Origin of the sequence: Streptococcus mitis (assembly GCF_946190275.1) — a bacterium.
GTDB lineage: Bacteria > Bacillota > Bacilli > Lactobacillales > Streptococcaceae > Streptococcus > Streptococcus mitis_DC.
In genome coordinates, this window is the sequence record NZ_CAMHZQ010000005.1 from 57672 (window position 1) to 115342 (window position 57671).

Below are 57671 nucleotides of genomic sequence, written 5' to 3' on the forward strand. Positions count from 1 at the left end.
TATTCAAAATCTTAAGAAGAAAGTGGATGCAGGTTGTTCGAGCCTCGTAACTCAGCTTTTCTTTGACAATGAGCGCTTCTATGATTTCCAAGACAAGTGCATCTTGGCTGGGATTGATGTTCCTATTCATGCAGGGATTATGCCAATTCTGAATCGAAATCAGGCTCTCCGCCTCTTGAAAACTTGTGAGAATATCCATCTTCCACGTAAATTTAAAGCCATCTTAGACAAGTATGAGCATGACCCTGAGTCGCTCAGAGCAGCAGGACTTGCCTATGCGGTGGACCAAATTGTGGACTTGGTAACTCAGGATGTGGCTGGTGTGCATCTCTACACTATGAACAATGCTGAAACAGCAAAATACATCCACCAAGCAACACATGCTTTGTTTAATCATTAGTCTCTAGGATAATAAAAAGCAAACCATTCTTCTCAGCTGAGGGGAATGGTTCCTTTTTAATGGTAAAGACCGCACTTTTTAAGAAAAATATGATAAAATAGACTCTGTACGTACTTGATACAAAGATGAGGGTATTAAAAAATAATGCATTTAAACTGAGAGTCTTAGATGTTTTAGCATCAAACCTTTCTAATGATTTGTATCTTGAGTAATTGAACACGGGCTAAATCCCTAGTGAAAAAGATAGATTTCCTGGTGTACATGGTACACTGCGTCAATCTCCTATTTTCATACGGGATTCTTCACGCCCTTAGTATCTTGATTTTTGTAGGCAAGGCGTATAATTTCATCAATCCAAAGGGGATTAAAATGACAAAACAAGTGTTTCAAACGACTTTTGCGGGTCGTGAGTTAATTGTAGAGACTGGTCAGGTTGCTAAGCAAGCAAATGGCGCAGTTGTCGTGCGTTACGGTGAGTCAACTGTCTTGACTGCGGCCGTGATGTCTAAGAAAATGGCAACTGGGGATTTCTTCCCACTCCAAGTCAACTACGAAGAAAAAATGTATGCAGCTGGGAAGTTTCCTGGTGGCTTTATGAAACGTGAAGGACGTCCTTCAACGGATGCGACTTTGACAGCGCGTTTGATTGACCGTCCAATCCGTCCAATGTTTGCGGAAGGTTTCCGTAATGAAGTGCAAGTTATCAACACAGTGCTTTCTTATGATGAAAATGCCTCTGCTCCAATGGCAGCTATGTTTGGTTCATCCTTGGCACTCTCTATTTCAGATATCCCATTTGACGGCCCAATTGCTGGGGTACAGGTGGGTTATGTAGATGGTCAAATCATCATCAACCCAAGTCAAGAACAAGCAGAGCAATCGCTCCTTGAATTGACAGTAGCTGGTACCAAACACGCCATCAACATGGTAGAGTCTGGTGCTAAAGAATTGTCAGAAGAAATCATGTTGGAAGCCCTTCTCAAAGGGCATGAAGCAGTCAAAGAATTGATTGCCTTCCAAGAAGAAATCGTTGCAGCTGTTGGTAAAGAAAAAGCAGAAGTGGAATTGCTTCATGTGGACGCTGAATTGCAGGCTGAAATTATCGCAGCCTACAACAGTGACCTACAAAAAGCGGTCCAAGTAGAAGAAAAATTGGCTCGTGAAGCTGCAACTCAAGCAGTTAAGGACCAAGTAACTGCTGTTTACGAAGAAAAATATGCGGACCACGAAGAATTTGACCGTATCATGCGTGATGTGGCTGAAATCTTGGAACAAATGGAACACGCAGAAGTGCGCCGTTTGATCACAGAAGACAAGGTGCGTCCTGACGGCCGTAAGATTGATGAAATCCGTCCTTTGGATGCGGTTGTTGACTTTCTTCCTCGTGTGCATGGTTCAGGTCTCTTTACTCGTGGGCAAACTCAAGCTCTTTCAGTCTTAACCTTGGCTCCGATGGGAGAAACTCAAATCATTGATGGTTTGGACCCAGAGTACAAGAAACGCTTTATGCACCACTATAACTTCCCACAATACTCTGTAGGGGAAACTGGACGCTACGGTGCGCCAGGTCGTCGTGAAATTGGTCACGGTGCTCTTGGTGAGCGTGCTCTTGCTCAAGTCTTGCCAAGTTTGGAAGAATTCCCATATGCTATCCGCTTGGTAGCAGAAGTCTTGGAATCAAATGGTTCTTCATCTCAAGCTTCTATCTGTGCGGGAACTCTTGCCCTTATGGCTGGTGGTGTGCCAATCAAGGCGCCAGTAGCTGGTATTGCTATGGGTCTGATTTCAGATGGAAACAACTACACAGTCTTGACAGATATCCAAGGTTTGGAAGATCACTTTGGAGACATGGACTTCAAGGTTGCAGGTACTCGTGACGGGATTACAGCCCTTCAAATGGATATCAAGATCCAAGGGATTACTGCAGAAATCTTGACTGAGGCTCTTGCCCAAGCTAAGAAAGCACGTTTTGAAATCCTTGATGTGATTGAAGCAACCATTCCAGAAGTTCGTCCAGAATTGGCTCCAACTGCTCCGAAAATTGATACCATCAAGATTGATGTGGACAAGATTAAGATTGTCATCGGTAAGGGTGGAGAAACCATTGACAAGATTATCGCTGAAACAGGTGTTAAGATTGACATCGACGAAGAAGGTAACGTCTCTATCTACTCTAGCGATCAAGATGCAATTAACCGTGCTAAAGAAATCATTGCAGGTTTGGTTCGTGAAGCAAAAGTCGATGAAGTTTATCGTGCTAAAGTCGTTCGTATCGAGAAATTTGGTGCCTTTGTTAACCTCTTTGATAAGACAGATGCTCTTGTTCATATCTCTGAGATGGCTTGGACGCGTACCAATAATGTCGAAGACTTGGTAGCAATCGGGGATGAAGTTGATGTTAAGGTTATCAAGATTGATGAAAAAGGACGTGTGGATGCTTCTATGAAAGCCCTTCTTCCTCGTCCTCCAAAACCTGAACGTGATGAAAAAGGCGAAAAATCAGAGCGTCCTCACCGCCCACGTCATCACAAGGATCATAAACCTAAGAAAGAATTTACAGAAACACCAAAAGATTCAGAATAAGAAAAGGAGAAATGTATGGGATGGTGGCGCGAAACCATTGATATCGTAAAAGAAAATGATCCAGCGGCCCGCACCACTTTGGAGGTTTTGCTGACTTATCCAGGTGTCAAGGCCTTGGCGGCCCACCGTCTTTCACATTTTCTCTGGAAGCATGGCTTCAAACTCTTGGCTCGTATGCACAGTCAGTTTTGGCGCTTTTGGACTCAGATTGAGATTCATCCAGGTGCCCAGATTGATTCAGGTGTCTTTATCGACCATGGTTCAGGTCTTGTAATTGGAGAGACGGCTATCGTTGAGACGGGAGTTCTCCTCTATCATGGGGTGACTCTTGGGGGAACAGGGAAAGACTGTGGCAAACGCCATCCAACCGTGCGAAAAGGAGCTTTAATATCCGCTCATGCCCAAGTCATTGGACCAGTGGAAATTGGTGAAAATGCCAAGGTCGGTGCAGCAGCAGTTGTCGTGGCAGACGTACCTAGTGATGTGACGGTTGTCGGTATTCCTGCTAAGATTGTCCGTGTACATGGTAAAAAGGATGAGCCGGTCATTCACGAAGTCGAAGAAAAACGAGAGTACTACGTCAATAAACTCGAGCAGGCTAAAGAAGCCAGTCACAGATCGTCTGGGTTGTAGAGGATACCTATATGATTCAAGCAAGAAACAAGTTAAGCCAAGAGGAGCTATCTGAGGCGAAAAAACTAATTAACTGTTGCCAAAACTATGACGGTACCTATCGTGATCCCTATCTCTCTAACATGCTTAATTTTGACCCAAACATGCCCGCCTTTTTCCTTTATTATGAAAAAGGCGAACTTGTTGGTTTATTAACTGTCTATGCAGATGACCAAGATGTGGAAGTGACGATACTGGTTCATCCAGATCATCGCCGTCAGGGAATTGCGCGTGCGTTGTTTACTAGTTTTGAGAGAGAAACAGCTTCTTTCTCTATTTGTTCAGTCACTTTTCAGACAGAGCGTGTTTTTCTAGACCGTCATCCTGATTTTATCAGCAACTGGGGCTTGGTCGAGGATGAAGAGACAGAAACTTGGTTAGGTAAGGATAGAAAACCTTATCCGTTAGCAAATGTTTCCAATCTTGAAGTTTTGTTAGCAGATAGTTCGTATCAGGATCAAATTAGTCAGTTGAAATTTCAGGCATTCTCAGAAGAGCATGAATCTAGAGAGATTGTGGATAGATATGTCGCTGAAGCTCTGAAGGATCCAGAAAGTCGCTTATATATTTTGTTAAAAGACGGTCAGGTTATTGGAACTTGCACGGTAGATTTATCGACTAATACGAATTACTTCTACGGGTTAGCAATATCGGAACCTGAACGTGGGAAAGGCTATGGAAGCTACTTAGCAAAATCCCTCGTCAACCAACTAATTGAGCAAAATGATAAGGAATTTCAGATTGCAGTGGAAGATAGCAATGTAGGTGCTAAACGTTTGTATGAAAAAATTGGCTTTGTCAAACAGACTCAGGTGGTTTATCTGAATGAGAAAGGAGCAAGGGATTCCGAAGTGTAGAGAGATTCGGACTGAAATTCAATTGAACTCTTAGTGATGAAACTAACTGTTCTCGGATTTTAGTTTTCCTGACTATGATTTATGATTAAAATCTATGACACTATGTATCGTGATTTGCGAGAATTTGTCCCGATTGAGGACGGCAAGGTCAAGATGTATGTTTGTGGGCCAACAGTGTATAACTATATCCACGTGGGGAATGCCCGCTCAACAGTGGCTTTTGATACGATTCGTCGCTATTTTGAGTACCGTGGGTATGAGGTTGCCTATATTTCCAATTTTACAGATGTGGATGATAAGATTATCAACCGTGCAAAGGAAGAAGGCATTACGCCTCAGGAGGTTGCGGACAAGTACATCGCTGCCTTTCGTGAGGATGTGACGGCCTTGGGTGTCAAACCTGCGACTCGCCATCCACGTGTGGTGGAGTTTATGGCTGACATTATCCGATTTGTGGAAGACTTGATTGAAAAAGGCTTTGCCTACGAGAGTCAAGGAGATGTCTATTTCCGTGTGGAAAAATCTCACAACTATGCCAAATTGGCTAATAAAACCTTGGAAGATTTGGAGCTGGGTGCTTCAGGTCGTACCGATGAAGAAACAGCTCGTAAGGAAAATCCTGTGGACTTTGCCCTCTGGAAATCTGCCAAATCAGGCGAGATTTCTTGGGATAGCCCTTGGGGACCTGGTCGTCCGGGCTGGCATATCGAGTGTTCGGTTATGTCAACAGAGATTTTGGGAGATACTATTGATATTCACGGTGGTGGAGCTGACCTAGAGTTTCCTCATCATACCAATGAAATTGCCCAGTCAGAAGCCAAAACAGGCAAGACCTTTGCTAACTACTGGATGCACAATGGCTTTGTCAATATCGACAATGTCAAGATGTCTAAGTCCTTGGGCAACTTTATAACCGTACACGATGCCCTTAAAACTCTTGATGGCCAAGTGCTTCGATTCTTCTTTGCGACACAACATTACCGTAAGCCTATCAACTTTACGGAAAAGGCAGTGCGTGATGCAGATACTAATCTCAAGTATTTGAAGAACACTTATGAGCAACCATTTTCTGGAACTGTAGATGCTCAAGAGTTACAGGCCTTTAAAGATAAGTTTGTAGCTGCTATGGATGAGGATTTCAACTCTGCCAACGGTATTACAGTAGTCTTTGAAATGGCCAAATGGATTAACTCAGGTAACTATGATGCAAGTGTTAAGAAAGCTCTTGCAGATATGTTGGAAGTCTTTGGAATTGTCTTTGTTGAGGAAGTTTTGGACGTTGAGATCGAATCCTTGATTCAAAAACGCCAAGAAGCGCGTGCCAATCGTGACTTTGCGACAGCGGACCAGATCCGTGACCAATTGGCTGCTCAAGGGATTAAGCTCCTTGACACCAAGGATGGAGTGAGGTGGACTCGTGATTGATGTCAATCTCATTAACGGGATTGCGTTAGCTTTTGAGGGGGACGCGGTGTATTCTATGTATATTCGCCGTCACCTCATCCTCAAAGGTATGACCAAGCCCAATAAACTCCACCAAGAGGCGACAAAGTATGTCTCAGCCAAGGCTCAGGCTCGCCTGATTTCCCTTATGTTGGAGGAGCAAGTCTTGACGGAAAAAGAAGAGGAAATCTACAAACGTGGTCGCAATACCAATAGCCATACCAAGGCCAAAAATGCTGATGTGGTGACTTATCGCATGTCCACAGGTTTTGAAGCAGTCATGGGATATCTCCATATGACTGAAAATCTGGAACGTCTTGAGAGCTTGATTTCGTGGTGCATCCAAAAAGTGGAGGGCTAGGACATGATGGCAAAAGAACTACAAGACTGGTTTCCTGAAGCTCAGATTTCAGACCAACCAGTAGAGAAAGAGGGCTATCTCACTCTCCCTTTAGCTTCTCAGCAGTGGATTTTGCTGGAAGAAGCTGGGCTCAGCGAGCGTGAAAAGCAGTTGGTTGCTCTTTTGACCCAGCAGGAGCAGGCTCGTTCGCTCAATCCTTGGTATTCTTTTCTGATTGAGGGGAAGGGACAGGCACCACAAACTTTTAAAAAGATTCAGTTGGTTTATTGCCATCTTTCCTATTTTCAGCAGGAAAATCTAGCTTCTTGGCTGGATATGATGCGGACTCTTTTTCCTAACTGTCAGATAGTGTTACAGGTCGGAGCTCAGGATTATGTTTTCATACTTCAACAAGATAAATACACCTCTGTACGAGCTATTTTAAGTGATACGATTGAAGCGGTTGAGTACGACTTTGGATTGCGTCTGTCAATCATGTTAGGCCAGGTTTGGTCTCAGACGGGAAATCAAGCCCTATCAGACTTGATTAAAGCAGAGAGCGATTTGTTTAAGACTTGGTGGCGTCAGGGTCACCAAGGTGTTCATACTTTTTCTCAGCTCTATTTGTGGAGTATGGGAGAAAGGCTTGTGGACTTGAAGGTAATCAAGGAATGTCTACACCAGATGATTTTGGATCAAGATCAGATTCAGGAAATCATTCTCTCCTTATGGGAAAATAGTGCAGTCCTAACTAAAACAGCACAACAACTCTATCTGCACCGCAATTCTCTCCAATACAAGATTGATAAGTGGGAAGAATTGACAGGGCTACAGTTGAAGGAGTTGACAGATCTCACCCTGTGTTATCAGTTGATTTTACCAGATATTCTCTAAAGTTTTGTGCAAGTTGCACAGAACTTTTTTATTTTTTTGGTCACCTTGCCATAGAAATGTAAAGCGTTTTCATCTATAATAAAACTATCAAAAGACAAAAGGAGTTCACCTCATGGTAGAATTGAATCTTAAAAATATTTACAAAAAATATCCAAACAGCGAACACTACTCAGTTGAAGACTTCAACTTGGACATCAAAGACAAAGAATTTATCGTTTTCGTAGGTCCTTCAGGATGTGGTAAATCAACAACTCTTCGTATGATTGCTGGTCTTGAAGATATTACAGAAGGTACTGCATCTATCGATGGTGTGGTTGTCAACGACGTGGCTCCAAAAGATCGTGACATCGCCATGGTATTCCAAAACTACGCTCTTTACCCACATATGACTGTTTATGACAACATGGCTTTCGGTTTGAAATTGCGTAAATACAGCAAGGAAGACATCGACAAACGTGTACAAGAAGCAGCTGAAATCCTTGGATTGAAAGAGTTCTTGGAACGCAAACCTGCTGACCTTTCTGGTGGTCAACGTCAACGTGTTGCCATGGGTCGTGCAATTGTCCGCGATGCAAAAGTGTTCTTGATGGACGAACCTTTGTCAAACTTGGATGCAAAACTTCGTGTATCAATGCGTGCTGAAATCGCGAAAATCCACCGTCGTATTGGAGCTACAACTATCTACGTAACTCACGACCAAACAGAAGCGATGACACTTGCAGACCGTATCGTTATCATGTCAGCAACTAAGAACCCTGCTGGTACAGGTACTATCGGACGTGTAGAACAAATCGGTACTCCTCAAGAAGTTTACAAAAACCCAGTTAACAAGTTCGTTGCAGGATTCATCGGAAGCCCAGCTATGAACTTCATCAACGTGCAATTGGTTGGTAGCGAAATTGTTTCTGATGGTTTCCGTTTGAAAGTGCCAGAAGGAGCATTGAAAGTTCTTCGTGAAAAAGGCTACGAAGGTAAAGAATTGATCTTCGGTATCCGTCCAGAAGACGTGAATGCAGAACCTGCTTTCCTTGAAACATTCCCAGAATCAGTTGTCAAAGCTACTATTTCAGTATCAGAATTGCTTGGTTCAGAATCTCACCTTTACTGCCAAGTTGGTAAAGATGAATTTGTTGCCAAAGTGGATGCTCGTGACTATTTGCAAACAGGTGCAACAGTTGAACTTGGATTTGACTTGAACAAAGCACACTTTTTCGATGTAGAAACTGAAAGAACAGTTTACTAAGCAAATGAAATGTCAAAACACTGCTAGAGAAATCTGGCAGTGTTTTTGAGATTGAGTAGAAAAAAACTCCTGGGAAATTCCAGGAGAGTATGAGTGCTTATTTGAACTTGAATCCTTCGTAAATAAGCTCTGTTTTTGGATTTTGTTTCTTAATTTGTTTGGCAAGTGACTTCATCATAGAAAGAGGACCACACATATAGACGCTTGCATGATCGGGCACTTCTTCTTGCTCAAAATTAAGATATCCGTCTTTTGTACGGTCTATTAGATGGAGTTCAAAATTAGGATTTTTCTGAGCATAGTCACGGAGCAAATCTAGATAGACTGCATTTTCTTCTCCACGGAAGCTATAGTAGAAGTGAACCTGTTTATCTAAGATAGGATGTTCACGGATGTAAGAGATGAAGGGGGTGATCCCAATGCCTCCAGCAATCCAAACTTGATTTTCTCGTCCTTCTTCTATGATCATGTGTCCGTAAGCTCTATCTAGGGTTACTTTGCTGCCGACTTGAAGATTGCCATAGATATTTTTGGTATGGTCACCTGAATTTTTAACAGTAAAGTAAAGCGTTTGACCATGACCTCCTGAGATAGAAAAGGGATGCGGAGCACTTTCAAAGCCTTCTTGGAAAATCTTTAGGAAGGCAAATTGTCCTGCTTGATAGTTGAAAGGTCTGCTAAGATGGATTTGAATTTCTCTAGTATCGTGATTTAAGCGTTTGAGATTGGTAATTTTCCCTAGATAGGGGAAACCAATCTTTTGATATAGAAAAATGATATAAAAACCAGCTAGCAAGCCTAAAAGGGCATAGCTACCAACAATAAAACTTAGGAGATTAAATGTAAGGAGACGATTGCCCATCATCATGTAGACATGAAAGATTCCTAAAATATAGGCTAGGTAAACCAGACGGTGAATCCATCGCCAAGCTTCGTATTGGATGTATTTGCCTAAATAGGCGACAAGGATGATACTGACAAAGATATAGATGGCAAGGTTGCCAAACTGAGCAGCTAAGCGAGAGCCCCACAGACCTCCCATACTAAAGTTATGAAAGATTAGTAGGATGATGGAGAGAAAGGCTGTGAATTTGTGGACAGTATAGACCTTCTCCAAACCGTGAAACCAGCTTTCTAGTAGGGGGAGACGAGTGGTTAGGATAAAGGTCAGAGATAGGCTTGTTAAAGCTAGTCCTGGAAGCATGAATTGGGGAGAAGTGTTCATCCAAGTCAAAATAGTCAAGACAAAACTAGCTATGATAAAGAGTAGTCCTTTGATTGATTTCATAAAAAAATTCCATTTCATTAAGATTTTGATTTGTTGTAAATGAATTTGTTACATTTTATCATAGAAAAAGTATGGTGTCAAATTGAGGTCTATGAATATCTACTATCATCAAAAAACTCTCCAATTTAACTGGAGAGTTGCTGTTTATACTCAATGAAAATCAAAGAGCAAACTAGGAAGCTAGACGCAGGCTGTACTTGAGTACGGCAAGGTGAAGCTGACGTGGTTTGAATTTGATTTTCGAAGAGTATTATTCTGCAGCTTGTTGCCAACGTTTTGCCAGCATATGAGATAGGCTAGAAATGGCTAGGTTAAAGCTGAAGTAGATGAGGGCAATCAGGATATAAAGACTAAAGACCTGCTCTGGTTCGAAATAACGGCCCATGAGAATTTGGCTGGCTCCAAAGAGTTCTTGTAGGGCGATAACAGAGTAGAGGAGGCTGGTATCCTTAATCACGGTTACAAACTGAGAAATGATGGCTGGCAGCATTTTACGAATGGCTTGTGGGAGAATGATGTGGTAGAGGATTTGGGCTGAGGTAAATCCTTGAGACATTCCTGCTTCGTACTGTCCCTTGTCTACGGCATTGAGACCGCCTCGGATAATCTCAGCCAAGGCTGCTGAGGTAAAGAGAGTGAAGGCTGTAATACCTGCTGGAGTGGACTTCATCTTAAAGACTAAAAAGATAGTGAAAATCCAGAGGAGGTTGGGAACGTTACGCACAAACTCGATATAAATGCTGGAGATGATACGTAAGACAGGATTTTTCCCATTTCTCATGACGGCTAGCACCGTACCGATAAGGGTAGAGAGGACGATGGCAATCAGAGAAATGTAGAGGGTCAAGCCAAATCCTTTAAAGATAAAGACTAGGTTATCTGGGGTCAAAACTTCTAAAATGGATTCCATAGTAACCTCCTAAAGTGAATAGGCTTTTTTGTTGGCTTGCTCCATCTTGCGGCCAAACTGGGCAACAGGAAAGCAAAGAGAGAAGTAGAGAAGGGCAGCACCTAGAAAGGCTGGGATATAGTTTCCGTTAAGTGCTGACCAAGACTTGGTCACAAACATCAAGTCGACTCCAGAAATGATAGCGACTGTTGAGGTATTCTTAATGAGGTTGACAATTTGATTGGTCAAAGGAGGGAGAATGATACGGAAAGCCTGAGGCAAGATAATCAAGCGCATGGCACTGATATAGGTAAAACCTTGCGATAAGGCAGCTTCCATCTGACCGCTAGGAATAGATTGAATACCTGAGCGAATCACCTCAGCGATATAGGCGCCGTGATAGAGTCCCACGCAGAGAACAGCCGTCCAATAAATCGGAATCATGATGGTGTGGTCACTGATAAGGGGTAGACCATAAAAGACGATAACAAACTGCACCAAGAGGGGAGTGTTTTGGTAAAATTCAACAAAGATGCGAGCCAAAATGCGCAAAATTGGACGTTTGCTGGTTGACATAGCTCCAAAGAAGATGCCCAAAACCATAGCGAGGATAAAGGATCCAATCGCTAGGGCAAGGGTGAAGAGGAAACCATTGAAAAATTGTCCAAAATCCTGAAAATAGGCTGTCCAAGATGATAAATCTGTCATAGGGTGTCCTCCTTATTCTGCGGAATGGCTAGATGGTTTGAGCTTGTAACGGTCATAAAGTTTCTGCAAACTACCATCCTTGCTCCATTTAGTAACCAAGTTATCAAGATAGTTGTTGAGCTCTGTATTTGATTTCTTGGTAACGATACCGTAGTCTGATGGCTTGAAACTATCATCTAGCAGTACTGTGCGTTTACTGATATAGCCAGATAGGATAGAGCGGTCAACGGAAAAGGCATCAATTCGATGAGCGTGAAGGGAAGTAATCAATTCTGGGTAGGAACCAAGTTCGACGAATTTAAACTTCAGACCTTTCTTTTTACCCAGTTCAGTAATCAGGCGTTGGGTGATGGACCCTTGGGCGACTCCGATGGTTTTGCCGTTTAGGTCCTCAATACTTTTGATTTTGGCAGATTTATTGACCAAAAATCCAGAAGCGTCTGTGTAGTAGGGACTGGTAAAGTTGTAGAGTTTTTTACGTTCGTCTGTGATGGTAAAGGTCGCGATATCCATATCGACCTGTTCATTGTCTAGAAGTGGTCCGCGAGTTTGTGCGGTAACAGGCACATAGCGAACCTTGACCTTGAGTTCATCGGCTACCATCTTGGCCAAGTCGGTTTCGATACCAGAATAGGTCCCTGTCTTGGGATCCTTGTAACCGAAATTGGGAACGTCTTGTTTCACACCGACAACCAGCTCGCCTCTCTTTTGAATGTCTGCGACACTAGTATCAGCCTGAACTGGTTTTGTAGCAGCAAGGCCGAAAAGGCTAATCAATAATGCGGATAAAAAGAATTTCTTTTTCATAGGTGCCTCCTTATTTTACTTTGTCACTTTCGTGGTTTATGATTTTACTGAGGAATTGTTGGGCACGAGGTTCGCTTGGATTGTCGAAAAAGTCATCAACATCTGTCGTATCTACTAAAACCTCTCCGTCAGCCATAAAGATGATGCGGTCAGCAACTTCACGGGCGAAGCCCATTTCATGAGTAACGACAATCATATTCATACCATCGTGGGCCAATTTTTGCATAACTGCCAGAACATCGCCGATGGTTTCAGGGTCAAGAGCAGATGTTGGCTCATCAAAGAGGAGGAGTTCAGGATGCATAGCGAGTCCACGTGCGATGGCAATCCGTTGTTTTTGTCCACCAGAAAGCATGGCTGGATAAGAATCTTTCTTGTCCCACATATTTACAAATTCCAGATATTTTTGAGCTGTTTTTTCAGCTTCTTTTTTATCAATTCCTAGAACTTTTACGGGTGCTAGTGTTACGTTTTCTAACACTGTTTTGTGCGGATAGAGGTTAAAATGCTGGAAAACCATGCCGACTTCCTTGCGAAGAGGAACTAAATCTTTCTGGCTGGCACCAGCAACTTGGTGGCCATTGACTAGAAGACTTCCCTTGTCGACAGCCTCCAAACCATTGATGGTACGGATAAGAGTGGATTTCCCAGAACCAGATGGTCCGAGTAGGACAACGACTTGTCCTTTTTCAAAACGGAGATTGATGTCGCGGAGTGCATGGTAGTCTCCGTAATATTTTTCGACGTGTTCAAATTCTACTAAAGCCATAAGGAATCTCCTTTGTGTTAGATTTTATAACACGATTCTACACCAAAAGAATTGCCTTGTCAAATCATATCTTAAAAATTCACTAAAATTTTATAAAAAAGCAATCTGGATAGAGAAAAAGCCTAAATCATGTTATAATGAAGCAATAGAATTCTTAGAAAGAGTGGATGTCTTTTTGATAACACCTACTTATGAATGGCAGTTTGCCCCGCAGGTAGAAGATGCGGATTTTACAAAAATAGCCAAGAAGGCTGGACTGGGTCCTGAGGTGGCTCGGTTATTGTTTGAGAGAGGGATTCAGGACCAAGAAAGTCTGAAGAAGTTTTTAGAACCTTCCTTGGAGGACTTGCACGACCCTTATCTGCTCCATGATATGGACAAGGCAGTGGAACGGATTCGTCAGGCCATTGAAGAAGGGGAAAGTATTCTCGTTTACGGTGATTATGATGCGGATGGTATGACTTCGGCTTCTATTGTGAAGGAAAGTTTGGAACAGCTTGGTGCCGAGTGCCGTGTTTACCTACCCAATCGTTTTACTGATGGCTATGGACCTAATGCAAGTGTCTATAAATACTTTATCGAGCAAGAAGGGATTTCCTTGATTGTGACGGTGGATAATGGGGTTGCGGGTCACGAAGCTATTGAATTGGCCCAGTCTATGGGAGTGGATGTCATTGTGACCGACCACCATTCCATGCCAGAAACCTTGCCAGATGCTTATGCTATCGTTCATCCTGAGCATCCAGATGCGGATTATCCTTTCAAATATTTGGCTGGTTGTGGAGTGGCCTTCAAGCTGGCTTGTGCCCTTTTAGAAGAAGTGCAAGTGGAACTACTGGATTTGGTTGCTATCGGAACTATTGCAGATATGGTGAGCCTGACGGATGAAAATCGTATCTTGGTCCAATATGGTCTGGAAATGTTGGGACATACCCAGCGCATCGGCCTGCAAGAAATGCTGAATATGGCTGGGATTGCTGCTAATGAAGTGACAGAAGAAACGGTTGGCTTCCAGATTGCTCCTCGTTTAAATGCCTTGGGGCGCTTGGATGATCCCAATCCTGCTATTGATTTGTTGACTGGATTTGACGACGAGGAAGCGCATGAGATTGCCCTCATGATTCATCAGAAAAACGAAGAGCGCAAGGAAATCGTTCAGTCAATCTATGAAGAAGCCAAGATCATGGTGGATCCTGAGAAGAAGGTCCAAGTCTTGGCCAAGGAAGGCTGGAATCCTGGGGTTCTAGGTATCGTTGCTGGTCGTTTGTTGGAAGAGCTAGGGCAGACAGTTATTGTTCTTAATATAGAAGACGGTCGTGCCAAGGGTAGTGCTCGTAGTGTGGAAGCGGTCGATATTTTTGAAGCCCTGGATCCCCATCGAGACCTCTTTATCGCCTTTGGTGGTCATGCTGGCGCAGCAGGAATGACGCTGGAAATTGAGAAACTCTCAGATTTATCTCAGGTTTTGGAAGATTATGTTCGTGAAAAAGGTGCAGATGCTGGTGGCAAGAACAAGTTAAATCTAGATGAAGAGTTGGATTTGGAAACTTTGAGTCTTGAAACAGTCAAGAACTTTGAGCGCTTGGCACCTTTTGGCATGGACAATCAGAAACCTGTCTTTTATATCAAGGATTTTCAGGTCGAAAGTGCCCGTACTATGGGGGCAGGCAATGCCCATCTCAAGTTGAAAATTTCCAAAGGTGAGGCGAATTTTGAAGTGGTAGCCTTTGGCCAAGGCAGATGGGCGACAGAGTTTTCTCAAACCAAGAATCTAGAGCTGGCAGTCAAATTGTCTGTCAACCAATGGAATGGCCAAACTGCCCTGCAGTTGATGATGGTGGATGCGCGTGTGGAGGGTGTTCAACTTTTTAACATCCGTGGGAAGAATGCAGTCTTACCAGAGGGAGTTCCAGTCTTGGATTTTGCTGGAGAATTTCCGAATCTAGTAAATAGTGAAGCTATTGTCGTGAAAACCATTCCTGAGGATATTACTCAGCTGAAGACCATTTTTCAGGAACAAAATTTCTCTGCTGTCTATTTCAAAAATGATATTGACAAGGCCTACTATCTGACAGGGTATGGGACTAGAGAGCAGTTTGCCAAATTGTACAAGACCATCTACCAGTTCCCAGAGTTTGATATTCGCTACAAGCTGAAGGATTTGGCTACTTATCTCAATATTCAGCAAATCTTGCTGGTCAAGATGATTCAAGTCTTTGAAGAACTAGGCTTTGTGACGATTAAAGATGGTGTGATGACAGTCAATAAAGAAGCGCCAAAGAGAGAGATAGGAGAAAGTCAGATTTACCAAAATCTCAAACAAACTGTCAAAGACCAAGAAATGATGGCGCTGGGTACGGTGCAAGAAATTTATGATTTTTTAATGGAAAAAGAGTAGATGTAGGAAAGAGTTGGGAAACCAGCTCTTTTTTGAAAACAAATCTTCATTTTGAAAATCATCAAAAAAATGGTATAATGGTAGGAAAAGATTCGGCTAAAAGTAGTGCTTTTAGAATAAGAGGGTAAGCAACCCTATAATCAAGATAAATTAAGCTTTCGGAGGAAAAATGAGTAATATCAGTTTAACAACACTTGGTGGTGTACGTGAAAATGGGAAAAATATGTATATCGCTGAAATCGATGGGTCTATTTTCGTTTTGGATGCAGGTCTGAAATATCCTGAAAATGAACAACTAGGGGTGGATGTGGTCATTCCCAATATGGACTACCTTTTTGAAAATAGCGATCGTATCGCTGGGGTCTTCTTGACCCACGGCCATGCGGATGCAATTGGTGCTCTGCCTTATCTCTTGGCTGAAGCCAAGGTACCTGTATTTGGCTCTGAATTGACCATTGAGTTGGCAAAACTCTTTGTCAAAGGAAATGACACAGTTAAGAAATTCAATGATTTCCATGTCATTGATGAGGATTCGGAGATTGATTTTGGAGGAACTGTGGTGTCCTTCTTCCGTACAACCCACTCTATCCCAGAAAGTCTGGGTGTGGTCTTGAAGACAGCTGAAGGTAGCATCGTTTATACAGGCGACTTCAAATTTGACCAGACAGCTAGTGAATCTTATGCGACAGACTTCGCTCGTTTGGCAGAAATCGGTCGTGACGGAGTTCTAGCTCTGCTCAGTGATTCAGCCAATGCGGATAGTAATATCCAAGTGGCTAGCGAAAGTGAAGTTGGGGACGAGATCACTCAAACCATTTCGGACTGGGAGGGTCGTATTATCGTTGCAGCAGTAGCTAGCAACCTCTCTCGTATTCAGCAGGTGTTTGACGCTGCGGATGCAACAGGCCGTCGTGTGGTCTTGACAGGATTTGATATTGAAAATATCGTCCGCACTGCTATTCGCCTCAAGAAATTATCTCTAGCTAACGAGAGTCTTTTGATTAAGCCAAAAGATATGTCTCGCTTTGAAGACCATGAGTTGATTATCCTTGAGACAGGTCGTATGGGTGAGCCTATCAACGGTCTTCGCAAGATGTCGATTGGTCGTCACCGTTATGTGGAAATCAAGGACGGTGACCTAGTCTATATCGTAACCACTCCATCTATCGCCAAGGAAGCGGTCGTGGCGCGTGTGGAAAACATGATTTACCAAGCTGGTGGAGTTGTCAAATTGATCACCCAAAACTTGCGTGTGTCAGGACATGGGAATGCGCGTGACTTGCAGTTGATGATTAATCTCTTGCAACCCAAGTATCTCTTCCCAATTCAAGGGGAATACCGTGAGTTGGATGCCCATGCTAAGGCTGCTATGGCCGTCGGGATGTTACCAGAACGCATTTTCATTCCTAAAAAGGGAACCAGCATGGCTTATGAGAATGGGGACTTTGTCCCAGCTGGCGCAGTTTCGGCAGGGGATGTCTTGATTGATGGGAATGCCATTGGTGATGTTGGAAATGTGGTTCTTCGTGACCGTAAGGTCTTGTCAGAGGACGGTATTTTCATCGTAGCAATTACCGTTAACCGTCGTGAGAAGAAAATTGTGGCCAAGGCTCGTGTTCATACGCGCGGATTTGTTTATCTCAAGAAGAGCCGTGATATTCTCCGTGAAAGTTCAGAATTGATTAACCAGACGGTAGAAGACTATCTTCAAGGAGATGACTTTGACTGGGCAGATCTCAAAGGGAAGGTTCGTGATAATCTGACAAAGTATCTCTTTGACCAGACTAAGCGTCGTCCAGCTATTTTACCAGTAGTCATGGAAGCAAAATAATCGTTGAAATAAACAGAGAGAAAGTCGAATTTCGGCTTTTTCTTATCGGAAAATAGAAGGAGCAAATCATGGCAGTAATGAAAATTGAGTATTACTCACAAGTCTTGGATATGGAGTGGGGAGTGAATGTCCTCTACCCTGATGCCAATCGAGTGGAAGATCCAGAATGTAAAGACATTCCCGTCTTGTACCTCTTGCACGGGATGTCTGGCAACCATAATAGTTGGCTCAAGCGAACCAATGTAGAACGCTTGCTTCGAGGCACTAATCTCATCGTTGTTATGCCCAATACCAGCAATGGTTGGTATACCGATACCCAATATGGTTTTGACTATTACACAGCTCTAGCAGAGGAATTGCCACAGGTTTTGAAACGCTTCTTCCCTAATATGACCAGCAAGCGTGAAAAGACCTTTATCGCTGGCCTCTCTATGGGAGGCTACGGCTGTTTCAAATTGGCTCTTGCTACAAATCGTTTCTCTCATGCGGCTAGTTTTTCGGGTGCTCTTAGCTTTCAAGAGTTTTCTCCTGAAAGCCAAGATTTGGGAACGCCAGCATACTGGAGAGGTGTTTTTGGGGAGATTAAAGATTGGACAGCTAGCCCCTATTCTCTTGAAAGTCTGGCTAAAAAATCGGACAAAAAGACCAAACTTTGGGCTTGGTGTGGCGAGCAGGATTTCTTGTACGAAGCCAATAATATAGCAGTGAAAAATCTCAAAAAACTGGGCTTTGATGTGACCTATAGCCATAGCGCTGGAACTCACGAGTGGTACTACTGGGAAAAACAATTGGAACGGTTCTTAGCAACCCTACCAATTGATTTTAAATTAGAAGAGAGATTGACTTAGTTTGAACTTCAGCATAGGGGGAGAACTAAAATAAAATATGTTTTCACTAGACTTTTCAAACGAAAGTAGTAGAATAGTAATAAGATACTGGAGGAAAGAGAGTAGGAAATGTACCGTTATCAAATTGGCATTCCCACATTAGAATATGATCAGTTTGTCAAAGACCATGAATTAGGCAATGTATTACAAAGTAGTGCTTGGGAGGAAGTTAAGTCTGATTGGGAACATGAGAAGTTTGGTGTCTACAGGGAAGAAAAATTATTGGCGACAGCTAGTATTTTGATTAGAAGTCTTCCACTAGGCTATAAAATGTTTTACATCCCAAGAGGACCTATATTGGATTATGGTGATACGGAACTCTTGAGTTTTGTCATTCAGTCCATTAAGTCTTATGCTCGTAGCAGGAGAGCTATTTTTGTGACTTTTGATCCAAGTATTTGCCTGTCTCAAAGTTTAATCAATCAGGAAAAGACAGAATATCCTGAAAGTTTGGCTATCATTGATAGTTTGCAACAAATGGGAGTAAGGTGGTCAGGAAAAACGGAGGAAATGGGGGACACCATTCAGCCTCGTATTCAGGCGAAAATATACAAGGAAAATTTTGAAGAAGATAAACTTTCCAAGTCAACAAAACAGGCTATTCGAACAGCACGGAATAAGGGTGTAGAGGTTCAATTTGGTGGAACTGAATTATTGGAGTCCTTTTCCTTTTTGATGAAAAAAACCGAGAAGCGGAAAGAGATTCATTTGAGGAATGAAGCCTATTATAAAAAGTTGTTAGATAATTTTAAGGACAAGGCCTACATCACCTTGGCAACCTTGGATGTCTCTAAACGTTCGCAAGAATTAGAAGAACAGTTAGCGAAAAACAGAGCTTTGGAAGAGACGTTTACTGAGTCGACTCGAACTTCAAAAGTAGAAGCGCAGAAGAAGGAAAAAGAACGTTTGTTTGAGGAATTGACTTTCCTGCAGGAATATATGGATGCAGGTCAAGCAAGAGTTCCCTTAGCGGCTACCTTGACTTTAGAATTCGGACAAACTTCTGTCAATCTATACGCAGGAATGGATGAAGATTTTAGACGTTATAAAGCTCCTATTTTGACTTGGTATGAGACAGCTCGATATTCCTTTGAACGTGGCATTTTATGGCAAAATTTAGGAGGCGTCGAGAATGCTTTAGATGGTGGACTCTATCGTTTTAAAGCTAATTTTAATCCAACGATTGAAGAATACTTGGGTGAATTTACAATGCCCACTCATCCTCTCTATCCTCTGTTAAGACTTGCTCTTGATTTCCGTAAAACATTAAGAAAAAAACATAGAAAGTAAGTATATGGCACTAACTACACTCACGAGAGAAGAGTTTCAGGCTTATTCTGATCAGGTTTCTTCTCGTTCCTTTATGCAATCTGTCCAGATGGGGGACTTGTTAGAAAAAAGAGGGGCTCGAATTGTTTATCTTGCTTTGAAACAAGAAGGAGAAATTCAAGTTGCAGCCCTGGTTTATAGCTTGCCCATGCTGGGTGGCCTGCATATGGAGCTCAATTCGGGTCCGATTTATACCCAACAAGATGCTCTTCCAATTTTTTATGCGGAGTTAAAAGAATATGCCAAGCAAAATGGTGTATTAGAGTTGCTTGTAAAACCTTATGAAACTTATCAAACTTTTGATAGCCAAGGTAATCCAATAGATGCTGAGAAAAAAAGTATTATTCAAGGTTTAACTGATTTAGGTTATCAATTTGATGGATTGACAAGAGGTTATCCAGGTGGAGAAGTCAGCTGGCATTACATCAAAGATTTGCAAGATTATGATGCTGCTTCCTTATTAAAATCCTTTAATAAAAATAGTATTCGCAACATTCAGTCGGCCTTTGATTTTAATATTCTTATTCGCAATGCAGAACGGGAAGAAATTCCAATATTCAAAAAAATTATCGAAGAAACAGGTAAAAGACAAGGTTTTGAGGATAAGAATTTAGATTATTACATGAAATTGTATGATATGTTTGGAGATAAGGCGGATTTCCTAATTGCTGAAGTCAATCCGCAACAGTCTATAGATGCTTTAAATGTGAAGATGGATAGTCTTGACAAGAAGTCGAAACAATTTCACCAGCAATACCAAGCCTTGCAAAAGAAAAAAGATTTTCTAACTAGTTTGGATAGTGAGTCTGGCAATGTTGCTCTAGCTTGTGCTTTAATAATCTACACGAATACAGAGGCAACGTACTTGTTTGGGGGGTCGTACGCAGAGTATCAGAAGTTTTCAGCTCCATTTTTACTTCAATATCATGCGATGAAGCAGACAATGCAACGAAATATCCATCAATACAACTTCCTAGGGATTCAAGGGATTTTTGATGGCAGTGATGGTGTTTTGCGTTTTAAACAAAATTTTAATGGCTATATTGTACGCAAAGCAGGTACTTTCCGTTATCATCCATCGCCTTTAAAATACAAAGCTATTCAGTTATTCAAAAAAATAGTAGGACGTTAAGATGAAAAAGCCAGTATTTAGCTTTCTTTCAGCTTGTTTTAGTAAAATAGTCTTTATTTTCTAGAAAGGTGGAGGGACATGCGCTTGCTTTTTCGTTTGATAGGGACTTTCTTTTCTTTTGTGTGGCGTTTGTTTTGGCGCCTGGTTTGGATAGTTGTGCTCTTATGTGCGCTTGCTTTCGGTCTTCTCTGGTATCTGAACGGGGATTTTCAAGGAGCGCTAAAGCAAGCAGAACGGTCAGTAAAGATTGGTCAACAAAGTATCGACCAGTGGGAAAAAACAGGGCAACTGCCTAAGTTGAACCAGATAGATAGCCATCAACACTCTGAAGGAAGGTGGCCGCAGACTTCAGCTCGTATTTACCTAGATCCCCAGATGGATTCACGCTTTCAAGAAGCTTATGTAGAAGCAATTCAGAATTGGAATCAAACTGGTGCTTTTAACTTTGAAATTGTCACCGAGTCCAGTAAGGCAGATATTATGGCTACGGAGATGAATGACGGAGGCACTCCTGTGGCAGGAGAGGCGGAAAGTCAGACCAATCTCTTAACGGGGCAATTCTTGTCTGTAACGGTGCGGTTGAATCACTATTATCTGTCCAATCCAGACTATGGCTATTCCTATGAGCGCATTGTCCATACGGCAGAACATGAGTTGGGGCATGCGATTGGCTTGGACCATACAGATGAAAAGTCTGTCATGCAACCTGCGGGTTCCTTTTATGGTATTCAGGAAGTGGATGTTGCAAACCTTCGAAAAATATATGAGACTAGTGAGTAGGGAACAATCTTTCCCTACTTTTTTGCTATAATGGAACTATGAACAACTTGATTAAATCAAAATTAGAGCTCTTGCCAACCAGCCCTGGTTGTTACATTCACAAGGATAAAAACGGCACCATTATCTATGTAGGAAAGGCTAAAAATCTGCGTAACCGCGTGAGGTCTTATTTCCGTGGGAGTCACGATACCAAGACAGAGGCCTTGGTGTCTGAAATTGTGGATTTTGAATTTATTGTTACGGAGTCTAATATTGAGGCGCTTCTCCTAGAAATCAACCTGATTAAGGAAAACAAGCCCAAGTACAATATCATGCTCAAGGATGATAAGTCTTACCCTTTCATCAAAATCACCAATGAACGCTATCCTCGTTTGATTATCACTCGTCAGGTCAAAAAAGATGGAGGTCTTTATTTTGGACCTTATCCCGATGTGGGGGCGGCCAATGAAATCAAGCGGTTGCTGGATCGGATTTTCCCTTTTCGCAAGTGTACGAATCCACCGTCTAAGGTCTGTTTTTACTACCATATCGGCCAGTGTATGGCTCACACCATATGTAATAAAGATGAGGCTTATTTCAAGTCTATGGCCCAGGAGGTTTCTGATTTTCTGAAAGGGCAGGATGACAAAATTATCGATGACCTAAAGGGCAAAATGGCAGCGGCAGCTCAGACTATGGAATTTGAACGTGCGGCGGAATATCGCGATTTGATTCAGGCTATTGGAACGCTTCGAACCAAGCAACGGGTCATGGCTAAGGATCTCCAAAATCGCGATGTCTTTGGCTACTATGTGGATAAGGGCTGGATGTGTGTTCAGGTTTTCTTTGTCCGTCAGGGAAAACTCATTGAGCGGGATGTCAATCTTTTCCCTTATTATAATGATCCAGATGAGGACTTTCTAACCTATGTAGGACAATTCTATCAAGAAAAATCTCATCTAGTTCCCAATGAGGTACTGATTCCGCAGGATATTGACGAAGAAGCTGTCAAGGCTTTGGTAGACACCAAGATTCTTAAGCCTCAGCGTGGAGAGAAAAAACAACTGGTCAATCTGGCTATAAAGAATGCTCGAGTCAGTCTGGAGCAGAAGTTTAATCTGCTAGAGAAATCTGTCGAAAAGACCCAAGGGGCTATTGAAAATCTAGGACGCTTGCTCCAAATTCCGACTCCAGTTCGCATCGAGTCCTTCGATAACTCTAACATCATGGGGACCAGTCCCGTTTCAGCCATGGTGGTCTTTGTTAACGGCAAACCAAGTAAGAAGGATTATCGTAAGTATAAAATCAAGACTGTGGTTGGACCAGACGACTATGCCAGTATGAGAGAAGTCATTCGCAGGCGCTATGGTCGAGTACAGCGTGACGGTTTGACTCCTCCAGATTTGATTGTCATCGATGGGGGACAAGGTCAAGTCAATATCGCCAAGCAGGTCATTCAAGAGGAGCTGGGCTTGGATATTCCAATTGCAGGTTTGCAAAAGAATGATAAGCACCAAACCCATGAATTGCTCTTTGGAGATCCGCTTGAGGTGGTAGAGCTGTCTCGCAATTCTCAGGAATTTTTCCTTCTCCAACGCATCCAAGATGAGGTCCATCGCTTTGCTATTACTTTCCACCGCCAACTGCGCTCCAAAAATTCCTTTTCATCACAATTGGATGGAATTGAAGGGCTGGGACCTAAACGCAAGCAAAATCTCATGAAGCATTTCAAGTCTCTGACAAAAATCAAGGAAGCCAGTGTGGATGAGATTGTCGAAGTTGGGGTACCAAGAGCAGTAGCAGAGGCTGTGCAGAGGAAGTTGAACCCGCAGGAAGAAATGGAGTTGTCTCAAGTAGCGGAAGAGAGAGTAGATTATCAAACAGAAGGAGACCACTATGAATCATAAAATCGCAATTTTATCAGATATTCATGGCAATGCGACTGCCTTAGAAGCAGTGATTGCAGATGCTAAAAATCAAGGAGTCAGTGAATACTGGCTTCTGGGAGATATTTTTCTTCCTGGTCCAGGCGCAAATGACTTGGTCGCCCTGCTAAAGGACCTTCCTATTACAGCAAGTGTTCGAGGCAATTGGGATGATCGTGTCCTGGAGGCCTTGGATGGTGAATATGGTTTGGAACATCCAAAAGAAATCCAGTCAATGCGCATGACCCAGTTTTTGATGGAGCGAATGGATCCTGCAACGATTGTCTGGCTACGAAGCTTGCCTTTGCTGGAAAAGAAAGAAGTTGAGGGACTGCGCTTTTCTATCTCTCATAATTTGCCAAATAAGAACTATGGTGGTGACTTGCTAGTTGAGAATGATACAGAGAAATTTGACAAACTGCTAGATGAGGAAACCGACGTGGCAGTCTATGGTCATGTTCATAAGCAGTTGCTTCGTTATGGCAGTCAAGGGCAACAAATCATCAATCCAGGTTCGATTGGTATGCCCTATTTTAATTGGGAAGCGTTAAAAAATCACCGTGCCCAGTATGCCGTGATAGAAGTTGAAGATGGGGAATTGGTAAATATCCTATTTCGTAAAGTCGCTTATGACTATGAAGCTGAGTTAGAATTGGCCAAGTCCAAGGGGCTTCCCTTTATCGAAATGTATGAAGAACTGCGTCGTGACGATAACTATCAGGGACACAATCTGGAATTATTAGCAAGCTTAATAGAAAAGCATGGGTATGTAGAAGATGTGAAGAATTTTTTTGATTTTTTGTAAGAGTTCCCTAAGATAATCAATGCAAACTAAAAACGATTGGCCTGTCCAATCGTTTTTAATATATCTTATTGTAACTGAGATTGATCTGGGAGATAAGAGCCACCTAGATAGATATTGCTGAGTTTTTCAAGTGTTCCATCTTGATAGAGTTCTTTGAGTGCTTTATCGAATTGCTCTTTAAACTCTTTTTGGTCACTTGAGAAAACGATATAGTTGTTGGGGCTATCGGCAGAAGGTAAGTCAACCACAGAAAGATCAAAACCACGATCCTTGATAATCTTTTGCACGGATACCTTGTCAAAAACGAGGAAATCAAATTCACCGTTAGAGAGGTCTAGGATTCGTTTGCCGATATCCTCGCCAGAAAAATCTATAGTGGCAGGATTGTCAGGGTGTTTTTGATTCCAGTTATTGATGAATTGAGCGTTTGAAGTTCCGGTATCTTCTTGCGTTGTTTTACCAGCAATTTGGTCGAGTGAAGTCAGAGGATTTTTCTTGTTGCTGACAAGGACGAGGGGATTGTTCGAAATTGGAAGTGAGTAGAGGTATTTTTCAGCACGCTCTTTTGTGTAACTCAAGTTATTTGCCGCAGCCTGATAGTGACCAGAATCAAGTCCTGGGAAGATACTTTCCCAGGCAGTTCTTTGGAATTGAATCTCGTAGTCGCTGAGTTTTTCATCCACTGCCTTTAGAACTTCAATATCGAAGCCTGTCAGATTGCCCTTGTCTTCATAGTCAAATGGTGGCACGTCGCCTGCTGTAGCAACGACGATTGTCTTTTGAGAACTAGTCTCTTTAGGTGTAGCTTGATTCCCACAGGCAACTAAAAATGGGAAGATGAGTAGTAATAGGCTAAATTTTTTCATAATGTCTCCATTCAAATGTAAAGTACTTGCTAGTTTATCAGAAACTTTCTTGATGAACCAATATATATTTTTTATGGTTGTGATAAAAAAACTTAATCATGGAAAATCCCTGCAAGCTCTTTCAAATTATGGTAGAATGGAAGCAGTAGAATTAGAAAAGGAAATCGATTATGAAATTTCTTGAATTAAATAAAAAACGTCATGCGACTAAGCAGTTTACTGATAAGCCAGTTGATCCTAAAGATGTGCGTACGGCTATCGAAATTGCAACCTTGGCACCAAGTGCCCACAACAGCCAGCCTTGGAAATTTGTAGTGGTGCGTGAGAAAAATGCCGAACTAGCAAAATTGGCTTACGGTTCAAACTTTGAACAGGTATCATCAGCGCCTGTAACTATTGCCTTGTTTACAGACACAGATTTGGCTAAACGTGCTCGTAAGATTGCCCGTGTTGGTGGTGCTAATAACTTTTCTGAAGAGTAACTTCAATATTTTATGAAGAATTTGCCTGCCGAGTTTGCGCGATACAGTGAACAACAAGTCAGCGACTACCTAGCCCTCAATGCAGGTTTGGTTGCTATGAACTTGGTTCTCGCTCTTACAGACCAAGGAATCGGATCAAATCTGATTCTTGGTTTTGACAAATCAAAAGTCAACGAAGTTTTGGATATCGAAGACCGCTTCCGCCCAGAACTCTTGATTACAGTGGGATACACAGACGAAAAATTGGAACCAAGCTACCGCTTGCCAGTAGATGAAATCATTGAGAAAAGATAGAAAGAAGAAAGAAATGACAACAATTGATTTTACAGCAGAAGTAGAAAAACGCAAAGAAGATCTCTTGGCTGACTTGTTTAGCCTTTTAGAAATCAACTCAGAACGTGATGACAGCAAGGTTGATGCTGAACATCCATTTGGACCTGGACCGGTAAAAGCCTTGGAAAAATTCCTTGAAATAGCAGATCGTGATGGCTACCCAACTAAAAATGTTGACAACTACGCAGGACATTTTGAGTTTGGTGATGGAGAAGAAGTTCTCGGAATCTTTGCCCACATGGACGTGGTGCCAGCTGGTAGCGGTTGGGACACAGACCCTTACACACCAACTATCAAAGATGGTCGCCTTTATGCGCGTGGGGCTTCGGACGACAAGGGTCCTACAACGGCTTGTTACTATGGTTTGAAAATCATCAAAGAGTTGGGCCTTCCAACTTCTAAGAAAGTTCGCTTCATCGTCGGGACAGACGAAGAATCAGGCTGGGCAGACATGGACTACTACTTCGAGCACGTAGGACTTGCAAAACCAGACTTTGGTTTCTCTCCTGATGCTGAGTTCCCTATCATCAACGGTGAAAAAGGAAACATCACAGAATACCTTCACTTTACAGGAGAAAATGCAGGTGCTGCCCGTCTTCACAGCTTTACAGGTGGTTTGCGTGAAAACATGGTACCAGAATCAGCAACAGCAGTCGTTTCAGGTGATTTGGCTGACTTGCAAGCTAAACTAGATGCCTTTGTTGCAGAACATAAACTTAGAGGAGAACTCCAAGAAGAAGCTGGCCAATACAAGGTGACCGTCATTGGTAAATCAGCCCACGGTGCTATGCCTGCTTCAGGTGTCAATGGTGCGACTTACCTAGCCCTCTTCCTTAGCCAGTTTGACTTTGCTGGTCCAGCCAAAGACTACCTTGACATCGCTGGTAAGATTCTCTTGAACGATCATGAGGGTGAAAATCTCAAGATTGCTCATGTGGATGAAAAGATGGGTGCCCTTTCTATGAATGCAGGCGTCTTCCGCTTTGATGAAACAAGTGCTGATAATACCATTGCCCTTAACATCCGCTATCCAAAAGGAACAAGTCCAGAACAAATCAAGTCAATCCTTGAAAACTTGCCAGTTGCTTCTGTTAGCCTTTCTGAGCACGGTCATACCCCTCACTATGTGCCAATGGAAGATCCACTTGTGCAAACCTTGTTGAATGTTTATGAAAAACAAACTGGTCTTAAAGGTCACGAGCAAGTCATCGGTGGTGGAACCTTTGGTCGCTTGCTAGAACGAGGTGTTGCCTATGGTGCTATGTTCCCAGACTCAATTGACACCATGCACCAAGCCAATGAATTTATCGCCTTGGACGATCTCTTCCGAGCTGCAGCAATCTATGCCGAAGCTATCTATGAATTGATCAAATAAAACGATAGAAGTCTGAGATTTTATGCTTGGACTTCTTTTTGGAGGGAAAACAGATGTCTCAAATCGAAAGAATCAAGCAGGCTATTATGGCGGATCCGCAGAATGCCAGCTATACAGAGCGTGGCATTGAACCTCTCTTTGCGGCGCCAAAGACTGCTCGCATCAATATTATCGGTCAGGCACCGGGACTTAAAACCCAAGAGGCAGGCCTTTATTGGAAGGACAAAAGTGGTGATCGCTTGCGAGAGTGGCTAGGTGTGGATGAGGACACCTTTTACAACTCAGGTTATTTTGCTGTTTTGCCTATGGATTTCTACTTTCCAGGGCATGGCAAGTCGGGTGATCTTCCGCCGCGGACTGGTTTTGCAGAAAAATGGCATCTGCAGCTCTTGCAAGAATTACCAGATATTCAGTTAACCCTCTTGATTGGCCAGTATGCCCAAGCCTACTATTTACATGAGAAAGTTAGTGGCAAGGTGACAGAACGGGTAAAACATTACCAGAACTATCTGCCAGACTATTTTCCTCTAGTTCACCCCTCGCCACGAAATCAAATCTGGATGGCCAAAAATCCTTGGTTTGAGGCAGAAGTGGTGCCAGATTTGAAAAAAAGAATTAAAGCTATTTTAGGAGAAAAAGAATGAAAGAAATTACCTTTGACGCATTTTACCAGCTATACCAAAACGACCAACTTTCTCTAGTGGACGTGAGAGAAGTAGATGAGTTTGAAGCTCTTCATTTAGAAGGTGCTCTCAACCTACCGCTTAGTCAATTGGCTGATAGTTATAATCAGTTGGACAAGGGCCGGTTGCATTATGTCATTTGCAAATCTGGAATGAGATCGGCGCGTGCTTGTCAATTTCTAGCTGAACAAGGTTATGAGGTTATCAATGTTCAGGGTGGCATGTTAGCTTTTGAAGAACTGTAAACAGTAGACTTTCTCCTACTCGGTGTGGCCTGGGTAGGAGAATTTTATTTTTAGACAATTCTCATTTTTGAGAATCTTGAAAACATTCAATATTTACTTCGTGATACTTTTTTCATACTCTTATTCATGATATACTAAGTCAGTATTTTATAAATATGAAGGAGATTTTCATGGCTAAAAAAGGTGCCCTAACAGGTTTGCTCCTGTTTGGAATATTTTTTGGTGCGGGGAACTTGATTTTTCCGCCTTCTCTAGGTGCTCTATCTGGAGAACATTTTCTTCCTGCTATCGCAGGTTTTGTCTTTTCAGGCGTTGGTATCGCCGTCTTGACCCTTATTATTGGAACGCTCAATCCTAAAGGATATATTCACGAGATTTCAACAAAGGTAGCGCCTTGGTTTGCGACGCTCTACCTCTCAGTTCTTTACTTGTCAATCGGTCCATTCTTTGCTATCCCACGTACAGCTACAACAGCTTACGAAGTAGGAATTAGCCCCCTTTTGTCGGATGCAAATAAAGGTCTTGGTTTGATTGTCTTTACGGTTCTGTATTTTGCGGCAGCCTATTTGATTTCGCTTAATCCATCAAAAATCTTAGACCGCATTGGACGAATTTTAACGCCAGTCTTTGCAATCTTGATTGTCATTTTGGTTGTTCTAGGAGCTTTCAAATACGGTGGAACAAGTCCTCAAGCTGCTTCAGCTGCTTATCAAGCTTCTGCTTTTGGTACAGGTTTCCTAGAAGGTTACAATACTTTGGATGCCCTTGCCTCAGTTGCCTTTAGCGTAATCGCAGTTCAAACCTTGAAACAACTTGGATTTTCAAGTAAGAAAGAATACATTTCAACTATTTGGGTGGTTGGTATCGTTGTTGCCCTTGCCTTCAGCGCTCTTTACATCGGTTTAGGTTTCCTTGGAAATCATTTCCCAGTACCTGCTGAAGCGATGAAGGGTGGAACACCGGGTGTTTACATCTTGTCACAAGCCACTCAAGAAATCTTTGGCTCAACAGCTCAACTCTTCCTTGCAGCTATGGTTACCGTAACCTGCTTCACAACAACAGTTGGTTTGATTGTGTCAACAGCTGAGTTCTTTAATGAGCGTTTCCCACGAATCAGCTACAAGGTTTATGCGACAGCCTTTACCTTGATTGGATTTGCTATTGCCAACTTGGGTCTTGATGCGATTATCAAGTACTCAATCCCAGTATTGGTTATCTTGTACCCAATCACGATTGCTATCGTCATGATTGTCATTGTCAACAAATTTGTGGCTCTTTCAAAACCAGGTATGCAGTTGACAATTGCTGTTGTTACAGCCATTGCCATTGCAAGCGTACTAGGAAGCTCATTTAAAGTTGAGTTTCTTGCAAACCTTGTCAACGCTCTTCCTTTTGCCAAGGCATCTCTCCCATGGTTGGTGCCAGCTATTGTCGGAATCTTGCTCTCATTGGTTCTACCAAACAAGCAAGAAAGTGATGTTTTTGAAATGGAATAATCATTAAAATCACTTTTGTAGCCAAGTCTACAGGAGTGATTTTCTTTTTTTATCCGATGATAAATGTGTTATAATAGGTAGCAAAAGAGGTGAAGAAATGAATCAAACAGTAGAATATATCAAAGAACTGACAGCCATTACGTCGCCAACGGGCTTCACTCGTGAGATTTCGGATTATTTAGTTAAGACTCTAGAAGGTTTTGGTTACCAACCGGTTCGCACAGCCAAGGGCGGTGTCAATGTAACCATCAAAGGGCAAAATGATGAAGAGCATCGCTATGTGACTGCCCATGTGGATACGCTTGGTGCTATTGTCCGTGCTGTCAAACCAGACGGCCGTCTTAAATTGGACCGTATCGGTGGTTTTCCTTGGAACATGATCGAAGGTGAAAACTGTATCGTTCATGTGGCTAGCACAGGTGAAAAAGTATCAGGTACCATCCTCATCCACCAAACTTCTTGCCATGTCTACAAGGATGCAGGAACTGCAGAACGTACCCAGGACAATATGGAAGTGCGTTTGGATGCAAAAGTGACCAATGAAAAAGAAACTCGTGCTCTCGGGATTGAGGTAGGTGATTTTATCAGCTTTGACCCACGAACTGTCGTGACAGAGACTGGTTTTATCAAGTCTCGACATTTGGATGACAAGGTCAGCGCAGCGATTTTGCTTAATCTGCTTCGTATTTATAAGAAAGAGAAGATTGAATTGCCAGTTACAACCCATTTTGCTTTTTCAGTCTTTGAAGAAGTGGGGCATGGTGCTAACTCAAGTATCCCTAGTCAAGTTGTCGAATATCTAGCTGTGGACATGGGAGCAATGGGAGATGATCAGCAGACAGACGAGTACACAGTCTCTATCTGTGTCAAGGATGCTTCAGGTCCTTATCACTATGAATTCCGCCAACATCTGGTTGCTCTAGCAAAAGAGCAAGACATTCCATTTAAACTAGATATCTATCCATTTTACGGTTCAGACGCTTCAGCGGCCATGTCTGCAGGGGCAGAGGTTAAGCATGCCCTTCTCGGTGCTGGTATCGAGTCTAGTCATTCTTATGAGCGTACTCATATTGATTCAGTTGTCGCGACGGAGCGTATGGTTGATGCCTATCTTAAGAGCGCACTGGTAGACTAATATGTGCCTTATTTGTCAGAGAATTGAGCTCATCAAGAAGGGAGAAAATCCCTACTTTGTAAAAGAACTAGAAACAGGCTATCTTGTGATTGGAGACCACCAGTATTTTGCAGGCTATAGTCTCTTTCTAGCCAAGGAACATGTTACCGAATTGCATCATTTAGAGAAGGAAACTAGAATCCGTTTTCTAGAAGAAATGAGTTTAGTCCAAGAGGCAGTTGCCAAGGCCTTTGCTGCTGAGAAAATGAATATCGAACTGCTAGGAAATGGCGATGCCCATCTCCATTGGCATCTGTTTCCTAGACGAAGAGGTGATATGAATGGTCACGGTCTCAAGGGTCGTGGACCAGTCTGGTGGGTCCCCTTTGAAGAAATGACAGCAGAAACCTACCAAGCAAAAACGGATGAGATTAAAAGATTAGTCAAACGTTTATCGTCAGAAGTAGATAAACTATTAGAAATAAAGGAGTAAAAATGAAAAAAAGATACCTTGTCTTGACAGCCTTGCTAGCCTTGAGTCTAGCAGCTTGTTCACAAGAAAAAGCAAAAAATGAAGATGGAGCAGCTAAGACAGAACAAACAGCCAAAGCTGATGGAACAGTCGGCAGTAAATCTCAAGGAGCTGCCCAGAAAAAAGCAGAAGTGGTTAACAAAGGAGACTACTACAGCATCCAAGGAAAATACGATGAAATCATCGTAGCCAACAAACACTATCCATTGTCAAAAGACTACAATCCAGGGGAAAATCCAACAGCCAAGGCTGAGTTGGTCAAGCTCATCAAAGCTATGCAAGAGGCAGGTTTCCCAATCAGTGATCATTACAGTGGCTTTAGAAGTTATGAAACTCAGACCAAACTCTATCAAGATTATGTAAATCAAGATGGGAAAGAAGCTGCCGACCGTTATTCTGCTCGACCTGGCTATAGCGAACACCAGACAGGTTTAGCCTTTGATGTGATTGGGACAAATGGTGATTTGGTGACAGAAGAAAAAGCGGCCCAATGGCTCTTGGATCATGCGGCTGATTATGGCTTTGTTGTCCGTTATCTCAAAGGCAAGGAAAAGGAAACAGGCTATATGGCTGAAGAATGGCACCTTCGTTATGTCGGAAAAGAAGCAAAAGAAATTGCTGAGAGTGGTCTCAGTTTGGAAGAATACTATGGATTTGAAGGCGGAGATTACGTCGATTAAAAAATAAACTTTTCTCTTGCAATTCCAGATAAATAGTGTATAATAGATGGGTATGTGAAAAGCATACTTGTGGGAGGTAAAAATCTCTAATTACCGCCAAAACCACAAAGGAGGATTTAAAAATGGCTAAAAAAGTCGAAAAACTTGTAAAATTGCAAATCCCTGCTGGTAAAGCTACACCAGCTCCACCGGTTGGACCTGCTCTTGGTCAAGCTGGTATCAACATCATGGGATTCACAAAAGAGTTCAACGCTCGTACAGCTGACCAAGCTGGTATGATTATTCCAGTTGTTATCTCAGTTTACGAAGATAAATCATTTACTTTCATCACTAAAACACCACCAGCTGCTGTTCTTTTGAAAAAAGCTGCAGGTGTTGAAAAAGGATCAGGTACACCTAACAAAACTAAAGTTGCTACAGTTACTCGTGCGCAAGTACAAGAAATTGCAGAAACTAAGATGCCAGATTTGAACGCAGCAAACGTAGAGTCTGCAATGCGTATGATCGAAGGTACTGCTCGTTCTATGGGATTCACTGTTGTTGACTAATCAATAACACAGTAGAAAATCTCACAGCAGTCTATTAGTTGCTTTTTATGCTAGGCAAGTGACTGAAGCTTGTACTTGGGTACAGCAAGGGAGCTTAATGAAATAGGAAAAGAATCTAATAGACTGAAAACCCGCAAGACTTCATCATTTCGAGGAGTGACGTGGGAGATGAAAATCGATTGAACCACTTACAAGGAGAATAGAAAATGGCTAAAAAAAGCAAACAACTTCGTGCTGCTCTTGAGAAAATCGACAGCACAAAAGCATACAGCGTAGAAGAAGCTGTAGCACTTGCAAAAGAAACTAACTTTGCAAAATTTGACGCAACTGTAGAAGTTGCTTACAACTTGAACATCGACGTTAAAAAAGCTGACCAACAAATCCGTGGAGCAATGGTATTGCCAAACGGTACTGGTAAAACTTCACGCGTTCTTGTTTTCGCACGTGGTGCAAAAGCTGAAGAAGCAAAAGCTGCTGGTGCAGACTTTGTTGGTGAAGATGACCTTGTTGCTAAAATCAACGACGGTTGGTTGGACTTCGACGTAGTTATCGCTACACCTGACATGATGGCTCTTGTTGGACGTCTTGGACGTGTCCTTGGACCACGTAACTTGATGCCAAACCCTAAAACTGGTACTGTAACAATGGATGTTGCTAAAGCAGTTGAAGAGTCTAAAGGTGGTAAAATCACTTACCGTGCTGACCGTGCAGGTAACGTTCAAGCAATCATCGGTAAAGTATCATTTGAAGCTGAAAAATTGGTTGAAAACTTCAAAGCTTTCAACGAAACAATCCAAAAAGCAAAACCAGCTACAGCTAAAGGAACTTACGTAACAAACTTGACTATCACAACTACTCAAGGTGTTGGTATCAAAGTTGACGTAAACTCACTTTAATCAGTAGTTTATAAACAAGGGCGAGTACGAAAGTGCTCGTTTTTTTGCTTAGAACGGGCATGTTGTTTATCTGGATTTGTAATACTCTTCAAACCACGTTAGCTTTGCCTTGCCGTACTCAAGTACAGTATGCAGCTAGCTTCCTAGTTTGATCTTTGATTTCCATTGAGTATTATTTGTGGGTAGCATTTACTAGTGAAGCTGTTAGTGATTCTCAAATTTGACGTTGGAAATTAGAACCGTCAGAGGAAGGGATAGCGAAATCGTGGCTCTACGAACAGGAAGGTGGAGATTCGTATAGTGGATGAAGATGAGAGCAATTCCAAAGTACAAAAATAGTCGTAACCTATATGCGTAAACTACGTGAGCAATTGAATTCGAACTAGAGAGGTGGTTAATAGATTTATGCTATAGTCATGTCAGCTTGTATGCTTTTGATTCTAGTTTATCAAATAATAGATTAGAATTGTCAGATAATATCGTTTTGTGTTATAATGAAGAAAAAATAGAGGTGTTCAAATGTCAGAAGCAGGTCATAAGTTTTTAGCAAAATTGGGGAAAAAACGCTTACGTCCAGGTGGAAAACGTGCTACAGATTGGTTAATTGCGGAAGGAGGATTTTCAAAAGAAAAGAGAATACTAGAAGTTGCGTGCAATAGGGGAACTACAGCAATTGAGTTGGCACAGCGTTTTGGTTGTAAGATAACTGCTGTTGATATGGATGCTCAAGCTTTAGAAGTGGCTGAAAAATCTGCTGAAACGGCAGGTGTTGGTCATTTAATCAGTTTTGAAAGAGCAAATGCAATGAAACTTCCTTATGAAGATGCTAGTTTTGATATTGTTATAAATGAAGCTATGCTGACTATGCAAGCCGATCAAGCTAAGAAAAAATGTGTAATGGAATATCTAAGGGTTTTAAAACCTGAAGGTCTTCTCTTGACACATGATGTGCTTCTTAAGGAAGCTAAAGAGTCTGTCAGACAGGAATTGTCGCAAGCAATTCATGTAAATGTAGGTCCTTTAACTCAAGATGGTTGGGAACAGGTGATGATAGAATCAGGTTATTGTGATGTGAAAGTATTGACTGGTGAAATGACATTAATGAAATTATCAGGTATGATTTATGACGAAGGTTGGCTAGGAACCTTGAAGATTTGTGTAAATGCTTGTAAAAAGGAGAATAGAAAGCAGTTTTTAACTATGTATAAAATGTTTGATAAGAATAAAAAGAACTTGGGCTTTATTGCTATGGCTAGTCATAAATCGCAAATCGTTAGATAATCATTGAAGTTAACTTTTCCTTTTTTCTTTCTTAAAAAATATGCTATAATAGAGAGTAAAAAACTTTGAAAGAAAGAAAAAGATGAATTTAAAAGATTATATTGCAACAATTGAAAATTATCCAAAGGAAGGAATTACCTTCCGTGATATTAGTCCTTTGATGGCTGATGGGAATGCTTATAGCTACGCTGTTCGTGAAATCGTTCAGTATGCTACTGACAAGAAAATTGACATGATCGTGGGACCTGAGGCTCGTGGTTTTATCGTGGGCTGTCCAGTTGCCTTTGAGTTGGGAATTGGTTTTGCGCCTGTTCGTAAGCCAGGTAAATTGCCACGCGAAGTTATTTCTGCTGACTATGAAAAAGAGTACGGTGTTGATACCTTGACTATGCATGCTGACGCCATTAAGCCAGGTCAACGTGTTCTTATCGTAGATGACCTCTTAGCAACAGGTGGAACTGTTAAGGCAACTATCGAGATGATTGAAAAACTTGGTGGTGTTGTAGCAGGTTGTGCCTTCCTTGTTGAATTGGATGAATTGAACGGCCGTGAAAAAATCGGTGACTACGATTACAAAGTTCTGATGCATTATTAATGAAAAACAGTCCCTAGGGCTGTTTTCTCTACATTAGGATATAAAAATAGACTATAGCTAGTTAGAGAAAAACTATAATTGAAAACTATATCTTCTTGCAGTATAATAAAAGGACTAAGTGTTTGAGTTTTAGTTTCATACTCAATGAAAATCAAAGAGCAAACTAGGAAACTAGCCGCAGGCTGCTCAAAGTACAGCTTTGAGGTTGCAGATAGAACTGACGAAGTCAGCTCAAAACACTGTTTTGAGGTTGCAGATAGAACTGACGAAGTCAGTAACATATATCTACGGCAAGGCAACGTTGACGCGGTTTGAAGAGATTTTCGAAGAGTTTCAAACATATGCAATGATTCCTGAAAGAATACAGTTAGGAGAGGGTTATGCCGATTCGAATTGATAAAAAACTACCAGCTGTTGAGATTTTACGGACAGAGAATATCTTTGTCATGGATGATCAACGTGCGGCCCACCAAGATATCCGTCCTTTGAAGATTTTAATCTTAAATCTTATGCCACAGAAAATGGTCACAGAAACCCAGTTGTTGCGCCATTTGGCCAATACACCCCTGCAACTGGATATCGATTTTCTCTATATGGAGAGCCACCGTTCTAAAACAACTCGTTCAGAGCACATGGAGACCTTTTATAAAACTTTTCCTGAAGTCAAAGATGAGTATTTTGATGGCATGATTATCACGGGTGCTCCAGTTGAGCATTTACCATTTGAGGAAGTGGACTATTGGGAGGAATTTAGTCAGGTAATCGAGTGGTCCAAGACTCATGTCTATTCGACCCTTCATATCTGTTGGGGTGCTCAGGCTGGTCTTTATCTGCGCTATGGAGTGGAAAAATACCAGATGGACAGTAAGTTATCGGGTATCTATCCTCAGGACACCTTAAAGGAAGGTCATCTTCTCTTTAGAGGCTTTGACGATAGCTATGTATCTCCTCATTCACGGCATACGGAGATTTCTAAGGAAGAAGTCTTAAACAAGACCAATCTTGAAATTTTATCAGAAGGACCTCAGGTTGGGGTTTCTATTTTGGCCAGTCGTGACTTACGAGAAATTTATAGTTTTGGGCATTTGGAGTATGACCGTGATACCTTGGCAAAAGAGTATTTTCGAGATCGTGATGCAGGTTTGGATCCTCATATTCCAGAAAATTACTTTAAGGATGATGATGTCAATCAGGTACCTTGTCTTTGTTGGTCTTCATCAGCAGCCCTCTTTTTCAGTAACTGGGTAAACTATGCGGTCTATCAGGAGACGCCTTTTGACTGGAGAAAGATAGAAGATGATGCATCTGCATATGGATATTTATAAGAGGAATTATGACATATTTAGACGCTTTTAAATCAGGGAACTTGGTTTTACCGAGTGCCCTGCTCTTGCATTTTAAGGAACTCTTTCCTTCTAGCGACGATTTTCTAGTCTGGCAATTTTTCTATTTGCAAAATACGACAGGCTTGGAAGAAATGTCTCCAAGTCAGATTGCTGAAAGGATTGGCAAGGAAATTTCAGATGTCAACCAGGCCATTTCCAATCTGACGGAGAGGGGACTGCTTCAGTACCGTACTATAGAATTAAATGGCGAAATCGAATTGCTTTTTGATGCTAGTTTGGCCTTGGAACGTTTGGATGACCTGCTTGGAGCAGTTCATTCAAGTTCAGACCAGCTGACACCTCAAAATCAGCTCAAGGAGTTGGTAGAAACCTTCCAGCAGGAGTTGGGGCGCTTGTTGACTCCTTTTGAAATTGAAGATTTGACTAAGACACTAAAAGAAGATGGGATCAGTGCTGACTTGATTAAGGAAGCTCTTCGTGAAGCTGTTTTGAATGGAAAACCAAACTGGAAGTACATTCAGGCCATTTTGAGAAATTGGCGCCATGAAGGAATCAAGAGTGTGGCTCAAATTGAGGCTAAGCGGGCAGAGAGAGAAGTCAGCAATCCTCAGTTGACACAGGTATCTGCAGATTTCAGAAATGCCATGGATCTTTGGAAGGATTAATCCATGCAAGCAGGATTGAAATCCGAGTAAGATTTGCAAGCTGTGTCTAATTGTGATAAAATAAATAGAAAATAAATTGAAAAAAGAGGTATGTGAAATGTCACGTAAACCATTTATCGCTGGTAACTGGAAAATGAACAAAAATCCAGAAGAAGCTAAAGCATTCGTTGAAGCAGTTGCATCAAAACTTCCTTCATCAGATCTTGTTGAAGCAGGTATCGCTGCTCCAGCTCTTGATTTGACAGCTGTTCTTGCTGCTGCAAAAGGTTCAAACCTTAAAGTTGCTGCTCAAAACTGCTACTTTGAAAATGCAGGTGCTTTCACTGGTGAAACTAGCCCACAAGTTTTGAAAGAAATCGGTACTGACTACGTTGTTATCGGTCACTCAGAACGCCGTGACTACTTCCATGAAACTGACGAAGATATTAACAAAAAAGCAAAAGCAATCTTTGCAAACGGTATGCTTCCAATTATCTGTTGTGGTGAGTCACTTGAAACTTACGAAGCTGGTAAAGCTGCTGAATTCGTAGGTGCTCAAGTATCTGCTGCATTGGCTGGATTGACTGCTGAACAAGTTGCTGCATCAGTTATCGCTTACGAGCCAATCTGGGCTATCGGTACTGGTAAATCAGCTTCACAAGATGACGCACAAAAAATGTGTAAAGTTGTTCGTGACGTTGTAGCTGCTGACTTTGGTCAAGAAGTTGCAGACAAAGTTCGTGTTCAATACGGTGGTTCTGTTAAACCTGAAAACGTTGCTTCATACATGGCTTGTCCAGATGTTGACGGTGCCCTTGTAGGTGGTGCGTCACTTGAAGCAGAAAGCTTCTTGGCTTTGCTTGACTTTGTAAAATAATCAGTAGCAAAAGCTAGGTGGAACAGCATTCAGATGTCTGTTCCATTTTTTATAGGAGAGGAAAGATTGAAAACAAAGATTGGAAAAATTGGATTAGCGAGTATCTTTTTACTAGGCTTGGCAGTTAGTCATGTAGCTGCAAATGAAACTGAAGTAGCAAAAACTTCGCAGGATACAACGACAGTTTCAAGTAGTTCAGAGCAAAATCAGTCTTCTAATAACACTCAAACGAGTGCAGGAGTAAAGACCAATGCTTCTGCCCACTGGGAGGGGGATTATTATGTAAAGGCTGATGGTTCCAAAGCAAAGAGTGAGTGGATTTTTGATAACTACTATAAGGCTTGGTTTTATATTAAGTCAGACGGTCGTTATGCTCAAAATGAGTGGCAGGGCAATTACTACCTAAAATCAGGTGGCTATATGGCTAAGAATGAATGGGTTTATGATAACGCCTATAAGAATTGGTTTTACCTGAAGTCCGATGGTTCTTATGCTAACCAGGAATGGCATTCTGTTGGAGGTAAATGGTACTATTTTAAAAAATGGGGCTATTTAGCTAAAAGCCAATGGCAGGGAAGTTATTTCCTAAATGGTCAAGGTGCTATGATGCAAAATGAATGGCTTTATGATCCAGCCTATTCATCTTACTTCTATCTCAAGTCTGATGGTTCTTATGCAAATCAAGAGTGGCAAAAGGTAGACGGCAAGTGGTACTATTTCAAGAAGTGGGGTTACATGGCTAAAGATGAGTGGCAGGGTAACTATTACTTGACAGAAAGTGGTGCTATGGCGACTGGTGAATTAGTCATGAATGATGCTCGCTATATTTTTTCTGACTCAGGTGAGTTAAAAGAAAAGAAAGACTTGAATGTTGGATGGGTTCACCGAAATGGCAGACGTTATTTCTTTAACCATCGTGAAGAACAAGTTGGGACTGATCAAGTTAAAAAGGTCATCGATGTCAGTGAGCACAATGGTCGTATCAGTGACTGGAAAAAGGTCATCGATGATAATGGAGTAGATGGAGTCATTGTTCGTTTGGGCTATAGTGGAACTGAGGACAAGGAATTGGCTCATAATATTAAGGAGTTAAACCGTCTTGGAATTCCTTACGGTGTTTACCTTTATACTTATGCTGAAAATGAGACTGATGCTGAGAATGATGCTAATCAGACCATTGAACTCTTGAAAAAATACAAGATGAACTTGTCTTACCCTATCTACTACGATGTTGAGAACTGGGAATATGTCAATAAGAGCAAGAGAGCTCCAAGTGATACTGGAACCTGGGTTAAGATTATCAACAAGTATATGGCAATAATGAAGCAGGCTGGTTATCAAAATGTGAATGTTTATAGCTACCGTCAACTTTTGCAAACTCGTTTGAATCATCCTGATATTTTGCAACATGTTAACTGGGTTGCTGCTTATACTGATGCGCTTGATTGGACAAATTCTCATTATTCAGGTGAAAAAGGATGGCAATATACCTCATCTGAATACTTAAAAGGAATTCGTGGTCGTGTTGACGTTAGCGTTTGGTATTAAGATATAAGTTTGAGAAAGGGGTGTGCAAGAAAATTGCATCCCTTTTTTCTTTATTTTGTCGCAGTTAATACTCTTTGAAAATCAAATTCAAACCACGTCAACGTCACCTTGCCGTACTCAAGTACAGCCTGCGGCTAGTTTCCTAGTTTGCTCTTTGATTTTCATTGAGTATAAGAGAGGTGTAAGGGGACTGGGTTTCATTCTAAAAAATTCTTAAATTATCAGTCTATTGCAACTTTTCTCATGTGAGTCATTTGGCTTGCTATTGGTTTTACTTAGTAGTATACTAAGGTAGTAATCATTAAGAAGTGATTACAAATAATAATGAATGAGGTAAAAACAATGGTAGAATTGAAAAAAGAAGCAGTAAAAGATGTAACATCATTAACAAAAGCAGCGCCAGTAGCATTGGCAAAAACAAAGGAAGTCTTGAACCAAGCAGTTGCTGATTTGTATGTAGCTCATGTGGCTTTGCACCAAGTGCACTGGTACATGCGTGGTCGTGGTTTCCTTGTATGGCATCCAAAAATGGATGAGTACATGGACAGCCTTGATGGCTATCTTGACGAAATCAGCGAACGTTTGATTACACTTGGTGGCAGCCCATTCTCTACTTTGACAGAATTCCTTCAACATAGTGAAATCGAAGAAGAAGAAGGAGAATTCCGTAGTGTTGAAGAAAGCTTGGAACGTGTCCTAGATGTTTATCGTTATCTCATCACTCTGTTCCAAAAAGCTTTGGATGTTACTGATGAAGAAGGTGATGATGTGACAAACGATATCTTTGTTGGTGCTAAAGCTGAACTTGAGAAAACGGTTTGGATGCTTGCCGCAGAACTTGGACAAGCACCTGGTTTGTAAGAAACAATAGCAACATATATAAATCTGTAAGAAATTTCTTACAGATTTTTTCTATCTTGTAAGCTATTCCAAACCAGTCTTTTTTTGAGTTTTTTGATAAAATAGTACTATCAGTGAAAAGGATGGAAGCATGACTAAGAAAATCGTAGCTATTTGGGCCCAGGATGAAGAGGGTGTGATTGGTAAGGACAATCGTCTGCCTTGGTATTTGCCAGCAGAACTGCAACACTTTAAAGAAACAACTCTGAATCATGCTATCTTGATGGGGCGCGTGACCTTTGATGGGATGGGGCGTCGCTTGCTTCCAAAACGGGAGACCTTGATTTTGACACGTAACCCGGAAGAAAAGATAGATGGGGTTACTACTTTTCAGGATGTCCAGTCTGTTCTCGACTGGTATCAGGGGCAAGACAAGAATCTCTATATTCTCGGTGGCAGACAAATTTTTCAGGCTTTTGAGCCCTACCTTGACGAAGTGATTGTGACTCACATTCATGCTCGTGTGGAGGGAGATACCTATTTTCCTGAGGAGTTTGACTTGTCTCTTTTTGAGACGGTTTCAAGCAAATCCTATACCAAAGATGACAAAAATCCTTATGATTTTACCATCCAATACCGCAAGAGAAAGGAAGTCTAATGGAACGTAGTATATTTGGTTTTTTCACAGCCATGCTGTGTTTGGTCTGCTTGCTTGCAGGGGCACAGGCTTTTCGTAAAAAGCGTTATGGACTTTCTGTCCTGCTCTGGTTAAATGCCTTTACCAATTTGGTCAATAGTATCCATGCTTTTTACATGACCTTATTTTAGATAGAATGACAGTATAGAATAGAACGGAAGGAAATCATGCCTACAACTAGGAATAATGATATGATGGTTTATTGCTCATTTTGTGGCAAAAGCCAAGAAGAAGTACAAAAAATAATTGCTGGGAACAACGCCTTTATCTGTAATGAATGTGTGGAGTTAGCCCAGGAAATCATTCGGGAAGAGTTGGCTGAGGAAGTATTGGCAGACTTGTCTGAGGTACCAAAACCAATCGAACTCCTCCATATCTTGAACCACTATGTAATCGGTCAAGATCGTGCCAAACGTGCTTTAGCAGTAGCAGTATACAACCACTACAAACGCATCAATTTCCACGATACGCGTGAAGAGTCAGAAGATGTGGATTTGCAGAAGTCAAACATCTTGATGATTGGCCCAACTGGTTCAGGGAAAACTTTCCTTGCCCAGACCTTGGCTAAGAGCTTGAATGTACCTTTTGCAATTGCGGATGCGACAGCTCTTACGGAGGCTGGTTATGTAGGTGAGGATGTGGAAAATATCCTCCTCAAACTCTTGCAGGCTGCTGACTTTAACATTGAACGTGCAGAGCGTGGCATTATCTACGTGGATGAAATTGACAAGATTGCTAAGAAGAGCGAGAACGTGTCTATCACACGTGATGTTTCTGGGGAAGGTGTACAACAAGCCCTTCTCAAGATTATCGAGGGAACAGTTGCAAGCGTGCCGCCTCAAGGTGGACGTAAACATCCACAACAAGAGATGATTCAAGTGGATACTAAAAATATCCTCTTCATCGTGGGTGGTGCCTTTGATGGTATTGAAGAAATCGTCAAACAACGTCTGGGTGAAAAAGTCATCGGATTTGGTCAAAACAATAAGGCGATTGACGAAAACAGCTCTTACATGCAAGAAATTATCGCAGAAGATATTCAAAAATTTGGTATTATCCCTGAGTTGATTGGACGCTTGCCAGTCTTTGCAGCTCTTGAGCAATTGACTGTTGATGACTTGGTTCGTATTTTGAAAGAGCCAAGAAATGCCTTGGTCAAACAGTACCAAACCTTGCTATCTTATGATGATGTCGAGTTGGAATTTGACGACGAAGCTCTTCAAGAGATTGCCAATAAGGCCATCGAACGCAAAACGGGTGCGCGTGGTCTTCGCTCAATTATTGAAGAAACCATGCTAGATGTCATGTTTGAAGTACCGAGTCAGGAAAATGTGAAATTGGTTCGTATCACAAAAGAAGCTGTCGATGGAACGGATAAACCGATTCTAGAAACAGCCTAGAGGTGACTATGGAACTTAATACACACAATGCTGAAATCTTGCTCAGTGCAGCTAATAAATCCCACTATCCGCAGGATGACCTGCCAGAGATTGCCCTTGCAGGGCGTTCAAATGTTGGTAAATCCAGCTTTATCAATACCATGCTGAACCGTAAGAATCTGGCCCGAACATCAGGTAAACCTGGTAAAACCCAGCTTCTCAACTTCTTTAATATCGATGATAAGATGCGCTTTGTGGATGTGCCTGGTTATGGCTATGCCCGTGTTTCTAAAAAGGAACGTGAAAAGTGGGGGCGCATGATTGAGGAATATCTGACAACCAGGGAAAATCTCCGTGCGGTTGTTAGTTTGGTGGATCTCCGCCACGACCCGTCAGCAGATGATGTGCAGATGTACGAATTTCTCAAGTATTATGAGATTCCGGTTATCATTGTGGCGACCAAGGCGGACAAGATTCCTCGTGGTAAATGGAACAAGCACGAATCAGCAATCAAAAAGAAATTAAACTTTGACCCAAGTGACGACTTCATCCTCTTTTCATCTGTCAGCAAGGCAGGGATGGATGAGGCTTGGGATGCAATCTTAGAAAAATTGTGAGGAAAAGAAAATGGCAAAAACAATTCACACAGACAAAGCTCCAAAGGCTATCGGACCATATGTTCAAGGAAAAATCGTTGGCAACCTTTTGTTTGCTAGTGGTCAAGTTCCCCTATCTCCTGAAACTGGGGAAATCGTAGGAGAGACTATCCAAGAACAGACAGAACAAGTCTTGAAAAACATTGGTGCTATTTTGGCAGAAGCAGGAACAGACTTTGACCATGTTGTCAAAACAACTTGTTTCTTGAGCGATATGAACGACTTTGTTCCTTTTAACGAGGTTTACCAAACGGCCTTTAAAGAGGAATTTCCAGCTCGTTCAGCAGTAGAGGTAGCTCGTCTTCCTCGTGATGTAAAAGTCGAAATCGAAGTCATCGCAGAGATTGGATAAGCTAGTTGAAGTTTGGTTCTGCCAAACTTCTTTTGATATAAGGAGAAAAAGATGACAAAGAAACAACTTCACTTGGTGATTGTGACAGGAATGAGTGGTGCGGGAAAAACTGTAGCCATTCAGTCCTTCGAGGATCTAGGTTATTTTACCATTGATAATATGCCACCAGCTCTCTTGCCTAAGTTTTTGCAGTTGGTGGAAACAAAGGAAGACGACCATAAGTTGGCCTTGGTAGTAGATATGCGTAGCCGTTCTTTCTTTTCAGAAATTCAAACTGTTTTGGATGGGTTGGAAAATAAGGAAGAACTGGACTTTAAAATTCTATTTTTGGATGCAGCTGATAAGGAATTGGTCGCTCGTTACAAGGAAACCAGACGGAGTCACCCACTAGCTGCAGATGGACGGATTTTGGATGGAATCAAGCTGGAACGTGAGCTCTTGGCACCTTTGAAAAATATGAGTCAAAATGTGGTGGATACGACTGAACTCACTCCACGTGAGTTGCGTAAAACCATTGCAGAGCAGTTTTCGGATCAGGAACAAGCCCAGTCTTTCCGTATCGAAGTTATGTCTTTCGGGTTTAAATATGGAATCCCAATTGATGCGGACCTAGTCTTTGATGTCCGATTCTTGCCAAATCCCTACTATCTACCAGAACTTCGAAACCAAACGGGTGTGGATGAACCAGTTTATGACTATGTCATGAACCATCCTGAGTCAGAAGATTTTTATCAACATTTGTTGGCCTTGATTGAGCCGATTTTGCCAAGTTACCAAAAGGAAGGGAAGTCTGTTTTGACCATTGCCATGGGTTGTACGGGTGGACAACACCGTAGCGTGGCCTTTGCTAAACGCTTGGCGCAGGACTTATCCAAGAATTGGCCTGTCAATGAAGGGCATCGAGACAAAGACCGAAGAAAGGAAACGGTAAACCGTTCATGAGAAAACCAAAGATAACGGTGATTGGTGGAGGGACTGGGATCCCCGTCATTCTTAAAAGTCTGCGGGAAAAAGATGTGGAAATCGCAGCTATCGTAACGGTGGCAGATGATGGTGGTTCATCAGGTGAACTCCGAAAAAATATGCAGCAATTGACACCGCCAGGCGATCTTCGCAATGTCCTTGTGGCTATGTCGGATATGCCTAAGTTTTATGAGAAAGTCTTTCAGTATCGCTTTTCTGAAGATGCTGGAGCCTTTGCTGGCCATCCATTGGGCAATCTCATTATTGCGGGTCTGTCAGAAATGCAGGGTTCGACCTACAATGCTATGCAGTTGCTGAGTAAATTTTTCCACACAACTGGGAAGATTTATCCTTCCAGTGACCATCCTTTGACCCTGCACGCAGTCTTTCAGGATGGGACAGAGGTGGCTGGAGAGAGCCATATTGCAGACCATCCGGGCATGATTGACCATGTCTATGTGACCAATACCCTCAACGATGATACACCTCTGGCTAGCCGTCGAGTAGTGCAGACCATTCTTGAAAGTGACATGATTGTCCTAGGGCCAGGTTCCCTCTTTACCTCGATTTTGCCCAATATCGTGATTAAAGAAATCGGCCAGGCTCTTTTGGAAACCAAGGCAGAAATCGCTTATGTCTGCAATATTATGACCCAACGTGGGGAGACGGAACATTTTACAGATAGCGACCACGTGGAAGTCTTGCATCGTCACCTTGGCCGACCTTTTATCGATACGGTCTTGGTGAATATCGAAAAAGTTCCTCAGGAATATATGAATTCCAACCGGTTTGATGAATACTTGGTACAGGTGGAGCATGATTTTGCTGGTCTTTGTAAGCGAGTTCCGCGTGTGATTTCATCCAACTTCCTTCGTCTGGAAAATGGGGGTGCCTTCCACGATGGGGATTTGATTGTGGACGAGTTGATGCGGATTATACAGGTGAGAAAATGAGTTTCACAGTAGCAGTAAAAGAAGAAATCTTAGGTCAACACCATCTGAGCCGGCATGAATTATCTGCCATTATCAAGATGTCTGGCAGTATCGGTCTCTCGACTTCGGGTTTGACCTTGTCAGTTGTGACAGAAAATGCCAAACTGGCTCGTCACCTCTATGAGTCTTTTCTCCATTTCTACGAAATCAAATCGGAAATTCGACATCACCAAAGAAGTAATCTTCGTAAGAATCGGGTCTATACCGTTTTTACAGATGAAAAAGTGCAGGACTTGTTGAGTGATTTGCACTTGGCAGACTCCTTTTTTGGTCTGGAAACAGGTATTGATGAGGAGATTTTATCAGACGAGGAAGCCGGTCGTGCTTATCTTTGTGGCGCTTTCTTGGCAAATGGAAGCATTCGTGACCCTGAGTCAGGTAAGTACCAGTTGGAAATCAGTTCTGTCTATTTGGATCACGCGCAAGGGATTGCCTCACTTCTCCAGCAATTTTTACTGGATGCCAAGGTGCTTGAACGTAAGAAGGGGGCTGTGACCTACCTCCAGCGAGCTGAAGACATTATGGACTTTTTGATAGTAATCGGAGCCATGCAGGCGCGTGATGATTTTGAGCGGGTTAAGATTTTGCGAGAAACCCGTAACGACCTCAATCGGGCCAATAATGCCGAGACAGCTAATATTGCTCGGACAGTTTCTGCCAGCATGAAGACCATCAACAATATCAGCAAAATCAAAGATATCATGGGCTTAGAAAACCTGCCAGTGGATTTGCAGGAAGTGGCGCAGTTGCGGATTCAGCACCCAGACTACTCTATCCAGCAGTTAGCAGATAGCCTCAGCACCCCTCTGACCAAAAGTGGTGTCAATCACAGACTCAGAAAAATCAATAAGATAGCCGATGAGTTATAAAGATATAAAACACCTCTTTCTTGACAATTGAACAGAACATGTGAGATAATAAATAAGAATTGAGAAGTTCTAGCATTTTAGTGCTAAAACAGAAATCCCCTCGGTACTGCAATACCAAGGGGATTTTTTCTGGGTTAGATAGCACTAACCAGGAAAGTTACTTGTCGAAGTGATCGTCTAACCAACGAGTCACCATCCATGAGATGATACTCTCGATGACTGCGATAAGTACTATTTTGAGAAGTTCTGGCATCTGTAATACCTCCTTTTCCAAGGAGTATCGTTAGTGCCATCGTTATGATATCACATGCTCTATCAATTTGATAGGACATTTTTGCTTTTTGAAAAAGAAGGGGAAAGGCAAAAAGCAATGTCATTAAGTTAAGAAATTTAGCTCTTTAAAATCAAAAACGCATAATATCAGATATTGAAAACCGTGATACTATGCGTTTTATTGTGAGAAAATTTATTTCATTTTCTCCTGAAATTGAGTTTTTACCCAGTCTCTAATGAGTTATTTCCAAGTGACCAGTTCGCTCCAAACGCTAACATTCGATATAGTAGAGGTTTCACCAGCTGGAACCCATTTGTTGGTGCCTAAGTATCTAACTTCTAGTTTACGAACGTTTACTGTGTAAGATGCTTTTAGTCTAATATAACCATAAGTGTAGGGTGGTACGTTATGGGAGACTGAGTGATTTAAACTAAGTCCAGCTCCAGACTCCGGAGCAGAAAAGCTAACACCTGCACCTACAGTCAGAGTAGCTCCAGCTTTTCCACCATAGGCAGTTGAACTTACAGGACCTGATGTGGTGCTTTTCTTGTAAGAGTGAGAGTATTTAGTTCTATAGTCTGCAACACCAGTTGCATTAGAACGAGTCTGATACGTAGATTTAGACTCTAAATAGGCGTCTCTAAGTTCAGTTGTATAAAATGACAATAACTCTCCTGTGTTGATATCTTTTACAATACGATTAGATACAATTTCATAATTTGTACCAGGATAGACATCAGCAAAAACCGTAGATGTTGTGACTAAGAATAATAGACTTGATAGTAGAGAGAAAAACAATAGTTTCAGTTTAATCATAACAAATTTCCTTTCTTCATGAGTAAAAGATTATTTTTTCAATCCTTTGAAAGTTATAATGCAACCCGAAATAATACTGAGAGTTCCTACAGGTCTCCAATATAGTTGCCAAAAGAATAAATTTATTCTTTCTTTCAGTGTTGCATAGGGTTCGGCATAATAGGGGTTGATGTGAAATAATAAAAAACCAAAACATAAAACTATGATTCCAGTTAAGAATAAAATGTCCTTATTTACTTTCCTCATAAAACCTCCTTTTATTTTATTTAAAGCGCTTTCTATTATTAGTATACGTCAAAAAAAGAAAAAAACAAGTCTATTTATTTATTTTTTTATATGGTATAATAGAATAGTTGGAGAGTTTTTATATAGCTTTAAAAGGCTGATATGAATACTTTGTATAATCTAATGATTCTTCAAAAAATTTCTTATTCAAACAAGAGCAAAGAGAAGGTGGGCTGCATATCAGAAGTTAGATGTATTTCTGTCTAACTTTTGAGGTGTAGTTCATTTTAAAACCACGAATCCTATGTGACTCGTGGTTCTTTTTTATAAACTGGTTGAGTGTTTTGGCTGCACTTTTTGCTCAGGGTCAATGTAGTTGATGGCATTGTTGACAGCGGTTGGAGCTTCTCCGAGGCCTGTCGCAATCAGGTCAATTTTTCCGTCATAGTAGCAGCAGTCTCCGATAGCATAGATACCTGCTTGGCTAGATTCTTGCTTGCTGTTGACAATAATCTTGTGACGATTGAGGTCCAGACCCCAGTTTTTGAGGTTACCGACAGAAGATTTGAAACCATAGTTGACAAAGAGGTGGTCTAGGTCAATCGTTTCTGTTTCATCAGATTTAACTTTTGTGATTTCAAGTTTATCGAGCGTTTTTCTATCTCCAAGGAGTTTGCTAGGGACGAATGGTGTCTTGATGGTTACAGATGATTCCTGCAAGGCTTGGACACTGTGCTCCAAGGCGCGGAAATTATCTCTGCGGTGGACAAGGGTAGTTGGTGCGATTTTTTCAAAAGCCAAAGCCCAATCTACAGCTGAGTCTCCTCCACCAAGAATTGTCACTTTCTTCCCAGCATATTGCTGGATGTTGGAAACGTGGTAGTGGATATTTTCATAGCCCTCAACGCCTTCTAGTTCCAGCGGACGTGGTTTAAAGGCACCGCCACCCATAGCGATGATAACAGTTTTTGATAGGTGACTTCCTTTAGAGGTTGTAATCTTAAATCCCTCTTCTTGTTTTTCAATCTCAAGAACAGTTTCATTGAGATGAATAGGGGTATCAAAGCCGTTTAACTGTTCAATTAAGCGGTTGGTCAATTCTTCTCCAGTCAGATTTGGGAAACCTGGGACGTCTAGGATTTCCTTTTCAGGATAGAGAATAGCAGGTTGTCCACCTAGTTGGGGAAGGGAGTCGATGATTTGGACCTTGGCTTGGCGTAGATGGGCATAGAAAGCTGCAAAAAGCCCGACGGGACCACCACCTACAATGGTAATATCATAGAGTTGAGACATGGTTTCTCCTTTGTTTTTTCTAGTCAATTTATTTTATCATATTTTTCATTAATTTAAAATGAAGTAGGATAGGGAAAAAAATGCCAGAAAAATGGTATAATAGAGAGGAACGTGTTTGGACAGAGAGGAGACAGCAGATGAACTTTCAACAATTATCCAACCTGCAATATTGGACTAGCTTGTTTTCTAGTCCTTGGAGTATTGCCATCAATCTGTTTGATATTTTGATTGTGACCTATGTTTTGTATCGTTTTACAAAAGCGATAGCTGGCACCAAGATTATGATTTTGGTGCGGGGGGTCTTGATCTTTGTATTAGCTCAGGTTGTGGCCAATATCCTTGGTTTAACAACGATTTCTTGGTTGATTAATCAGATTATCACCTATGGGGTTATTGCGGCGGTTGTTATCTTCTCTCCAGAGATTCGGACTGGTTTGGAACGTTTGGGAAGGGCGACAGATTTCTTTTCTACTACTCAAATTAGTGCAGAAGAGAAAATGATTCGTGCCTTTGTTAAGTCAGTTGAATACATGAGTCCCCGTAAAATTGGTGCTTTGGTTGCCATTCAACGAGTTCGGACCTTGCAAGAATACATCGCGACAGGAATTCCCTTGGATGCCAAAATTTCAGCAGAACTCCTTATCAATATCTTTATTCCCAACACTCCCCTACACGATGGTGCTGTGATTATCAGAGAAAATCGAATCGCAGTGACCTCTGCCTATCTGCCCTTGACAGAAAGTACAGGAATTTCCAAGGAATTTGGGACCAGACACCGGGCGGCTATCGGCTTATCAGAAGTGTCCGATGCCTTGACCTTCATCGTCTCAGAGGAAACAGGTGGTATCTCTATCACCTACAATGGGATTTTCAAGCATGATTTGACGATTGAAGAATTTGAAGCAGAGCTACGAACAATTCTTTTGCCAGCTGTTGAGGAAAAAGTCAGTTTCAAGGACCGTTTGCTAGGAGGTTGGAAATATGAGAAAAAATAGTCTATATATCATTTCATCTCTCTTTTTTGCTTGTGTCTTATTCATCTATGCAACATTGACTAATTTTCAAAATAACAATACCGCAAGGCAGGTCAAATCAGAAACCTACACCAATACGATAACGAACGTTCCTATCGATATTCACTATGATGATGACCAGTATTTCATTAGCGGATTTGCATCAGAGGTTTCAGTGGTACTGACAGGTGCCAATCGTGTGACCTTGGCCAGTGAAATGCAGGAAAGCACTCGTAAGTTTAAGGTCACAGCGGATTTGACAGATGCTAGTGTTGGAACGATTGAAGTTCCCTTGAACATTGAAAATCTTCCAAGTGGATTGACCGCTGTAGCAACGCCTCAAAAGATCACAGTGAAAGTTGGGAAGAAGGTTAAGCGAGATGGGATGATTGTTGTGCCACAAGTTGACCAAAGCCAGATTGATCCCAAGCTACAACTTGATAGTGTAACCGTGTCCAATGAACGCGTTTCGGTCACGACTGACCAGGAAACATTAGCTAAGATTGACAAAGTTATTGCGCTTTTACCAACCAGCGAACGCATAACAGGTAATTACAGTGGCTCAGTACCTTTGCAGGCAATCGACCGCAATGGTGTTGTCTTACCAGTAGTTATCACTCCGTTTGATACAACAATGAAGGTGACTACAAAACCAGTAGCGCCAAGTTCAAGCACAAGCAGTTCGTCGGAGACATCTTCGTCAACGAAAGCAACTAGTTCAAAAACGAATTAAAAATAGGAAAAGGATTTTATAAAAATGGGTAAATATTTTGGGACTGATGGAGTCCGTGGAGAAGCTAACCTAGAACTAACGCCAGAATTGGCCTTTAAACTAGGACGTTTTGGAGGCTATGTTCTTAGTCAACATGAAACGGAAGCACCGAAAGTCTTTGTAGGACGTGACACACGTATTTCAGGGGAAATGCTAGAATCTGCCTTGGTGGCAGGACTGTTGTCTGTGGGGATTCACGTATACAAACTAGGTGTTTTGGCAACGCCAGCAGTAGCTTACTTGGTCAAAACAGAGGGAGCAAGTGCAGGTGTCATGATTTCTGCTAGTCATAATCCAGCCCTTGATAATGGGATTAAGTTCTTTGGTGGTGATGGCTTCAAACTAGATGATGAAAAAGAAGCAGAAATTGAAGCCCTGTTAGATGCTGCAGAAGATACTCTTCCTCGTCCAAGTGCAGAAGGTTTGGGAACCTTGGTAGATTATCCAGAAGGCTTGCGTAAGTATGAAGGATACCTTGTTTCAACTGGAACTCCTCTTGATGGAATGAAGGTTGCCTTGGATACGGCTAATGGAGCAGCTTCTACCAGTGCCCGTCAAATCTTTGCAGACCTTGGTGCTCAATTGACGGTTACAGGGGAAACACCAGATGGTCTTAACATCAACCTTAATGTTGGTTCAACCCACCCAGAAGCCCTGCAAGAAGTGGTTAAAGAAAGCGGGTCAGCTATCGGTTTGGCATTTGATGGAGACAGTGACCGTTTGATTGCTGTTGATGAAAATGGTGAGATCGTTGATGGTGACAAGATCATGTACATCATCGGGAAATACCTTTCTGAAAAAGGACAATTGGCCCAAAATACAATCGTGACAACCGTTATGTCCAACCTTGGCTTCCACAAGGCCTTGGACCGTGAAGGTATTAACAAGGTAGTCACTGCAGTTGGCGACCGCTACGTTGTTGAAGAAATGAGAAAATCAGGCTACAACCTTGGTGGTGAACAGTCTGGGCACGTCATCTTGATGGATTACAATACAACAGGTGATGGCCAATTATCTGCTGTTCAATTAACAAAAATCATGAAGGAAACTGGTAAGAGCTTGTCAGAGTTGGCAGCAGAAGTAACCATCTATCCACAAAAATTAGTCAACATTCGAGTGGAAAATGCCATGAAGGAAAAGGCTATGGAAGTGCCAGCTATCAAGGATATCATCGAGAAAATGGAAGAAGAAATGGCGGGGAACGGACGTATTCTTGTTCGCCCAAGTGGAACAGAGCCCCTTTTGCGTGTTATGGCAGAAGCGCCTACAACAGAAGAAGTGGACTACTATGTTGATACTATCGCAGACGTAGTTCGAGCTGAAATCGGGATTGACTAAATCCTAGAAAACTAGATGAAAATAAAAAATTATGGTACAATAGCTTATAATATTGTAGCCAAGGGAGAAAGACATGAATCTTAAACGTGAACAAGAATTTGTTAGTCAGTATCATTTTGATGCGCGTAATTTTGAATGGGAAAATGAAAATGGAGCTCCTGAAACTAAGGTGGATGTGAACTTCCAATTGCTCCAACATGATCAAGAAAATCAAGTGACTTCCTTAATTGTCATCTTGACCTTTATGATTGTATTTGATAAGTTTGTCATCAGTGGAACCATTTCACAGGTAAATCATATCGATGGCCGTATTGTCAATGAACCAAGTGAATTGAGCCAAGAAGAAGTGGAAACTTTGGCTCGTCCATGTTTGAATATGCTCAACCGTTTGACTTACGAAGTAACTGAAATTGCATTAGACTTACCAGGAATCAATTTGGAGTTCTAATATGAAACTAGCTGTTATCACAGATTCTTCTGCCTATCTCAGTGCAGAGATCTTGCAAAGAGAAGATTTGTATGTCTTGGATATTCCTGTCAATATTGATGGTGAGGAGTATGTCGAAGGTATCAATCTGACTGCTGAGGAATTTTACCAAAAAATGGCTCAGGCTTCTGAATTGCCTAAGACCAGTCAACCAAGTATTGCCAAGTTAGATGAAATCTTAACTTCGCTCAAAGAACAAGGTTATACCCATGCTTTGGGGCTTTTCCTATCTTCTGGAATTTCAGGTTTTTACCAAAATATCCAGTATATGATAGATGAATATGAGGGCTTAACCATTGCTTTTCCAGACACTTTGATTACAAGTGCTCCTCTGGGTATCATGGTTGAAAGCGTCTTTAACTGGCGAGATCAAGGAGATGATTTTGCTATCATTCAGGATAAGCTAGCCATTCAAATCAGCCGTACGTCAGCTTTTATCATGGTAGATGATTTGGATCATTTGGTAAAAGGTGGACGTCTTTCAAATGGGGCTGCGATTTTGGGTAATCTGCTAAGCATTAAGCCAATCCTTTATTTTAACGATCAAGGTGTGATTGAAGTTTACGAAAAAGTTCGTACTGAAAAGAAAGCAACCAAACGCTTAATTGAAATTATCAAGGAAACAACGGCTTCAGGCCAATATCGGGTCATTGTCATTCACGGAAATGCTCCTGAAAAGGCTGAAGAGTTGCGTCAACACTTGCTTGAATCTGGAGTGGGTACGGATATTTCACTAGCTACATTTGGTAGTGTCATTGGGACACACCTAGGATCAGGAAGCATTGCTCTGGGTTATATTCCAGTGATTTAGTTGGCGCTTCTAGGCTAGTTAAGATGCCTTGTATCTTAGCAATTGAACACGGGCTACCTGCCTCTTGAAAAAAGATGCCTGTCTTGCCTTTCGTGGAAAGTCAGCGCAATTCCCTATTTTTCATGGGTAGCTAATGTCCTTTGTATCTTGATAATTGAACACGCCTGGAACCCTCTGTGAAAAAGATAGATTTTCCAAGGAGTAGACACTTCTTGATCAAAACTCCTATTTTCACTTTGTGTTCCTACAGGCTTTGTATCTTAGCAATTGAACACGGACTACCTGCCTCTTGAAAAAAGATGCCTGTCTTGCCTTTCGTGTAAAGTCAGCGTCATTCCCTATTTTTCATGGGCAGTTAACGTCCTTAGTATCTTAGACAGGAGTAGAGATGAGTATTCGAGTAATTATTGCTGGTTTTAAGGGAAAGATGGGTCAAGCTGCTTGCCAGATGGTCTTGGCTGATCCAGACTTGGACTTGGTAGCAGTTTTGGATCCTTTTGAGTCTGAGTCAGAATGGCAGGGAATTCCTGTTTTCAAGGATAAGGTTGATTTAGCAGACTTTGAAGCGGATGTCTGGGTAGATTTTACTACTCCAGCTGTTGCCTATGAAAATACACGCTTTGCTCTTGAAAATGGCTTTGCTCCAGTAGTTGGAACGACGGGTTTTACAAGTGAAGAAATTGCAGAGCTAAAAGCATTTTCTCGTACCCAAGATTTGGGGGGCTTGATCGCTCCTAACTTTGCCTTGGGTGCTGTCTTGCTCATGCAATTTGCGACGCAGGCAGCCAAATATTTCCCAAATGTGGAGATTATCGAGCTTCATCATGACAAGAAAAAGGATGCTCCGAGTGGAACAGCTATTAAAACAGCTGAGTTGATGGCAGAAGTTCGAGAGTCTATTCAGCAAGGTGCGCCTGATGAGGAAGAATTGATTGCAGGTGCCCGTGGTGCTGACTTTGATGGCATGCGGATTCACTCAGTTCGTTTACCAGGCTTGGTAGCCCATCAGGAAGTCATCTTTGGCAATCAAGGAGAAGGATTGACCCTTCGTCATGACTCCTATGATCGCATCTCCTTCATGACAGGGGTGAATTTGGGAATTAAAGAAGTTGTCAAGCGTCATGAGCTTGTCTATGGATTAGAACACTTATTATGAGATTAACGCAAATGCCTTCTGAATTTCAGAAGGCTTTACCAGTATTAGAAAAAATTAAAGAAGCAGGTTTTGAAGCTTATTTTGTTGGGGGCTCTGTTCGAGATGCCCTCCTCAATCGTCCCATCCACGATGTGGATATTGCGACATCTTCCTATCCAGAAGAAACCAAGCAGATTTTTCCGCGAACAGCCGATATCGGAATCGAGCATGGAACGGTCTTGGTTTTAGATGGCGATGAGGAGTATGAGGTAACGACCTTTCGGACAGAGGATGTATATGTGGACTATCGTAGACCCAGCGCGGTTTCCTTTGTTCGTTCGCTAGAAGAAGACCTCAAGCGCCGTGATTTTACAGTCAACGCCTTTGCCTTAGATGAGACGGGGGAAATCGTTGACTTGTTCCATGGTTTAGAAGATTTGGAAAACCAAGTCTTGCGAGCAGTTGGAGTGGCTAGTGAACGTTTCAACGAAGATGCTTTGCGTATTATGCGTGGTTTTCGTTTTCAGGCTAGCCTTGGCTTTGAACTTGAGTCAGAAACTTTTGTAGCGATGAAGACTTTGACGCCACTTTTGGAGAAAATTTCTGTGGAGCGTACCTTTGTTGAGTTTGATAAACTCTTGCTGGCTCCCTTTTGGAGAAGGGGCTTGGCTTCCATGATTGAGAGTCAAGCTTATGACTATCTCCCTGATATGGCAGCTAGCCAGGACAAGCTCAACAGACTGTTTGATTTAGAGATTGATTTCACTTTTGAATCTTCTGAACAAGCCTGGGCAGCTCTACTGTGGGCTTTGGAGATTGAAAATGCGCAGCCATTTTTGAAAGCTTGGAAGACCTCACGCCAGTTTGCCAAGCAGGTACAGGATTTGCTGACTATTTTGGCTCTGCGTGAAAAGGGAGAATTGAGCAAGCGCGATTGTTACCGCTTTGACTTGGCTTTGCTTTTACAGGCTGAAAATCTTCGTCAGGCTCAAGGGGAACCAGTCAACCCACAAGCCATCACTGAAACTTACCAGAGTTTGACCATTCATGATAAGAAAGAAATTCAGATCAATGGCGGTATTCTGATTAAGGAATATGGCTATCAACCAGGTCCAGACTTGGGAGAGATTTTAACAGAGATTGAGTATACCATTGTCGATGGAGAATTGGAAAATGACCGACAAGCCATCCATGCTTATCTAAGGGAGAAAAAATGAGTGATTTTATCGTTGAAAAACTAAGTAAATCCGTCGGTGACAAGACCGTTTTTAAGGATATTTCCTTTATCATCCATGACCAAGACAGAATTGGTTTGATTGGTGTCAATGGAACAGGGAAGACCACCCTTTTAGATGTTCTTTCTGGTGTTTCTGGCTTTGATGGGGATGTTAGTCCATTTTCAGCTAAGAATGATTACCAGATTGGTTACTTGACTCAAGATCCTGATTTTGATGATAGCAAGACGGTTTTGGATACGGTTCTATCAAGCGACCTCAAGGAAATCCAGCTCATTCGTGAGTACGAGTTGATCATGCTCAACTACAGTGAGGACAAGCAGGTACGTTTGGAACGGGTCATGGCTGAAATGGACTCTCTTCAAGCTTGGGAAATTGAGAGTCAGGTCAAGACGGTTCTTAGTAAGCTGGGTATTCAGGACTTGTCGACTCCTGTTGGGGAATTGTCAGGTGGTCTAAGAAGACGGGTCCAGTTGGCGCAAGTTCTTCTTGGCAACCATGACCTCTTGCTACTGGATGAGCCGACCAACCATCTGGACATTGCGACCATCGAGTGGCTGACCCTCTTTTTGAAAAATTCCAAGAAGACCGTCCTTTTTATTACCCACGATCGTTATTTCTTAGATGCGCTGTCAACACGGATTTTCGAGTTGGATCGCGCAGGCTTGACAGAGTATCAGGGCAATTATCAGGACTATGTTCGCCTCAAGGCGGAACAGGATGAACGCGATGCGGCTCTTCTCCATAAAAAGGAACAGCTTTATAAGCAAGAATTGGCCTGGATGCGCAGACAACCGCAAGCTCGTGCGACCAAGCAGCAGGCTCGTATCAATCGTTTCCATGACCTGAAGAAAGAAGTTTCAGGTGGAGTTGCTGAGACAGACTTGGCCATGAACTTTGAAACCAGTCGGATTGGTAAAAAAGTCATCGAGTTTCAGAATGTTTCCTTTGCCTATGAAAACAAGCCTATTTTGCAAGATTTTAATCTCTTGGTGCAGGCCAAAGATCGTATTGGAATCGTTGGGGACAACGGTGTGGGGAAATCAACCCTACTCAACCTGATTGCAGGAAGTCTTGAGCCGACAGCAGGACAAGTTGTGATTGGGGAAACAGTTCGCATTGCCTATTTCTCTCAGCAAATTGAGGGATTGGATGAGAGTAAGCGAGTGATCAATTACTTGCAGGAAGTGGCAGAAGAAGTCAAGACCAGTGGCGGTTCTACGACTTCCATTGCAGAGTTGCTGGAGCAGTTCCTCTTCCCACGTTCGACGCATGGAACCTTGATTGAGAAATTGTCTGGTGGAGAGAAAAAACGTCTTTATCTCCTCAAACTGCTCTTGGAAAAGCCAAATGTTCTCCTCTTGGACGAGCCGACAAATGATTTGGACATTGCAACTTTGACAGTTTTGGAGAATTTCTTGCAAGGCTTTGCAGGTCCTGTCTTGACAGTTAGCCACGACCGCTATTTCTTGGATAAGGTAGCGACCAAGATTCTCGCTTTTGAGGATGGCAAGATTCGTCCATTCTTTGGTCATTACACGGACTATCTTGATGAAAAAGCCTTTGAAACAGAGATGGCTAATCAAGTACAAAAGGCTGAAAAGGAAAAAGTAGTCAAGGTTAGAGAAGATAAGAAACGCATGACCTATCAAGAAAAGCAGGAGTGGGCAAGTATCGAAGACGATATTGAAGCCTTGGAAAATCGTATCGCTGCGATTGAAGAGGAAATGCAGGACAATGGCTCTGACTTTGGTAAGCTAGCGACTCTCCAAAAAGAATTGGATGAGAAAAACGAAGCACTCCTTGAAAAATACGAGCGCTATGAATACCTAAGTGAATTTGATAGCTAGAAGAATAGAAAAATCCCGTCTCATGACAGGATTTCTCTATTCTTTTTTGGTTTCTTGGTGAAAGATATTTTGCCAAGTTTCGTGGCGACGCCAGATACTGGTATGGACAATTCCGTCCAATTCATAGCAGATGAGTTTGGTTTTCTGACTGATGGAAGTGATTTGGATGTCCTT

58 protein-coding genes and 1 pseudogene (2 of these 59 cut by a window edge) are annotated in these 57671 nt (G+C 42.0%); 50 read left to right on the forward strand and 9 right to left on the reverse strand.

Going from position 1 to position 57671, the window contains the following annotated elements:
• The 8 genes from metF to N8M20_RS04370 all read left to right on the forward strand — a co-directional run.
• Nucleotides 1–400, forward strand: the end of a protein-coding gene (gene metF / locus N8M20_RS04335) for a methylenetetrahydrofolate reductase [NAD(P)H] (RefSeq protein WP_261079202.1). It extends 455 nt beyond the left edge of the window; 400 of the gene's 855 nt are visible here — the last part of the coding sequence; its start codon lies beyond the left edge, outside the window; its stop codon occupies nt 398–400.
• Nucleotides 401–769: 369 nt separating this feature from the next.
• Entirely contained in the window at nt 770–2983 is a 2214-nt protein-coding gene (pnp, locus tag N8M20_RS04340) for a polyribonucleotide nucleotidyltransferase (protein WP_261079203.1), read from the forward strand.
• A gap of 15 nt (nt 2984–2998) precedes the next feature.
• A complete protein-coding gene (cysE, locus tag N8M20_RS04345) occupies nt 2999–3616 on the forward strand; it encodes a serine O-acetyltransferase (RefSeq protein WP_049516296.1) in 618 nt (205 codons plus the stop codon).
• Between the two features lie 11 nt (nt 3617–3627).
• Complete coding sequence (locus N8M20_RS04350) at nt 3628–4512, forward strand: GNAT family N-acetyltransferase (protein WP_060805884.1); 885 nt, start codon at nt 3628–3630, stop codon at nt 4510–4512.
• A gap of 81 nt (nt 4513–4593) precedes the next feature.
• Complete coding sequence (gene cysS / locus N8M20_RS04355; protein ID WP_261079204.1) at nt 4594–5937, forward strand: cysteine--tRNA ligase; 1344 nt, start codon at nt 4594–4596, stop codon at nt 5935–5937.
• Nucleotides 5930–6316 (forward strand): Mini-ribonuclease 3, encoded by a 387-nt coding sequence (locus tag N8M20_RS04360; protein WP_000567927.1) that lies wholly within the window; start codon nt 5930–5932, stop codon nt 6314–6316. Before cysS ends, N8M20_RS04360 begins: the two co-directional genes overlap by 8 nt.
• Before the next feature lie 3 nt (nt 6317–6319).
• Nucleotides 6320–7189 (forward strand): helix-turn-helix domain-containing protein, encoded by an 870-nt coding sequence (locus N8M20_RS04365; protein WP_261079205.1) that lies wholly within the window; start codon nt 6320–6322, stop codon nt 7187–7189.
• A gap of 112 nt (nt 7190–7301) precedes the next feature.
• Nucleotides 7302–8432: an ABC transporter ATP-binding protein gene (locus N8M20_RS04370; RefSeq protein ID WP_261079206.1), complete on the forward strand. Its 1131-nt coding sequence runs from the start codon at nt 7302–7304 to the stop codon at nt 8430–8432.
• 97 nt (nt 8433–8529) lie between these two features.
• Here N8M20_RS04370 and N8M20_RS04375 read toward each other — a convergent pair whose 3' ends face one another.
• The 5 genes from N8M20_RS04375 to N8M20_RS04395 all read right to left on the reverse strand — a co-directional run bounded on the left by N8M20_RS04375 (nt 8530) and on the right by N8M20_RS04395 (nt 12893).
• Nucleotides 8530–9720 (reverse strand): ferredoxin reductase family protein, encoded by a 1191-nt coding sequence (locus N8M20_RS04375; RefSeq protein WP_261079207.1) that lies wholly within the window; start codon nt 9718–9720, stop codon nt 8530–8532.
• A 250-nt stretch (nt 9721–9970) separates the two neighbouring features.
• Nucleotides 9971–10630 (reverse strand): amino acid ABC transporter permease, encoded by a 660-nt coding sequence (locus tag N8M20_RS04380; protein ID WP_000443889.1) that lies wholly within the window; start codon nt 10628–10630, stop codon nt 9971–9973.
• 9 nt (nt 10631–10639) lie between these two features.
• Complete coding sequence (locus N8M20_RS04385; RefSeq protein ID WP_000131145.1) at nt 10640–11317, reverse strand: amino acid ABC transporter permease; 678 nt, start codon at nt 11315–11317, stop codon at nt 10640–10642.
• A gap of 12 nt (nt 11318–11329) precedes the next feature.
• Complete coding sequence (locus N8M20_RS04390) at nt 11330–12124, reverse strand: transporter substrate-binding domain-containing protein (RefSeq protein ID WP_261079208.1); 795 nt, start codon at nt 12122–12124, stop codon at nt 11330–11332.
• A 10-nt stretch (nt 12125–12134) separates the two neighbouring features.
• Nucleotides 12135–12893: an amino acid ABC transporter ATP-binding protein gene (locus N8M20_RS04395; RefSeq protein ID WP_173268039.1), complete on the reverse strand. Its 759-nt coding sequence runs from the start codon at nt 12891–12893 to the stop codon at nt 12135–12137.
• A 175-nt stretch (nt 12894–13068) separates the two neighbouring features.
• Between N8M20_RS04395 and recJ the strand changes: the two genes are divergently transcribed.
• The 8 genes from recJ to N8M20_RS04435 all read left to right on the forward strand — a co-directional run bounded on the left by recJ (nt 13069) and on the right by N8M20_RS04435 (nt 23959).
• Complete coding sequence (gene recJ, locus N8M20_RS04400; RefSeq protein WP_261079209.1) at nt 13069–15291, forward strand: single-stranded-DNA-specific exonuclease RecJ; 2223 nt, start codon at nt 13069–13071, stop codon at nt 15289–15291.
• A 169-nt stretch (nt 15292–15460) separates the two neighbouring features.
• Nucleotides 15461–17122 carry a ribonuclease J gene (locus N8M20_RS04405; protein WP_261079210.1) on the forward strand — a complete coding sequence of 554 codons (1662 nt, stop codon included), beginning with the start codon at nt 15461–15463 and terminating at the stop codon, nt 17120–17122.
• A 68-nt stretch (nt 17123–17190) separates the two neighbouring features.
• The gene (locus N8M20_RS04410; protein ID WP_261079211.1) at nt 17191–17970 is read left to right on the forward strand and encodes an alpha/beta hydrolase; all 780 of its coding nucleotides are present in this window, start codon (nt 17191–17193) and stop codon (nt 17968–17970) included.
• Between the two features lie 108 nt (nt 17971–18078).
• On the forward strand, nt 18079–19299 hold the full coding sequence (locus N8M20_RS04415; RefSeq protein ID WP_261079212.1) for a peptidoglycan bridge formation alanyltransferase MurM: 1221 nt from the start codon (nt 18079–18081) through the stop codon (nt 19297–19299).
• 4 nt (nt 19300–19303) lie between these two features.
• Entirely contained in the window at nt 19304–20470 is a 1167-nt protein-coding gene (locus tag N8M20_RS04420) for an aminoacyltransferase (protein ID WP_261079213.1), read from the forward strand.
• A gap of 78 nt (nt 20471–20548) precedes the next feature.
• Entirely contained in the window at nt 20549–21250 is a 702-nt protein-coding gene (locus N8M20_RS04425; protein WP_261079214.1) for a M57 family metalloprotease, read from the forward strand.
• A gap of 38 nt (nt 21251–21288) precedes the next feature.
• A complete protein-coding gene (uvrC, locus tag N8M20_RS04430) occupies nt 21289–23136 on the forward strand; it encodes an excinuclease ABC subunit UvrC (protein WP_261079215.1) in 1848 nt (615 codons plus the stop codon).
• The gene (locus N8M20_RS04435) at nt 23126–23959 is read left to right on the forward strand and encodes a metallophosphoesterase family protein (protein WP_261079216.1); all 834 of its coding nucleotides are present in this window, start codon (nt 23126–23128) and stop codon (nt 23957–23959) included. The genes uvrC and N8M20_RS04435 overlap by 11 nt, the downstream gene beginning before the upstream one ends.
• 65 nt (nt 23960–24024) lie before the next feature.
• On the opposite strand, the gene N8M20_RS04440 is transcribed toward N8M20_RS04435, so the two are convergent.
• The gene (locus N8M20_RS04440) at nt 24025–24825 is read right to left on the reverse strand and encodes an amino acid ABC transporter substrate-binding protein (RefSeq protein ID WP_261079217.1); all 801 of its coding nucleotides are present in this window, start codon (nt 24823–24825) and stop codon (nt 24025–24027) included.
• Between the two features lie 52 nt (nt 24826–24877).
• Here N8M20_RS04440 and N8M20_RS04445 point away from each other — a divergent pair, with 52 nt between their 5' ends.
• From N8M20_RS04445 to whiA, 26 genes and pseudogenes are all read left to right on the forward strand, one after another.
• Complete coding sequence (locus N8M20_RS04445; RefSeq protein WP_261079248.1) at nt 24878–25009, forward strand: hypothetical protein; 132 nt, start codon at nt 24878–24880, stop codon at nt 25007–25009.
• A pseudogene (locus N8M20_RS04450) lies at nt 24996–25601 on the forward strand (nitroreductase family protein). Before N8M20_RS04445 ends, N8M20_RS04450 begins: the two are co-directional and overlap by 14 nt.
• A gap of 13 nt (nt 25602–25614) precedes the next feature.
• Nucleotides 25615–27015 (forward strand): dipeptidase PepV, encoded by a 1401-nt coding sequence (pepV, locus tag N8M20_RS04455; protein WP_261079218.1) that lies wholly within the window; start codon nt 25615–25617, stop codon nt 27013–27015.
• A 53-nt stretch (nt 27016–27068) separates the two neighbouring features.
• On the forward strand, nt 27069–27659 hold the full coding sequence (locus tag N8M20_RS04460; protein ID WP_261079219.1) for a uracil-DNA glycosylase family protein: 591 nt from the start codon (nt 27069–27071) through the stop codon (nt 27657–27659).
• A complete protein-coding gene (locus tag N8M20_RS04465) occupies nt 27656–27943 on the forward strand; it encodes a rhodanese-like domain-containing protein (protein ID WP_261079220.1) in 288 nt (95 codons plus the stop codon). The genes N8M20_RS04460 and N8M20_RS04465 overlap by 4 nt, the downstream gene beginning before the upstream one ends.
• A gap of 170 nt (nt 27944–28113) precedes the next feature.
• Complete coding sequence (brnQ, locus tag N8M20_RS04470; RefSeq protein ID WP_261079221.1) at nt 28114–29439, forward strand: branched-chain amino acid transport system II carrier protein; 1326 nt, start codon at nt 28114–28116, stop codon at nt 29437–29439.
• Between the two features lie 97 nt (nt 29440–29536).
• On the forward strand, nt 29537–30574 hold the full coding sequence (locus N8M20_RS04475) for a M42 family metallopeptidase (RefSeq protein ID WP_261079222.1): 1038 nt from the start codon (nt 29537–29539) through the stop codon (nt 30572–30574).
• A gap of 1 nt (nt 30575) precedes the next feature.
• Nucleotides 30576–31046, forward strand: coding sequence for an HIT family protein (locus tag N8M20_RS04480; RefSeq protein ID WP_261079223.1), 471 nt, complete (start codon nt 30576–30578; stop codon nt 31044–31046).
• A 2-nt stretch (nt 31047–31048) separates the two neighbouring features.
• Complete coding sequence (ldcB, locus tag N8M20_RS04485; protein ID WP_261079224.1) at nt 31049–31765, forward strand: LD-carboxypeptidase LdcB/DacB; 717 nt, start codon at nt 31049–31051, stop codon at nt 31763–31765.
• A 122-nt stretch (nt 31766–31887) separates the two neighbouring features.
• Nucleotides 31888–32313 carry a 50S ribosomal protein L11 gene (rplK, locus tag N8M20_RS04490; RefSeq protein ID WP_001085807.1) on the forward strand — a complete coding sequence of 142 codons (426 nt, stop codon included), beginning with the start codon at nt 31888–31890 and terminating at the stop codon, nt 32311–32313.
• A 206-nt stretch (nt 32314–32519) separates the two neighbouring features.
• Complete coding sequence (gene rplA, locus N8M20_RS04495) at nt 32520–33209, forward strand: 50S ribosomal protein L1 (RefSeq protein ID WP_001085675.1); 690 nt, start codon at nt 32520–32522, stop codon at nt 33207–33209.
• A gap of 519 nt (nt 33210–33728) precedes the next feature.
• Nucleotides 33729–34490 carry a class I SAM-dependent methyltransferase gene (locus N8M20_RS04500; protein ID WP_261079225.1) on the forward strand — a complete coding sequence of 254 codons (762 nt, stop codon included), beginning with the start codon at nt 33729–33731 and terminating at the stop codon, nt 34488–34490.
• 82 nt (nt 34491–34572) lie between these two features.
• Complete coding sequence (locus tag N8M20_RS04505; RefSeq protein WP_001049318.1) at nt 34573–35085, forward strand: adenine phosphoribosyltransferase; 513 nt, start codon at nt 34573–34575, stop codon at nt 35083–35085.
• A 380-nt stretch (nt 35086–35465) separates the two neighbouring features.
• Nucleotides 35466–36410 (forward strand): homoserine O-acetyltransferase MetA, encoded by a 945-nt coding sequence (metA, locus tag N8M20_RS04510; RefSeq protein ID WP_261079226.1) that lies wholly within the window; start codon nt 35466–35468, stop codon nt 36408–36410.
• An 8-nt stretch (nt 36411–36418) separates the two neighbouring features.
• Nucleotides 36419–37096, forward strand: coding sequence for a DnaD domain-containing protein (locus tag N8M20_RS04515; RefSeq protein ID WP_261079227.1), 678 nt, complete (start codon nt 36419–36421; stop codon nt 37094–37096).
• Between the two features lie 97 nt (nt 37097–37193).
• The gene (tpiA, locus tag N8M20_RS04520) at nt 37194–37952 is read left to right on the forward strand and encodes a triose-phosphate isomerase (RefSeq protein ID WP_000087891.1); all 759 of its coding nucleotides are present in this window, start codon (nt 37194–37196) and stop codon (nt 37950–37952) included.
• A 33-nt stretch (nt 37953–37985) separates the two neighbouring features.
• Complete coding sequence (gene lytC / locus N8M20_RS04525) at nt 37986–39500, forward strand: choline binding-anchored murein hydrolase LytC (protein ID WP_261079228.1); 1515 nt, start codon at nt 37986–37988, stop codon at nt 39498–39500.
• Between the two features lie 342 nt (nt 39501–39842).
• Nucleotides 39843–40361, forward strand: a complete 519-nt coding sequence (locus N8M20_RS04530) for a Dps family protein (protein WP_049510669.1) — start codon at nt 39843–39845, stop codon at nt 40359–40361.
• Nucleotides 40362–40491: 130 nt separating this feature from the next.
• Entirely contained in the window at nt 40492–40998 is a 507-nt protein-coding gene (locus tag N8M20_RS04535) for a dihydrofolate reductase (RefSeq protein WP_261079230.1), read from the forward strand.
• Nucleotides 40998–41168, forward strand: a complete 171-nt coding sequence (locus N8M20_RS04540) for a hypothetical protein (protein ID WP_000442260.1) — start codon at nt 40998–41000, stop codon at nt 41166–41168. Before N8M20_RS04535 ends, N8M20_RS04540 begins: the two co-directional genes overlap by 1 nt.
• A gap of 36 nt (nt 41169–41204) precedes the next feature.
• A complete protein-coding gene (gene clpX / locus N8M20_RS04545; RefSeq protein WP_025169664.1) occupies nt 41205–42437 on the forward strand; it encodes an ATP-dependent Clp protease ATP-binding subunit ClpX in 1233 nt (410 codons plus the stop codon).
• 8 nt (nt 42438–42445) lie between these two features.
• Entirely contained in the window at nt 42446–43033 is a 588-nt protein-coding gene (gene yihA / locus N8M20_RS04550) for a ribosome biogenesis GTP-binding protein YihA/YsxC (protein WP_001864313.1), read from the forward strand.
• Nucleotides 43034–43043: 10 nt separating this feature from the next.
• Complete coding sequence (locus N8M20_RS04555) at nt 43044–43424, forward strand: RidA family protein (protein WP_001140420.1); 381 nt, start codon at nt 43044–43046, stop codon at nt 43422–43424.
• A 51-nt stretch (nt 43425–43475) separates the two neighbouring features.
• Nucleotides 43476–44366, forward strand: a complete 891-nt coding sequence (rapZ, locus tag N8M20_RS04560) for an RNase adapter RapZ (RefSeq protein ID WP_261079232.1) — start codon at nt 43476–43478, stop codon at nt 44364–44366.
• Nucleotides 44363–45340: a YvcK family protein gene (locus tag N8M20_RS04565; protein WP_261079234.1), complete on the forward strand. Its 978-nt coding sequence runs from the start codon at nt 44363–44365 to the stop codon at nt 45338–45340. Before rapZ ends, N8M20_RS04565 begins: the two co-directional genes overlap by 4 nt.
• A complete protein-coding gene (whiA, locus tag N8M20_RS04570) occupies nt 45337–46248 on the forward strand; it encodes a DNA-binding protein WhiA (RefSeq protein WP_004262315.1) in 912 nt (303 codons plus the stop codon). Before N8M20_RS04565 ends, whiA begins: the two co-directional genes overlap by 4 nt.
• A 514-nt stretch (nt 46249–46762) precedes the next feature.
• On the opposite strand, the gene N8M20_RS04575 is transcribed toward whiA, so the two are convergent.
• Nucleotides 46763–47338 carry a hypothetical protein gene (locus N8M20_RS04575; RefSeq protein WP_000593540.1) on the reverse strand — a complete coding sequence of 192 codons (576 nt, stop codon included), beginning with the start codon at nt 47336–47338 and terminating at the stop codon, nt 46763–46765.
• Between the two features lie 549 nt (nt 47339–47887).
• A complete protein-coding gene (locus N8M20_RS04580; protein ID WP_261079236.1) occupies nt 47888–48856 on the reverse strand; it encodes an NAD(P)/FAD-dependent oxidoreductase in 969 nt (322 codons plus the stop codon).
• Between the two features lie 137 nt (nt 48857–48993).
• Between N8M20_RS04580 and cdaA the strand changes: the two genes are divergently transcribed.
• The 8 genes from cdaA (at nt 48994) to N8M20_RS04620 (ending at nt 57497) form a co-directional block, all read left to right on the forward strand.
• Nucleotides 48994–49851: a diadenylate cyclase CdaA gene (cdaA, locus tag N8M20_RS04585; RefSeq protein ID WP_261079237.1), complete on the forward strand. Its 858-nt coding sequence runs from the start codon at nt 48994–48996 to the stop codon at nt 49849–49851.
• Nucleotides 49838–50602: a CdaR family protein gene (locus N8M20_RS04590; protein WP_261079238.1), complete on the forward strand. Its 765-nt coding sequence runs from the start codon at nt 49838–49840 to the stop codon at nt 50600–50602. The genes cdaA and N8M20_RS04590 overlap by 14 nt, the downstream gene beginning before the upstream one ends.
• 24 nt (nt 50603–50626) lie before the next feature.
• Nucleotides 50627–51979 carry a phosphoglucosamine mutase gene (glmM, locus tag N8M20_RS04595; protein ID WP_261079239.1) on the forward strand — a complete coding sequence of 451 codons (1353 nt, stop codon included), beginning with the start codon at nt 50627–50629 and terminating at the stop codon, nt 51977–51979.
• Between the two features lie 73 nt (nt 51980–52052).
• Nucleotides 52053–52427, forward strand: a complete 375-nt coding sequence (locus tag N8M20_RS04600) for a DUF1149 family protein (protein ID WP_001050087.1) — start codon at nt 52053–52055, stop codon at nt 52425–52427.
• 1 nt (nt 52428) lies between these two features.
• Nucleotides 52429–53277: a DegV family protein gene (locus tag N8M20_RS04605; RefSeq protein ID WP_261079240.1), complete on the forward strand. Its 849-nt coding sequence runs from the start codon at nt 52429–52431 to the stop codon at nt 53275–53277.
• 388 nt (nt 53278–53665) lie between these two features.
• Nucleotides 53666–54433, forward strand: coding sequence for a 4-hydroxy-tetrahydrodipicolinate reductase (gene dapB, locus N8M20_RS04610; protein WP_261079241.1), 768 nt, complete (start codon nt 53666–53668; stop codon nt 54431–54433).
• The gene (locus tag N8M20_RS04615; protein ID WP_314726174.1) at nt 54430–55629 is read left to right on the forward strand and encodes a CCA tRNA nucleotidyltransferase; all 1200 of its coding nucleotides are present in this window, start codon (nt 54430–54432) and stop codon (nt 55627–55629) included. The genes dapB and N8M20_RS04615 overlap by 4 nt, the downstream gene beginning before the upstream one ends.
• On the forward strand, nt 55626–57497 hold the full coding sequence (locus tag N8M20_RS04620) for an ABC-F family ATP-binding cassette domain-containing protein (protein ID WP_261079242.1): 1872 nt from the start codon (nt 55626–55628) through the stop codon (nt 57495–57497). Before N8M20_RS04615 ends, N8M20_RS04620 begins: the two co-directional genes overlap by 4 nt.
• A gap of 36 nt (nt 57498–57533) precedes the next feature.
• Here the strand turns inward: N8M20_RS04620 and mntE are convergent, their stop codons facing one another.
• A protein-coding gene (gene mntE, locus N8M20_RS04625; protein WP_261079243.1) for a CDF family manganese efflux transporter MntE crosses the window boundary here: on the reverse strand, nt 57534–57671 show its 3' portion. The gene runs 1047 nt beyond the window's last position; the window shows 138 of its 1185 coding nt (coding positions 1048–1185); the start codon falls outside the window, past its right edge; its stop codon occupies nt 57534–57536.

Excerpts from the sequence above, each read along its gene's own strand:
- N8M20_RS04365 (WP_261079205.1), top strand. The coding sequence starts at position 6,320 with ATGATGGCAAAAGAACTACAAGACTGGTTTCCTGAAGCTCAGATTTCA.
- rplK (WP_001085807.1), top strand. The coding sequence starts at position 31,888 with ATGGCTAAAAAAGTCGAAAAACTTGTAAAATTGCAAATCCCTGCTGGT.
- ldcB (WP_261079224.1), top strand. The coding sequence starts at position 31,049 with ATGAAAAAAAGATACCTTGTCTTGACAGCCTTGCTAGCCTTGAGTCTA.
- N8M20_RS04370 (WP_261079206.1), top strand. The coding sequence starts at position 7,302 with ATGGTAGAATTGAATCTTAAAAATATTTACAAAAAATATCCAAACAGC.
- N8M20_RS04590 (WP_261079238.1), top strand. The coding sequence starts at position 49,838 with ATGAGAAAAAATAGTCTATATATCATTTCATCTCTCTTTTTTGCTTGT.
- N8M20_RS04515 (WP_261079227.1), top strand. The coding sequence starts at position 36,419 with ATGACATATTTAGACGCTTTTAAATCAGGGAACTTGGTTTTACCGAGT.
- N8M20_RS04445 (WP_261079248.1), top strand. The coding sequence starts at position 24,878 with ATGAACCAATATATATTTTTTATGGTTGTGATAAAAAAACTTAATCAT.
- brnQ (WP_261079221.1), top strand. The coding sequence starts at position 28,114 with ATGGCTAAAAAAGGTGCCCTAACAGGTTTGCTCCTGTTTGGAATATTT.
- N8M20_RS04425 (WP_261079214.1), top strand. The coding sequence starts at position 20,549 with ATGCGCTTGCTTTTTCGTTTGATAGGGACTTTCTTTTCTTTTGTGTGG.
- cdaA (WP_261079237.1), top strand. The coding sequence starts at position 48,994 with ATGAACTTTCAACAATTATCCAACCTGCAATATTGGACTAGCTTGTTT.
- N8M20_RS04440 (WP_261079217.1), bottom strand. The coding sequence starts at position 24,825 with ATGAAAAAATTTAGCCTATTACTACTCATCTTCCCATTTTTAGTTGCC.
- N8M20_RS04465 (WP_261079220.1), top strand. The coding sequence starts at position 27,656 with ATGAAAGAAATTACCTTTGACGCATTTTACCAGCTATACCAAAACGAC.
- tpiA (WP_000087891.1), top strand. The coding sequence starts at position 37,194 with ATGTCACGTAAACCATTTATCGCTGGTAACTGGAAAATGAACAAAAAT.
- N8M20_RS04565 (WP_261079234.1), top strand. The coding sequence starts at position 44,363 with ATGAGAAAACCAAAGATAACGGTGATTGGTGGAGGGACTGGGATCCCC.
- N8M20_RS04615 (WP_314726174.1), top strand. The coding sequence starts at position 54,430 with ATGAGATTAACGCAAATGCCTTCTGAATTTCAGAAGGCTTTACCAGTA.
- clpX (WP_025169664.1), top strand. The coding sequence starts at position 41,205 with ATGCCTACAACTAGGAATAATGATATGATGGTTTATTGCTCATTTTGT.
- N8M20_RS04380 (WP_000443889.1), bottom strand. The coding sequence starts at position 10,630 with ATGGAATCCATTTTAGAAGTTTTGACCCCAGATAACCTAGTCTTTATC.
- glmM (WP_261079239.1), top strand. The coding sequence starts at position 50,627 with ATGGGTAAATATTTTGGGACTGATGGAGTCCGTGGAGAAGCTAACCTA.
- N8M20_RS04620 (WP_261079242.1), top strand. The coding sequence starts at position 55,626 with ATGAGTGATTTTATCGTTGAAAAACTAAGTAAATCCGTCGGTGACAAG.
- N8M20_RS04600 (WP_001050087.1), top strand. The coding sequence starts at position 52,053 with ATGAATCTTAAACGTGAACAAGAATTTGTTAGTCAGTATCATTTTGAT.
- rapZ (WP_261079232.1), top strand. The coding sequence starts at position 43,476 with ATGACAAAGAAACAACTTCACTTGGTGATTGTGACAGGAATGAGTGGT.
- N8M20_RS04555 (WP_001140420.1), top strand. The coding sequence starts at position 43,044 with ATGGCAAAAACAATTCACACAGACAAAGCTCCAAAGGCTATCGGACCA.
- N8M20_RS04435 (WP_261079216.1), top strand. The coding sequence starts at position 23,126 with ATGAATCATAAAATCGCAATTTTATCAGATATTCATGGCAATGCGACT.
- N8M20_RS04405 (WP_261079210.1), top strand. The coding sequence starts at position 15,461 with ATGAGTAATATCAGTTTAACAACACTTGGTGGTGTACGTGAAAATGGG.
- cysE (WP_049516296.1), top strand. The coding sequence starts at position 2,999 with ATGGGATGGTGGCGCGAAACCATTGATATCGTAAAAGAAAATGATCCA.
- N8M20_RS04475 (WP_261079222.1), top strand. The coding sequence starts at position 29,537 with ATGAATCAAACAGTAGAATATATCAAAGAACTGACAGCCATTACGTCG.
- uvrC (WP_261079215.1), top strand. The coding sequence starts at position 21,289 with ATGAACAACTTGATTAAATCAAAATTAGAGCTCTTGCCAACCAGCCCT.
- cysS (WP_261079204.1), top strand. The coding sequence starts at position 4,594 with ATGATTAAAATCTATGACACTATGTATCGTGATTTGCGAGAATTTGTC.
- N8M20_RS04580 (WP_261079236.1), bottom strand. The coding sequence starts at position 48,856 with ATGTCTCAACTCTATGATATTACCATTGTAGGTGGTGGTCCCGTCGGG.
- N8M20_RS04540 (WP_000442260.1), top strand. The coding sequence starts at position 40,998 with ATGGAACGTAGTATATTTGGTTTTTTCACAGCCATGCTGTGTTTGGTC.
- metA (WP_261079226.1), top strand. The coding sequence starts at position 35,466 with ATGCCGATTCGAATTGATAAAAAACTACCAGCTGTTGAGATTTTACGG.
- N8M20_RS04535 (WP_261079230.1), top strand. The coding sequence starts at position 40,492 with ATGACTAAGAAAATCGTAGCTATTTGGGCCCAGGATGAAGAGGGTGTG.
- N8M20_RS04415 (WP_261079212.1), top strand. The coding sequence starts at position 18,079 with ATGTACCGTTATCAAATTGGCATTCCCACATTAGAATATGATCAGTTT.
- N8M20_RS04460 (WP_261079219.1), top strand. The coding sequence starts at position 27,069 with ATGTCTCAAATCGAAAGAATCAAGCAGGCTATTATGGCGGATCCGCAG.
- N8M20_RS04480 (WP_261079223.1), top strand. The coding sequence starts at position 30,576 with ATGTGCCTTATTTGTCAGAGAATTGAGCTCATCAAGAAGGGAGAAAAT.
- N8M20_RS04350 (WP_060805884.1), top strand. The coding sequence starts at position 3,628 with ATGATTCAAGCAAGAAACAAGTTAAGCCAAGAGGAGCTATCTGAGGCG.
- N8M20_RS04575 (WP_000593540.1), bottom strand. The coding sequence starts at position 47,338 with ATGATTAAACTGAAACTATTGTTTTTCTCTCTACTATCAAGTCTATTA.
- N8M20_RS04505 (WP_001049318.1), top strand. The coding sequence starts at position 34,573 with ATGAATTTAAAAGATTATATTGCAACAATTGAAAATTATCCAAAGGAA.
- N8M20_RS04375 (WP_261079207.1), bottom strand. The coding sequence starts at position 9,720 with ATGAAATCAATCAAAGGACTACTCTTTATCATAGCTAGTTTTGTCTTG.
- rplA (WP_001085675.1), top strand. The coding sequence starts at position 32,520 with ATGGCTAAAAAAAGCAAACAACTTCGTGCTGCTCTTGAGAAAATCGAC.
- pnp (WP_261079203.1), top strand. The coding sequence starts at position 770 with ATGACAAAACAAGTGTTTCAAACGACTTTTGCGGGTCGTGAGTTAATT.
- N8M20_RS04500 (WP_261079225.1), top strand. The coding sequence starts at position 33,729 with ATGTCAGAAGCAGGTCATAAGTTTTTAGCAAAATTGGGGAAAAAACGC.
- yihA (WP_001864313.1), top strand. The coding sequence starts at position 42,446 with ATGGAACTTAATACACACAATGCTGAAATCTTGCTCAGTGCAGCTAAT.
- pepV (WP_261079218.1), top strand. The coding sequence starts at position 25,615 with ATGACAACAATTGATTTTACAGCAGAAGTAGAAAAACGCAAAGAAGAT.
- N8M20_RS04410 (WP_261079211.1), top strand. The coding sequence starts at position 17,191 with ATGGCAGTAATGAAAATTGAGTATTACTCACAAGTCTTGGATATGGAG.
- N8M20_RS04420 (WP_261079213.1), top strand. The coding sequence starts at position 19,304 with ATGGCACTAACTACACTCACGAGAGAAGAGTTTCAGGCTTATTCTGAT.
- N8M20_RS04530 (WP_049510669.1), top strand. The coding sequence starts at position 39,843 with ATGGTAGAATTGAAAAAAGAAGCAGTAAAAGATGTAACATCATTAACA.
- N8M20_RS04605 (WP_261079240.1), top strand. The coding sequence starts at position 52,429 with ATGAAACTAGCTGTTATCACAGATTCTTCTGCCTATCTCAGTGCAGAG.
- N8M20_RS04395 (WP_173268039.1), bottom strand. The coding sequence starts at position 12,893 with ATGGCTTTAGTAGAATTTGAACACGTCGAAAAATATTACGGAGACTAC.
- whiA (WP_004262315.1), top strand. The coding sequence starts at position 45,337 with ATGAGTTTCACAGTAGCAGTAAAAGAAGAAATCTTAGGTCAACACCAT.
- dapB (WP_261079241.1), top strand. The coding sequence starts at position 53,666 with ATGAGTATTCGAGTAATTATTGCTGGTTTTAAGGGAAAGATGGGTCAA.
- N8M20_RS04385 (WP_000131145.1), bottom strand. The coding sequence starts at position 11,317 with ATGACAGATTTATCATCTTGGACAGCCTATTTTCAGGATTTTGGACAA.
- lytC (WP_261079228.1), top strand. The coding sequence starts at position 37,986 with ATGTCTGTTCCATTTTTTATAGGAGAGGAAAGATTGAAAACAAAGATT.
- N8M20_RS04390 (WP_261079208.1), bottom strand. The coding sequence starts at position 12,124 with ATGAAAAAGAAATTCTTTTTATCCGCATTATTGATTAGCCTTTTCGGC.